This window comes from Pseudomonas sp. NFX1, from assembly GCF_051123555.1.
GTDB classification, from domain to species: Bacteria; Pseudomonadota; Gammaproteobacteria; order Pseudomonadales; family Pseudomonadaceae; genus Aquipseudomonas; species Aquipseudomonas capeferrum.
Map to the genome: position 1 here is coordinate 2,839,989 of NZ_CP169366.1, position 57,008 is coordinate 2,896,996.

Genomic DNA, 57,008 nt, shown 5'->3' on the forward strand with positions numbered 1-57,008 from the left:
CTCCATCGAATTTCTTGGCCGCAGCCGCACCTGGCGCGCTGCTGGTAAGGCGCAAGTATAAGGGCTTGCGGGCTGATCACCAGCATTACACATTTTTCCTAAAGATTTTGTGAACGTATGTTGCACCGTCATCGCCCGGTAACAATGGCGGCATAGCCTGCGGACTATTTCAGGGAAGTTGCCATGCACGATGCATCCGCCTTCACTGCTGTGCTGTTCGGCCTGCGTGGCTGCCTGGTCCAGGGGGCGAACGGCAACCCGCTGCCCGCGCCCGGCGCCCTGGCAACACTGGCCAGCCTGCGCCAGCGCCAGGTGCCCTGCATCTGGCTGGACGACCTGAGTGCCACGCAAGGCAAACGCCTGGCCAACGTGCTGCCCGACTGGTTGCCGGGGCATTCGGTTAACGGTGTGCGCTGGCCGGCACCGAACGCCTGCTGGCAGGCACTGATGGCGCTGGACAGCGCGCACCTGGATGGCTGCGTACTGGTCAGTGGCGAACCGGCGCTGTTGCAATCGGGCCTGAACGCCGGGTTGTGGACCGTGGGCCTGGCCGCCTGCAGCCCTTATTGCGACCTCAGTTCCCGCCATTGGCAAGCCATGAGCCAACAGGAGCGGGACCTGGCCCGCGGCAAGGCCACCCTCGAACTGTTCAGCCTGGGCGTGCATTCGGTGATCGATCACCTCGAAGCATTGGACACCTGCCTGCAGGACATTGCCCAGCGGCGCCGCAAGGGTGAAAAACCCTGATACAGCACCTTTGATGCGGATCATGCAAAGCGGCTGCGAGTGGATTACATTGAAAGCAGGCCAGAACCTTTGCCGCTTCGCTGAGGTCCATGCCTTGCCAAGCCATTGATGGAGAAAAGCCAATGCCTGCCCGCGAATTGCAAGAGCGTCTGAACAGCTTGCGCGAGCAACTGGACCGGAACGTACCGCTTTCGGAAGAAGAGCTGGCCGCCCTGCATGAGGAAGCCAGACAGATAGAAGCGCAACTGAAGCTTGAAGAAGCCACGCCGGACAACAACCTGGTGGATGGCGTGAACCTGGCGATTGAACGCTTCGAGGCTGATCACCCCGACTTGACCGCTACCCTGCGCAGCATTGCCAACTCGCTGCACAGCATGGGGATCTGATTCAGCAAGGCCCCTGTGGGAGCGGGCTCATCCGCGCCCACAGGGGCCTTTTACCTGCCTTACTGGCGAACCAACCGCAGGTTCGCAGGGCTGATCGCCCCCATGCTGCGATACGGGTTGATATCCAGCCCCCCTCGTCGCACATACCGCGCATACACCGTCAAATGCTCGGGCTGCAGCAGGTTCTTCAAGTCCAGGTAGATCCGCTCGACGCACTGTTCGTGGAAGTCGGCATGCTGACGGAAGCTGATCAGGTAAGTCAGCAGGCTGGCATGGTCCAGCGCCCTGCCCTTGTACTCGACCACGACGCTGCCCCAGTCCGGCTGACCGGTGACCGGGCAGTTGGATTTGAGCAAATGACTGTGCACAGTCTCTTCCACCACACGCTCCGGGTTGCAGCGCAGCAGCTCCGGTTGCGGCTGTTCATAGTTGCTGATGGCCACATCCAGCGCATCGATGCACTGCCCCGGCAACGCCACTACTCCCTGGGCCTCGACTTCAGCCAAGGTGCGAACCTTGACGCTGACCGGCTTGCCAGCGGCTGCCGACAAGTCCTTCTCCAGGCAAGCCTGCAGCTCGCCAATCGCGGCGAACACCGTCTGGTTCAGCGAGTTCAGGTACAACTTGAACGACTTGGACTCGATGATGTTCGGCGAGTCGGCAGGGATGGCGAACTCACCGATCGCTACCACCGGCTTGCCCGACGGCAACAGCCACGACAACTCGAAGCAGTTCCAGTAGTCCACGCCCTGCCATGGCAGGGTCTGGGCAGTGACGCCCAGCTCGGCCCACTTGGCAGTACGCGGGATCGGGAACAGCAGCTCAGGGGAGTAGGTAGCGATGTATTCGCTGGACTTGCCCAGCGGGGAGTGTTCGGCGGCGGGATGCATGGAAACTGACCTGAAGGTTCGAAATACTTCCTAGTCTACCGTTTTTACCGCCCGCCTTGCAGGGCAAGTCACTCGATGGTCAGCGGCCCGACCATGCCGGCCTGGTAGTGCCCCGGCACGTTGCAGGCGAACTCGATGGGCGCCGACTGGCGGAAGGTCCAGGTCAGCTCGGCACGCTGGCCCGGTTGCACCAGCACGGTGTTGCCCGCGTCATGGCCATGGTCTGCGTGGCCCATCTGGCCGTGGTCCATGCCCTCGTGGTGCATGCCTGCGGTAAACAGCTTGCCCTGCATGGCGATCATCTGCTTCTGGTGTTCGACGTGCATGGCCTTGTCGCCCAGGTTGAACTCGTGGGGCAACTTGCCTTCGTTGATCAAGACAAAGCGCACGGTTTCGCCAGCTTTGGCGTGCAGGCTCTTGGGCTCGAACGCGATGTCCTTGAGCACGACCTCGACTGTGCGGGTAGCCTTGGCCGCCGGGGCCGGCTCGCCGAAGGCGAAGCTTTTGCCACCGTCTGCAAGGGCGGGCAGGCTTACCAGGGCAAAGGCGGCGGCGATGAACAGGTGTTTCATGATGACTCCAAAGCTTACAGCGGGGATAAGGCCACTTTAGAAAAGGCCGGCTGGCAACTACCTGACAGGAAGATTACAACTTTGTCAGCTTGGGCGGCGCTTGGGCGACCCTTGATATAGTCACGTATCATTTCAGTCATCACACCGCCCGCACAGGGCTGCCTCCCGATAGTGTGGACACCGCATGAAACTGTTGATCGTCGAAGACCAGGCCCGCACCGGCCAGTACCTCAGCCAAGGCCTTAGCGAAGCAGGCTTTGCCACCGAACTGGCGGCCGATGGCGAAACCGGCCAGCACCTGGCGCTAAGCGGCGATCACGACTTGTTGATCCTCGATGTCATGCTGCCTGGCCGCGACGGCTGGCAGATTCTGCAAGCGGTGCGCCAGGCCGGCCTGGACACACCCGTGCTGTTCCTCACCGCCCGCGATGCCGTCGAGGACCGCGTGCACGGCCTGGAGCTGGGCGCGGATGATTACCTGGTCAAGCCGTTCGCCTTCTCTGAGCTGCTGGCGCGGGTACGCAGCCTGCTGCGCCGCGGCGCCAGCCCGAGCCTGGACACCACCTTGAGCCTGGCCGACCTGCGCCTGGACCTGATCCGCCGCCGTGCCGAGCGTGCCGGCCAGCGCATCGACCTCACCGCCAAAGAGTTCGCCCTGCTCGAACTGCTGCTGCGGCGCCAAGGCGAGGTGTTGCCCAAGTCACTGATTGCCTCGCAAGTCTGGGACATGAATTTCGACAGCGACACCAATGTCATCGAAGTGGCGATTCGCCGCCTGCGCCTGAAGATCGACGACCCGCACGCCAACAAGCTGATCCACACGGTGCGCGGCATGGGTTATGTACTGGAGGAACGTCAGGATTGATGCGCAGGCTTTCACTCGGCAGCCGACTGGCGCTGCTGTTCGCGGCCTGTACGGCTGCTGTTTCGCTGGGTGCCGGCATTCTGTTCAACCGTGCCAGCGAACAGCACTTCATCGAGCTGGACCAACAACTGCTCGAATCACGCCTGTCGCTGTTTCGCACGCAACTCGCCGGTGTCGCCACACCCGCCGAGCTTGAGGCCCGGCTCCCTGCCCTGCGCGATGAGCTCAGCCACCAGGCTGACCTGGCCCTGCGCATCAGCGGTAAAGACGGCGCACCGTGGTTCGACAGCCGCACGCAGCTGCCCGACAGCACGCCGCCGTCGGGGCTTGCGACCTTGCACACGGACGGCACCGACTACCGCAGCCTGGCCATGCCCCTGAAGCCGGCCGACCCGCAATCCGCGCAGCTGACGCTGTACCTCGACATCACCCACCATCAACATTTTCTGCAGGGCATGCAACGCTTGATCTGGCTGACCGTCGGCCTCTCGGCCCTGGCTACGGCGCTGCTCGGTGCCTGGGCCGTACGCCGCGGGCTGCGGCCCCTGCGGCAGATGGGCCAGGTCGCCGCCAGCGTATCGGCACGCTCGTTGACCACCCGCTTGCCGGTGGCGCAGATGCCGGAAGAACTGGCCGAACTGGCCACCACCGTGAATGCCATGCTGCAACGCCTGGACGATGCCTTCCAGCGCCTGTCGGCGTTCTCGGCCGATATCGCCCACGAACTGCGCACGCCGCTGTCCAACCTGCTGACCCACACCCAGGTCACCCTCACCCGTCCGCGCAGCCTCGAAGAGTACCGCGAGGCGCTGCATGGCAACCTGGAGGAACTGCAATGGATGGCACAGATGATCAACGACATGCTGTACCTGGCCAAAGCCGACCACGGCCTGCTGGTGCCCGGGCAGGCTGCCCTGGCCTTGCACGAGGATGTGGATGCGTTGCTGGAGTTCTATGCCCCGCTGGCCGAAGACTCTGATGTAAGGCTGTTGCGCGAAGGCCAATTGCTGCTGCAGGGGGACCGCAACATGCTGCGCCGGGCACTGTCCAACCTGCTCGACAACGCCTTGCGCTTTACCCCGCCGGGTGGGCAGGTACAGGTGACATTGGGGCCGGGGTCACGGATATGCGTGGCCAATACCGGGGCTGCGATCGAACCGGCTGCATTGCCACGCTTGTTCGATCGGTTCTACCGGGTGGACCCGGCGCGACGGGAAGGCAGTAGCGAGCATGCAGGATTAGGGTTGGCGATTACCCGCTCGATCGTGCAAGCGCATGGCGGCAGCATTTCTGCGACGAGTGAAAACGGCTGGACGCGCTTTGTGATCGAGCTGCCTGAAGGTCGGTGACCGAGGGCGCAATGCGCCCCCAAACGCTCAAACGCCCTCAAACCGCCAAGCCAATCGCCGGCTGCACCTGCGATGCCCGATAAGCCGGGTAAATAGTCGCCAAAAAGCTCATCACCAACCCGGCCGCACAGATCATCGCCACATCCCCCCATTGCAGCTCCGAAGGCAGGCTGCTGATGAAGTACACATCCGAAGTGAAGATGTGCTGGCCGCTGACTCGCTCCAGCCAGCCCACGATCTGGCTGACATTGAACGCGGCAATCACCCCCAGCACACCCCCGATCAACGTCCCCACCACACCGATCAAGCTACCCTGCACCATGAACGTGCCCATGATCTGCGCAGGCGTGGCGCCCAAGGTACGCAGGATGGCGATATCCGGCCCCTTGTCGTTCACCACCATCACCAGCGTGGCAATGATGTTGAATGCCGCGACCGCGATGATCATCATCAGCAACAGGCCGATCATGGTTTTTTCCATCTTCATGGCGCTGAACAGGCTGCCCTGTGTGTGCGACCAGTCATCGGCGCGGTAGGCATCACCCAGGCCCGCGACGATGGCCTTGGACACCTGGGGCGCCGCATACAGGTCATGCAGCTTCAGCCGCACGCCCTGCACCTGGCCCGGTGCCCAGCGCTGCATTTCACCCGCATCGGCGACGTGAATGTAGGCTTGCGAACCATCCAGCTCGGCGCCGACCTTGAAGATACCGACCACGGTCAGGCGCTGCATGCGCGGGGTGATGCCACCCGGTGCCTTGCTGATTTCCGGCACGATCAGGGTCAGCTTGTCACCGGTGTTCAGGCGGAAACGGCGCGCACTCAGCTCACCGATCACCACGCCGAACTCACCCGGCTGCAGGTCTTGCAAACGGCCCTGGACAATATGCTGGCCGACAATGGAGACCTTGCCTTCCTCTGCCGGGTCGATGCCACTGACCTGGATCGGCTGCATCGCGCCCTTGTACGAGAGCATGCCTTCCATCTCGGTGATCGGCGCGGCGGCCATCACCGCCGGATCTTTCAGCGCGGCATCGGCGACCGTGCGCCAGTCGTCCAGCGGCTGCACGCCCAGGATGCTGGCATGCGGCACCAGGCCAAGGATGCGCGAGCTCATTTCACGCTGGAAGCCGTTCATTACCGACAGCACCACGATCATCGCCAGCACGCCCAGGGACAGGCCGATCATCGAAGTCATCGAGATGAACGAGATGAAATGGTTGCGGCGCTTGGCACGGGTGTAGCGAGCACCAATGAACAAGGGCAAGGGTCTGAACATGTAAAACACCCAATGAAAGAGTTGCGGGGCGGCTCAGGCCACCCCGTGCAGGCGGCTCAGATCGCCACCAGGTGACCGTCGTCGAGTTTCAGCACGCGGTCCATCTGGCGCGCTAGGTTGAGGTCGTGGGTTACCACCAGGAACGCCGTGCGCGAGGCGCTGGACAGCTCTTGCATCAATTCCTGAATACCCTGGGCGGTGTGGTGGTCGAGGTTGCCGGTAGGCTCGTCGAGCATCACCAGGCCCGGGCGGTTGACCAGTGCACGGGCGATCGCCACACGCTGGCGCTCGCCGCCAGACAGCTCGGCCGGCTTGTGCGTGAGCCGGTGGCTCAGGCCGACCCGCTTGAGCAGCGCCTCGGCGCGCTCACGGGCTTCCGGGATTGGCGTGCGGCCGATCAGCAGCGGCATGCAGACGTTTTCCAGCGCGGTGAATTCCGGCAGCAGGTGGTGGAACTGATAAACGAAACCCAGTGCCCGGTTGCGCAACAGGCCACGCGCACGCTCACCCAGGGCCGACAGTTCCTCACCCGCCAGCCAGACGCTGCCCTGGGTGGGCGTGTCGAGGCCGCCAAGCAGGTTGAGCAAGGTGCTCTTGCCAGAGCCAGAGCTGCCGACGATGGCCACGCGCTCACCCGGGTGCAGCTCCAGCTGCAGGCCCGACAGCACCTGTACCGACTCTGGGCCTTCGTCGTAGGACTTGCCCAGGTTGCGGCAACTCAGAACGGCTTTATCACTCATGCGCGACTCACTCATAACGTAGCGCCTCTGCAGGCTGGGTGCGGGCCGCACGCCAGGCCGGGTACAGGGTGGCGAAGAAACTCAGGACCAGCGCCGCGGCGCAGACCATGTACACGTCATTGGCCATGATCTGCGACGGCAGGTAATCGATGAAATAGACGTCGGCGTTGAGGAACTTGTGCCCGATCAGCGTCTCGATGCCGGCAATCGCCGCGCTCACGTTGAGCGCTGCCAGGATGCCGACCACGGCGCCGATCAAGGTGCCGATCACCCCGATCACCGTACCCTGCACCATGAAGATGGCCATGATCTGCCCAGGTGTGGCGCCAAGGGTGCGCAAGATCGCGATGTCGCCGCGCTTGTCGTTGACCACCATTACCAGGGTGGAAATAATGTTGAACGCCGCCACCGCCACGATCAGCAGCAACAGCAGGCCGATCATGGCTTTCTCCATGCGGATCGCCTGGTACAGGTTGCCATGGGTGCGGGTCCAGTCCCGGCTGTAGAACTCCTGGTCACCCAGGTGTTGGGCGATGTCCCAGGCCACGCGCGGCGCCTGGAACAGGTCGTCGAACTTCAGGCGCAGGCCCTGCACCTGGTTCGGCTTCCAGCGGTGCAGGCGGGACAGGTCGTTGATGTTGGTCAGGCCCAGGTAACCGTCGATCTCGCCGGCGCCCACGTGGAAGGTACCGACCACGGTGAAGCGCTTCATGCGCGGGAACATGCCGGCCGGGGTCACGCTGACCTCGGGCGCGACGAAGGTCAGCTTGTCACCGATGGCGACACCCAGCTTGGCCGCAGCCTTGTCGCCGATCATGATGCCCCACTCGCCCGGCGCCAGCTGGTCGAGACGGCCTTGCTGGACGAAGTTGTCGATGATCGACACCTCGCGTTCGCGCGCCGGGTCGATGCCATTGAGCAGCACCTTCTGCACCTTGCCGTCGTGGGTCAGCAGGCCCTGCATCTGGGTGAAGGGCGCAACCGCCACCACCTGCGGATTCTGCTTTACTTGTTGGGCAAGCGCAGGCCAGTCGTCAAGCGGCTGGCCGCTCTCGAGCGTGGCATGGGGAATCATGCCCAGCACGCGGGTACGCATCTCGTGGTCGAAGCCGTTCATGACCGAGAGCACCACGATCATCACCACCACGCCCAGGGCGAGGCCGATCATCGAGGTCAGGGAAATGAACGAGACGAAGTGATTGCGACGTTTGGCACGGGTATAACGCGTGCCGATAAATGCGAAAAGAGGTCTGAACATGTCGGGGCTTGTTCGGATGAAAGGGAACGTCCTTGTGGCGAGGCGCTTACGGCGGCTTTACACTCGGACCACCGCCGCTACCATGGGTTCGCCATGACGACATTAGACGAAGAAGATCGCCGCGAATACTACCGCATCGAAGATCAGATCGCACTTCAAATCAGCCCCTTGAGTGCGGCCGAAGCCCTTGAGCCAGAAGTGTTGCAGGATGATTCACCGCTGTTCAACCTGCTCAGCGAGCTGCACCTGTCCGACTTCGAAGCCCAGCACCTGCTGCGCCAGTTGAGTGACAAGGACCGCACCCTTGCGGCGTTTCTGCGGGCGCAGAGCAAACGCCTCGACCTGCTCAGCGCCGTGGTCGCGCAGACCCTCATCGGCGAAATCGGCCAGCCGCAGGCAGTGGTCATCTCCGAAGGCGGCATCGAGTCCAGCCAGGCCCAGCCCATCGCCCCTGGCACCCGGGTCAAGGTGAGGATGGTGCTGATGCCCCGCGCCCACGGCCTGCTGCTGCGCGGCAAGGTCAGCCACTGCGACCCGCGCCCGGACGGCAGCTTCGAGGTCGGCACCGAATTCATCGACATGACCGACGCCCAGCGCCAACTGCTGGCCCGTTACATCCTGCAGCGCCAGCAACAGCAACGGCGCCAGCAGCTGGAACAGAACGACCCTGCTTCCTGAGCCTTTCCCTTTGAATTGAAGGAACGAACGTGACCCTGATCTACGGCCATCGCGGCGCCAAGGGCGAAGCCCCCGAAAACACCCTGAACAGCTTCCGCCAATGCCTGTCCCACGGCGTCAATCGCTGCGAGCTGGACCTGCACCTGTCGGCCGACAACGAACTGATGGTGATCCACGACCCGACCCTCAAACGCACCACCGGCCGTCGCGGCAAGGTGGTCGAGCAGCCGGCGGCCGACCTCGCCAGGATCGACGCGCGCAAGGGCGGCCCGGGCTGGGTGCAGCCCTGCCCCATCCCGAAACTGGAAGAACTGTTCGAAAAATGCGCCTTCGAGCATTGGCAGCTGGAGGTCAAGAGCGCCTCGCGCACCCGCGCTGCCAGCACGGTGCTGGCGATTCGTGAACTGGCCCAGCAATACGGCCTGCTGGACAAAGTCACCATCACCTCGAGCTCACGCGAAGTGCTGGGTGCTGCGCTGGAGCTGGTGCCGGACGTCGCGCGCGGGCTGGTGGCCGAATACGCCTGGCTCGACCCACTGAAGGTCGCGCAGAACTACGGCTGCGAGCTGCTGGCATTGAACTGGACACTGTGCACCCCCGAGCGCCTGCTCAAGGCACAGGGCCAGGGGTTGCACGTGTCGGTGTGGACAGTCAACGAACCGGCACTGATGCGCCGGCTCGCTGATTTTGGCGTGGACAGCCTGATTACAGACTTTCCCGGTTTGGCCAAGACCACCCTCGGGTAGGGCTGAAATCGGTCTCCCCGACCGGCTCAGGCCACCGGCCGGAGCCGCTTAAAAAAGCCGGTTCAGGCCGTCGTAGGCAGCTACCCGATAAGCTTCGGCCATGGTCGGGTAGTTGAAGGTGGTGTTGACGAAGTACTTCAGGTTATTCAGCTCACCCGGCTGGTTCATGATGGCCTGGCCGATGTGGACGATTTCCGAAGCTTGGTAGCCGAAACAGTGCACGCCGAGGATTTCCAGGGTTTCACGGTGGAACAGAATCTTCAGCATGCCCTGCGGCTCCCCGGCGATCTGCGCACGCGCCATGCCTTTGAAGAAGGCCTTGCCCACTTCGTACGGCACCTTGGCCTGGGTCAGCTCTTGCTCGTTCTTGCCGATCGAGCTGATCTCCGGAATGGTGTAGATGCCGGTCGGCACGTCATTGACGAAGCGCCAGCTGCCATTGTCGACGATGCTGCCGGCAGCCGAACGGCCCTGGTCGTGGGCGGCACTGGCCAGGCTCGGCCAGCCGATCACATCACCGGCGCCGTAGATGTTCGGCACGGTCGTGCGGTAGGCCTCGTCGACCTCGATCTGGCCACGGCTGTTGACCTTGATGCCGATGTTTTCCAGGCCCAGCTTGTCGGTGTTGCCGGTACGGCCGTTGCACCACAGCAAGGCGTCGGCCTTGATCTTCTTGCCCGACTTCAGGTGCAGGACCACACCGTTGTCCAGGCCTTCGACCCGCTCGTACTCCTCGTTGTGGCGTACGGTGATGTTGTTGTTGCTGAAGTGGTAGCTCAACGCCTGGGAAATTTCCGAATCCAGGAAGCTCAGCAACTGGCCACGGTTATCGACCAGCTCGACCAACACGCCCAGGCCGCTGAAGATCGAAGCGTACTCGCAGCCGATCACGCCGGCGCCGTAGACGATCAGTTTGCGCGGGGTGTGGCTGAGGCTGAGGATGGTGTCGCTGTCGTAGACGCGCGGGTGATGGAAGTCGATGTCGGCCGGGCGATAAGGGCGCGAGCCGGTGGCGATGATGATGTGCTTGGCGTTGAGTTTTTCCACCACACCGTTGGGGCAGACCACTTCGACGGTCTGCTCGTCAGCGAAGCTGCCGGTGCCGAAGAACAGGTCGACACGGTTGCGTGCGTAGTAGCCGGTGCGCGAGGCGACCTGCTTGGAAATGACCTTTTCGGCGCTCTTGAGCACGTCCGGGAAGGAGAACCAGCGCGGCTCGCCGATGGCACGGAACATCGGGTTGGTGTTGAACTGCATGATCTGCCGCACCGAGTGACGCAGTGCCTTGGACGGGATGGTGCCCAAGTGGGTGCAGTTGCCGCCAACCTGGCGACGGCTGTCGACCATCGCCACCTTGCGCCCTGCTTTGGCGGCGTTCATTGCCGCGCCTTCTCCGGCCGGGCCGGAACCCAGCACCACTACGTCGTAGTTGTAGACAGCCATGCGTACTCCTTCAGAACTGGCCCGCGAGTCACGGTGGCTCGCGGGGCGCGATCATGTCGCCGGGGCGCCATGAGAAAATTCGGTTGCAGTCTAATCAAGCGTGAACGCCGCGCACATTAACCCTTGGTCGCGTCGTAGGCCAATTTTGCCTGCACTACATGTGGTTCACCGATTCCCTGGCGATCATCCATCCTTGCGCTTTCACTCGCCTTTCATTGCCCGCTCGAACGCAGGGGTGGTTCGGGAGACGAAGCCACCCTCGGCCCGAGTCACCAGCACAGCGGCAAGGTCATGGCTGATGGCGAAATCCCAGCCGCGCTCCGGCCCGAGGATCAGTAGCAGGGTCGAGTAGCCATCGGCCTGCAGCGCCGAGGCATCGAGCACGGTGACGGCGGCCAGGTCGTGCGCGACCGGGCGCCCGAGGCGGGCATCGAAGGTGTGCGAATAGCGCCGGCCATTCTCCTCGAAATAATGGCGATAGTCACCCGAGGTCGATACCGAAAGGCCATCGACCGGGATGACCTGGCGGGCGATCTGGCGGTCTTCACGGGGCAGCTCCAGGGCGATGTGCCAGGCGCTGCCATCGGGTTTGCGGCCAACGGCCTTGAGCTCGCCAGTGGCTTCGGCGATGAAGCTGGTAATACCCATGGCGCGCAGGCGCTCGGCGATCAGGTCGACAGCGTGGCCGGCGGCGATACTGTTGAAATCCAGTTCGACGGGGGCGTCCTTGCACAGCGCCTGGCCTTCGATACGCAGGTGCTGGTAGCCCACGCGCAGGCGCACCTGGGCCAGGGCCTGCGGGTCGGGCACCTGCTCGTGACGGGCCTGGGGGCCGAAGCCCCAGAGGTCGAGCAAGGGCTCGACAGTGAGGTCGAAGGCGCCGGCACTTTGCACAGCCAGGTGCTGGCCGAAACGGACCAGGCCGAGCATGTCGCGCGGCAGCGCCAGGCACTGATTGGCCGCGAGCTGGTTGAACTGGCTGACGGTGGAATCGCTGCGATAGGTCGAATAGTGCAGGTCGATCTCCTGCAGGATTGCCTCGACAGCCGCCTGCACCTGGACCGGGGGCGGGCCTGCGGGCTCGCGCACGTACTGGATGCTGTAGCTGCTGCCCATGGTCGGGCCACCCAGGCGCTCCAGGGTCGGGCCTTGGTTGCAGGCGGTGAGGAGCATCAATGCCAGGAGAAGAACTGTACGCACATTCGCTTACTCGACTATCCGGGCCGGCCTCTTCGCGGGGCAAGCCCGCTCCCACAGAAAAACCCTCAACCTTGAGGATGTCACTCATCCTGTAGGAGCGGGCTTGCCCCGCGAAGAGGCAGCCCGGACAACACAATAGTCAGGACAAAAAAACGGGAACCCGAAGGTTCCCGTTTTTTCATTGCCTTACAAGCGAATCAGCGCGGAAACGCTGGCGGGTTCACACCGGCCATGTCTTCCATCACGCGAACCACCTGGCAGCTGTAACCGAATTCGTTGTCGTACCAGACGTACAGCACAACGCGGTTGTCGTTGCAGATGGTGGCTTCGGCATCAACCACACCGGCGTGGCGCGAACCGACGAAGTCGGTGGAAACCACTTCCTGCGAGCTGACGTAGTCGATCTGCTTGTGCAGGTCCGAGTGCATGGCCGTCTGGCGCAGGTACTCGTTGATCTCTTCGCGGGTGGTGGCCTTTTCCAGGTTCAGGTTCAGGATGGCCATCGAGACGTTCGGCGTCGGCACGCGAATGGCGTTGCCGGTCAGCTTGCCTTTGAGCACTGGCAGCGCCTTGGCGGCAGCAGTGGCGGCACCGGTCTCGGTAATGACCATGTTCAGCGGCGCGGCGCGGCCACGGCGGCTGCCCTTGTGGAAGTTGTCGATCAGGTTCTGGTCGTTGGTGAACGAGTGAACGGTTTCGACGTGACCATTGATGATGCCGTACTGGTCGTTGACAGCCTTCAGCACCGGCACGATGGCGTTGGTGGTGCAGGAGGCGGCCGAGATGATCTTGTCATCAGCAGCGATTTCGCCGTGGTTGATGCCGTGCACGATGTTCTTCAGCGCGCCCTTGCCAGGTGCGGTGAGGATCACGCGGGCAGCGCCCGGGCAGGCCAGGTGCTGGCCCAGGCCGTCGGCATCACGCCATACGCCGGTATTGTCGACGATCAGCGCGTTGTCGATACCGTACTGGGTGTAGTCGACTTCGCTCGGGCTCTTGGCGTAGATAACCTGGATCAGGTTGCCGTTGGCGGTGATGGTGTTGTTGGCTTCGTCGATGGTGATGGTGCCATCAAACGGGCCGTGCACCGAGTCACGGCGCAGCAGGCTGGCACGCTTGACCAGGTCGTTCTCGGCGCCTTTGCGCACGACGATGGCACGCAGACGCAGGCCGTCGCCACCACCGGTCTTCTCGATCAGGATGCGCGCCAGCAGGCGGCCGATACGGCCGAAACCGTACAGCACGACGTCGGTGCCTTTACGCGCCGAAGCGTTCTGCTGGCCAACCACGTCGGCCAGTTCTTCACGCACGAACTGCTCGGCGCTGCGGCCGTTGCCTTCTAGCTTGAACTTGTTGGCCAGCTTGCCCAGGTCGACCGAAGCGGCGCCCAGTTTCAGCTCGCTCATGGCCTTGAGCAGGGGGAACGTCTCGTGGACAGACAGTTCGGTCTCGTCGGCCTGACGATGACGCGCAAAGCGGTGTGCTTTGAGGATCGAGATAACCGAACGGTTGATCAGGCTGCGGCCATAAATCGAGCTCACCACGTTGTTGTTGCGGTAGAGCTGACCGATAAGCGGGATCATCGCTTCAGCCAACGCTTCACGATCAATCCACTCACCAAGACACTGGTCGGGCTTCTGAGTCACGGGAACCTTCCACATGTAGGGACAGAAAAAAGGGGCTACATTATGACGCCCCAACGCGGAACGGGCAATGAGCGCCTGTCGCGGCAGCCAGAGCCAGTGTTCATGGCCTTTGGAGCCTGACAGCGGGCCCCGGCACCGGTACAATCGGTCTCTTTGCCGCAACGCTTGGAGTGCAATCTCCCGTGTCAGTTCTGCGCCTACCGCAACTGTCGGCCACGGCCGGCAAACAAACCTGGGGCAACCTGCCCGGTGCCGCCCTCAGCCTTGCCATTGCCGAAGCCGCCAGCAGCGCTGGCCGCTTTACCCTGCTGCTGACGGCAGACAGCCAGGCCGCCGACCGTCTGGAACAGGAGCTGCGCTTCTTTGCCCCAGACCTGCCGGTGCTGCCCTTCCCCGATTGGGAAACCCTGCCCTACGACCTGTTCTCGCCACACCAGGACATCATCTCCCAGCGTATTGCCAGCCTGTACCGGCTGCCGGAGCTGAGCCACGGCATCCTGGTGGTGCCGATCACCACCGCCCTGCATCGCCTGGCGCCGACCCGCTTCCTGCTGGGCAGCAGCCTGGTGCTGGACATCGGCCAGACCATCGACGTCGAGCAGATGCGCACGCGCCTCGAAGCCAGCGGCTACCGCTGCGTCGACACGGTGTACGAGCATGGCGAGTTCGCCGTGCGCGGCGCCCTCATCGACCTGTACCCCATGGGCAGCAAACTGCCCTACCGCATCGACCTGTTCGATGACGAGATCGAAACGCTGCGCACCTTCGACCCCGAGACCCAGCGTTCGATCGACAAGGTCGACTCGGTGCGCCTGCTGCCGGCGCGCGAGTTCCCGATGCAGAAAGAGGAAGTGACCCGCTTCAAGGCCCGCTTCCGGGAGCGCTTCGACGTCGATTTCCGCCGCAGCGCGATCTTCCAGGACCTGGCCAGCGGCATCATCCCGGCCGGCATCGAGTACTACTTGCCGCTGTTCTTCGAAGAAACTTCGACCCTGTTCGACTACCTGCCCAGCGATACCCAGGTGTTTTCCCTGCCCGGTGTCGAGCAGGCGGCCGAGCACTTCTGGAACGACGTGCGCGGGCGCTACGAAGACCGCCGTGGCGACCTGAGCCGGCCATTGCTGCCGCCTGCCGAACTGTTCCTGCCGGTCGAAGACTGTTTCGCCCAGCTCAAGCAATGGCCGCGGGTGGTGGTCAGCGCCGAAGACGTCGACCCGGGCGTCGGCCGTGAGCGCTTCCCGGCACGCGCCCTGCCGGACCTTGCCATCGAGGCCAAGGCCAACCAGCCGCTGGCCGCGCTGGCCGGGTTCCTCGACCAGTTCCCCGGGCGGGTACTGTTCACTGCCGAATCGGCGGGCCGTCGCGAAGTGCTGCTGGAACTGCTCGATCGCCTCAAGCTGCGCCCCCACACCGTCGAAGGCTGGACCGACTTCATCACCGGCTCCGAGCGCCTGGCGATCACCGTTGCCCCGCTTGACGAGGGCCTGGTGCTGGACGACCCGGCCATCGCCCTGGTGGCCGAGAGCCCGTTGTTCGGCCAGCGCGTGATGCAGCGCCGGCGCCGCGACAAACGTGGCGAAGCCGCCAACGATGCCGTGATCAAGAACCTCACCGAGCTGCGCGAAGGCGCGCCGGTGGTGCACATCGACCATGGCGTGGGCCGCTACCTGGGCCTGGCGACCCTGGAGATCGACGGCCAAGCCGCCGAGTTCCTCACCCTGGAATACGCCGAGAACGCCAAGCTTTACGTGCCGGTGGCCAACCTGCACCTGATTGCCCGCTACACCGGCAGTGACGACGCCTTGGCGCCGCTGCACCGGCTCGGCTCCGAGGCCTGGCAGAAGGCCAAGCGCAAGGCCGCCGAACAGGTGCGCGATGTCGCTGCCGAACTGCTCGACATCTACGCCCGCCGCGCCGCCCGCAAAGGCTATGCCTTCGCCGACCCGGCCGCCGACTACGCCACCTTCAGTGCCGGCTTCCCCTTCGAGGAAACCCCCGACCAGCAAAACGCCATCGAAGCCGTGCGCGCCGACATGCTCGCGGCCAAGCCGATGGACCGCCTGGTATGTGGCGACGTGGGCTTCGGCAAGACCGAAGTGGCCATGCGCGCCGCCTTCATCGCCGTGCACAGCGGCCGCCAGGTGGCGGTACTGGTGCCTACTACCCTGCTCGCCCAACAGCACTACAACAGCTTCCGCGACCGCTTCGCCGACTGGCCGGTGACGGTCGAAGTGATGAGCCGCTTCAAGTCGGCCAAGGAAGTGGCCAGCGCTGCGGCAGACCTTGCCGAGGGCAAGATCGACATCCTCATCGGCACCCACAAGCTGCTGCAGGACGATGTCCGCTTCAAGGACCTGGGCTTGGTGGTGATCGACGAAGAACACCGCTTTGGCGTACGCCAGAAGGAACAGCTCAAGGCGCTGCGCAGCGAGGTGGACATCCTCACCCTGACCGCCACGCCGATTCCACGCACCCTGAACATGGCCGTGGCCGGCATGCGCGACTTGTCGATCATCGCCACGCCGCCGGCGCGACGCCTGTCGGTGCGTACCTTCGTCATGGAGCACAACAACAGCACGGTCAAAGAAGCACTGCTGCGTGAACTGCTGCGCGGCGGCCAGGTGTATTACCTGCACAACGATGTGAAAACCATCGAAAAATGCGCCGCAGACCTCGCCGAACTGGTGCCGGAAGCACGCATCGGCATCGGCCACGGGCAGATGCGCGAGCGCGAGCTGGAACAGGTAATGAGCGACTTCTACCACAAGCGCTTCAACGTGCTGATCGCCTCGACCATCATCGAGACCGGCATCGACGTGCCCAGTGCCAACACCATCGTCATCGAGCGCGCCGACAAGTTCGGCCTGGCCCAGTTGCACCAGTTGCGCGGCCGGGTCGGGCGCAGCCACCACCAGGCCTACGCCTACCTGCTGACCCCTGCACGGCAGAAGGTCAGCAGCGACGCCGAGAAGCGCCTCGAAGCCATCGCCAATACCCAGGACCTGGGGGCCGGTTTTGTTCTGGCCACCAACGACCTGGAAATCCGCGGCGCCGGCGAACTGCTTGGCGAAGGCCAGAGCGGGCAGATCCAGGCCGTGGGCTTCACCCTCTACATGGAAATGCTCGAACGCGCCGTCAAGGCGATCCGCAAGGGCAACCAGCCGAACCTGGAGCAACCGCTCGGTGGCGGCCCAGAGATCAATCTGCGCCTGCCAGCGCTGATCCCCGAAGACTACCTGCCCGATGTGCATGCACGGCTGATCCTCTACAAGCGCATCGCCTCGGCGGCCGACGAAGAGGGCCTCAAGGACCTGCAGGTCGAGATGATCGACCGCTTCGGCCTGCTGCCCGAGCCGACCAAGAACCTGATGCGCCTGACCTCGCTCAAACTGCAGGCGGAAAAGCTCGGCATCAAGAAAGTCGATGCCGGCCCCAACGGCGGCAAACTCGAGTTCGAGGCCGAAACACCGGTCGACCCGCTGACCTTGATCAAGCTGATCCAGGGCCAGCCCAAACGCTACAAATTCGAAGGCGCCACCCAGTTCCGCTTCCTGGTCCCGATGGAACGCCCCGACGAACGTTTCAATACCCTTGAGGCGCTGTTCGAGCGCCTGACCCCACAGCCTGCCTAAGGAAGATCCATGCGTGCCATCCGTTGCCTGACCCTGCTGCTGGCGCTGTTCGCGCCAACAGCCTTCGCCGAAGGGGTGTATCAGGTAGAAATGATCCTGGTGCGGCAAAACAGCGTGCCCGCCTTCACCAGCCCGTTCGCGCCGGAAAACTGGCGCGCCGACGGCAACCCTCTGGACAAGGCGGCCGAGCGCCCGCTGGGCCTGGAGGACGAGGTCACCCGCCTGCAGGCCACCGCCGACTACACCGTGCTCATGCACAAGGCCTGGCAGCAACAGGCCGGCAGCGAGCCCAGCCGCATCGCCCTGAGCGAGGGTGAAGAGCAGTTCGGCCACTTCCCCATCGAAGGCAACCTGAGCATTGCCGAAGGCCGCTTCATTGCCGTACAGGCCAACTTCTGGGTCAACCAGCTCGACAGCAACGGTAGCGTGCTGCGCAGCGAGCAATTCAAGCAGAGCAACAGCAACGTCAAGGCCGGCCAGCTGACCTTCCTCGACGGCGGGCACCTGGCGGTGCTGCTGAAGGTGACCCCGGCCGGAATGCGCAAGTTGCCAGCGATGGACCCGGAGATGATGGAGCAGTGATGTGAGCGAGAGCGATGCGCAGTTCTTCGTCCGCGAGCATGACGGGTGGACGTTCACGTTTGACCGCAAAACCCTGCAGCGCGGCCTGGACTATGCCGAGGATGGCAGGAGCAAGATCGTATCGATCCTCGACCTGACCATCCGCGCTCAATGCGCAGGTTCCGGCGGCCGCGAATACTACCAACGCATCGAACTGGACATGACCGAGGACGGCCTTGAATGCGAGGGAACGTGCTCGTGCCCGGTCGGTGACAATTGCAAGCACTGCGCGGCGGCGCTCTATGTGCTGGAACGTGGCCCGGACTTTATCGAAGGCGCGCCAGACCAGCCCCTTGCTGCCACGCAGTCAGCGCAGCAATCCCTTGAACTGCCCCCCGAACTCGCGCACTGGGTGGAGGCGCTGGAACTACCAGCAGCACCCACTGCGGAGCCTGCCAAGCGAAAAGGCCCCGCACTCTACTACGTGGTGAGCAACAACCATGGCCAATGCATGCTCAGCGTTTTCAAAGGCACCCGGCAGGCCGATGGCACCTTGAAGCTGGGCCGCCCCAGTTCGATGCCCGAGCTCATCTACTACACGCCCAAATACGTGACCGATGAGGACTTGCGCGCACTGCGGCTGATCGATGCCCTCGGCAAGGATTACAGCCTGCCGATTGCGCGACTGGAAGGCAAAAAGGGCGCCGAACTCTATGAGTATGCGCTGGCCACCGGCCGCTTGCTGTACGACGAACAACAGGCTCCACTGGCCCAAGGCCCGGACCTGCCTGCCGAATTTCGCTGGGTGCGGCTGGACAACGGTAGCTATCGCGGCGCCTGGCACCATGATGAACATGCCCACCGGCTGGCACTGCCGCTCGACCCACTTTATTACGTGGACACCCAGAACGGGCAGACCGGCAAGCTGCTGCATGACCTTGACCCGTTCATTGCCAGTCAGTTGGCGAGCGCACCCACAGTTCCCGAGCACCTGATCATCCCGCTGAGCCATCGATTGAATGCGTTGAACCGGCAGGTACCGACCCCCACAACCGTGCGCAGCGAACAGATCGATGACATCCAGCCGCGCCCTCACCTGACCTTGGGCAGCCTCGAATTCAGCGCCTACATGCCCAAGACCGGCCGCATGCAGCGCCAGATGCAGCACCGCGCCGCGCTGTCGTTCGACTACGATGGCCTGCGCACCAGCGGCAGCGACGACAAGCCACTGACCCGCCTGGTGGATGCCACCAGCCAGCGCATTCGCCGCCAGCCCAAAGCCGAGCAGGCACTGCGCAAAGCCTTGCGCGACCTGGGCTTCAAGGCCGCCACCCGGCAGAGCAAAGCCCTGCCCGACAGCGCCGGCGAGATGCACCAGTTGCCGGATGACGAAGCCTGGCTGCACTTTGCCCGCAACGACTTGGCGCGCCTGCGTGAAGACGGCTGGGTGATCGATATCCACCGTGATTTTGCCTTCAACCTGCAAGAGGTGGACGACTGGTACGCCAACATTGACGAAGCCCCCGGCCATGAATGGTTCGACCTGGAGCTGGGCATCGTGGTCGATGGCCAGCGCCACAGCCTGCTACCGATCGTGCTGCAGTTACTGCGCAGCAACCCGGAGCTGCTGCGCGCCACCGAACTGGCCCGGCGCAGCGATGACGAACACCTGCTGATCGACCTCAACCGCGGTCGCCTCGACAGCCCTGCGTTGCGCGTCGCCCTGCCCTACGGCCGCATCAAGGCCGTCATGGGCACCCTTGGCGAACTGTACCTGCATGAACACGCCGCAGGCCCCTCGCTGCGTCTGGACCGCGCCGATGCCGCGCGCCTGAACGAACTCGATCACCTGCCGTTGCACTGGGAAGGTGGTGCGCATGTGCGCGATTTGGGCAAGCGCTTGCGCGACGCGCGCGACCTGCAGGTCGAGCCGCCCACGCAGTTGAACGCCACCCTGCGCCCCTATCAGCAACAAGGCCTGAACTGGTTGCAGGCCCTGCGCGAAATGGGTACCGGCGGCATCCTCGGCGATGACATGGGCCTGGGCAAGACCCTGCAGGCCCTGGCGCACCTGCTGCTGGAAAAACAATCCGGGCGCCTGACCGCCCCGGCCCTGGCCGTGATGCCGACCAGCCTGGTACCGAACTGGCTCGACGAAGCCCAACGCTTCGCCCCCGACCTGCGCGTGCTGGCGCTACACGGCCCGGGGCGCAGCAAGCATTTTGCCGCGCTGCATGACTACGACCTGGTCCTGACCACCTACGCCCTGGTACCCCGCGACCTCGAACACCTGCGCGCGCAGCCTTGGCACTTGCTGGTGCTCGACGAGGCGCAGAACATCAAAAGCAGCACCAGCAAGGCGGCCCTCGCCGTCTGCGAATTGCAGGCCGAACAACGCCTATGCCTGACCGGCACGCCCATGGAAAACAACCTCGGCGAGTTGTGGTCGATCTTCCACTTCCTGATGCCTGGCTGGCTGGGCGACCTCAAGCACTTCAACCAGGCCTACCGGACCCCGATCGAACGCCATGGCGATACCGAGCGCCTGGCCCACCTGGCCAGCCGCATCCGCCCGTTCCTGCTGCGCCGAACCAAAGAGCAGGTAGCCACCGAGCTGCCTGCCAAGACCGAAATGGTCCACTGGGTCGAGCTCAGCGATGCCCAGCGCGACACCTACGAAGCCGTGCGCGTAGCCATGGACAAGAAGGTCCGCGACGAGATCGCCCGCAATGGCGCCTCACGTAGCCAGATCATCATCCTCGACGCCCTGCTCAAGTTACGCCAGGTGTGCTGCGACCTGCGCCTGGTGAAGGGCGTTGAAACCAAGGGTAACCAGGCCGACAAGGGCAAGCTCGGGGCGCTTCTGGAAATGCTCGTAGAGCTGCTCAGTGAAGGCCGCCGGGTATTGTTGTTCTCCCAGTTCACCTCGATGCTGGCACTGATCGAGCAGGAACTGCAGAAGCGCAAAGTCCGTTACAGCCTGCTGACCGGCGACACCCGTGACCGCCGCACACCGGTGCAGGCATTCCAGCAGGGGGACAGCGAGGTGTTTCTGATCAGCCTCAAGGCAGGTGGCACCGGGCTGAACCTGACGGCTGCAGACACGGTGATCCACTTCGACCCCTGGTGGAACCCGGCCAGCGAGAACCAGGCCACCGACCGCGCTTACCGCATTGGCCAGGACAAGCCGGTGTTCGTGTTCAAGCTGATCACCCGCGGCACCGTGGAAGAGAAAATCCAGTTGTTGCAGCAGGAGAAGGCGGCACTGGCCTCAAGCCTGCTCGATGGTGGGCAGGCAGGGCAGTGGCGGTTGGGGGATGAGGAGATCGAAGCACTGTTCGCGCCGCTGCCTGGCAAGCGCGGGCGCTGAGCTTACGGCGTCCGCTTGGGGTTTTCGGCGCCTTCAGAATCGAGCGCCGCGCGGGCGGCGCTCGATCTCCAATACACCTCAAGCCTCAAGACATGCGCCTCTTGGCGAAAATCAGTCGACCAACTGCGCCTCTTTCAAGGCCCCCAACGCCTCCAGCCAACGCGGCTGCTGGCGATAATCGGTACGTGCAAAGCCCTGCCCCTGCATCCGCGCAATGCGCGGCGAAGGCTTGACCTTGAGCCGCTGCGCCGCACTCAATGCCAGCTCCGCCGCCGCCCGGTCATTGCACACCAGGCCCATGTCGCAACCGGCGCTCAAGGCAGCCTCGATCCGGTTGGCGGCATCCCCGACCACGTGCGCACCGGCCATGGACAGGTCGTCACTGAAGATCACCCCGTCAAAGCCCAACTCGCCCCGCAGGATGTCCTGCAACCAACGCCGCGAGAAGCCCGCCGGCTGGTTGTCGACCTGCGGATAGATCACGTGCGCCGGCATTACCGCCGCCAGTTGCCCGCTGAGCCGGGTGAACGGCACCAGGTCCGCCTGGCGCAACTGCTCAAGGCTGCGCTCGTCAGTGGGGATGGCCACATGGGAATCGGCCTCGGCCCAACCATGCCCCGGGAAATGCTTGCCACAGGCCGCCATGCCCGCAGCGTTCATGCCACGGATAAAGGCCGCCGCCAATTGCGTGGCACGCTGTGGGTTACCTTCGAAGGCGCGGCTGCCGACCACGGCGCTGCGCTGGTGATCCAGGTCCAGCACCGGCGCAAAGCTCAGGTCCAGGCCTACAGCCAAGACCTCGGTGGCCATCAACCAGCCGCATTGTTCCGCCAGGTACTCGGCGTTGTCGTTGTCGGCCAGCGCACGCATGGCCGGCAGGCGCACGAAACCTTGGCGCAGCCGCTGTACCCGACCACCCTCCTGGTCGACCGCCAGGATCAACTCAGGGCGAATCGCGCGGATCGACGCACACAGTTCGCGCACCTGGCGCGGGCTGTCGATGTTGCGGGCAAAAATGATCAAGCCGGCCACTTCAGGCTGGCGCAGCAGGTGACGGTCTTCGGCGGTCAGCCATTTACCGGCGATGTCCACCATCAGGGAGCCTTGCAGGCTGACGGTCATGGGAAATCCTTCATTGAAGACTTAAAGAAGCCCACTGGGGGCAAGCCGCCTGTTCGATGCGCACCCGGCAATGGACCGGCACCCGGTCGAACAGGGCAAGCAAATCGGTGTTGTGCAGGCGAATGCAGCCATGGGACAGCGGCACGCCCAAAGGTTCGCTCAGCGGGGTGCCATGCAGGTAGATATAGCGCCGGAACGTGTCGACCGCACCCAGCCGGTTGACGCCCGGCTCGCAGCCACTGAGCCAGAGTATGCGGGTGAGGACCCAGTCACGCCCGGGGAACTGCGCCTGCAGCTCGGGCGACCAGACCTCGCCGGTCCAGCGCCGCCCGCGCAGCACCGCATTCAGTGGCAGGCCCACGCCAATCTTTGCCCGCACCTGATGCAGCCCGCGCGGGGTGCAGCCCGAACCATTGCGCTCGCCCGCGCCATTGCGCGCCGTAGAAACCGCCAGGCGCACGCACAGCCGCCCCTGGGTGAACCCATAGAGGCACTGGTCGGCAAGGGATATGTGCAAAAAATCGAGATCGGGCATGGGCGCTAGCTTAGCCGAAGCGCCCTGCCCCGCCCAGCCTTCAGGCCTTGGCGGTGGTGGCGCTGGTGCTGGTCTTGCTGCGTGGGCGCAGTTGGGCCGCTGCCATCGCTTCGTCGGTAACCCCGCTGTCGGCGCGCATGCCCGCAGCCAGGAATGGCACCATCAGGCGCATGACCTGTTCGATCGAGGTATTGATGCCGAAATCGGTCTCGGCGATGGCACGCAGGGCCTTGATGCCGGACATGCTGAACGCGGCGGCGCCGAGCATGAAATGCACGCGCCAGAACAGCTCCAGCGGCGGCACCCGTGGCGCAGCCTCGTTGACCAGCAGCATGTAGCGGCGGAACACCTTGCCGTACATGTCTTCCAGGTAGCGGCGCAAGTGGCCCTGGCTCTGACTGAAAGCCAGCCCCAACAGGCGCATGAAGATGGACAGGTCGTTATTGCTGCGCGGCTGCACGGCCAGGGCCTGCTCGACGAGCATTTCCAGCAGCTCTTCGAGGCTGGGCTTTTGCTCCGGGCGCGCCTGACGACGCTCCAGCTCACGCTCGAGGCTGGCACAGAACGGCCCAAGGAAGCGCGAAAACACCGCCTGGATCAGGGCCTTCTTGGAACCGAAGTGATAGTTGACCGCTGCCAGGTTCACCCCGGCCTTGCTGGTAATCAGCCGCAACGACGTTTCTGCAAACCCTCTTTCCGCGAACAACTGCTCGGCAGCATCGAGAATGCGTTCAACGGTTTCCGATTGGGCCATGATTATTCCGCCAGACAAACAGGTGTTTGAAACATACGTTTCAGCCCTGCTTCTGTCAAGGCTCGGTGACCGGGCGGTCGCCATTTAAAAGCGCCCCATTACACGCTGCAAGCGACAAGTTGGCCAGCGCGGCACTTTTTGTTGCTGCTTGGCGCTTGCAGCTCATCCAGTACTGTATATAATCCCAGTCACTGTATAAAAAGACAGAGCGCTCACCATGTTGAAACTGACGCCACGCCAAGCCGAAATTCTCGCGTTCATCAAACGTTGCCTTGAAGACAACGGTTTCCCTCCAACGCGCGCTGAAATCGCTCAGGAACTGGGCTTCAAATCGCCCAACGCCGCCGAAGAGCACCTCAAGGCCCTTGCCCGCAAAGGCGCCATCGAGATGACCCCTGGCGCATCCCGCGGCATCCGTATCCCGGGCCTGGAAACCAAAGCCGAAGAGAACGGCCTGCCGATCATTGGCCGGGTCGCAGCCGGTGCACCGATCCTCGCCGAGCAGCACATCGAGCAATCTTGCAACATCAACCCGAGCTTCTTCCACCCTCACGCCGACTATCTGCTCCGCGTACACGGCATGAGCATGAAGGATGTCGGCATCTTCGACGGCGACCTGCTGGCAGTGCACACCTGCCGCGAAGCCCGCAATGGCCAGATCGTCGTCGCCCGCATCGGTGACGAGGTGACCGTCAAGCGCTTCAAGCGCGAAGGCACCAAGGTCTGGCTGCTTGCCGAAAACCCCGAATTCGCCCCCATCGAAGTCGACCTGAAAGAACAGGAACTGGTGATCGAGGGCTTGAGCGTCGGCGTCATACGCCGCTGATCCAGGAGGCGCCATGCAGCAGTTCATTCACGCACCCGAGCAAGCCCAGTTGCCACTGTTCGAAGCATTTCTAGCCCAGCCCATCCTGCCCGGCCTGAAAGCCAGCGAGCAGGCGCGCAAGATCAGCCAGCCCGATCTGTTCAGCGAGCTGTCGCTGCGCGGCGCTGCCGGGCACTGCCAGAGCCTGTTGGCCCCGGTGCTGCGCGAACTGAGCGAAGAGGACGATGCCCGCTGGTTGACCCTGATCGCCCCACCCGCAAGCCTGACCCAGGCCTGGTTGCGCGATGCCGGCCTCAACCGCGAACGCATCCTGCTGCTGCACCCTCGGGGCAATCAGAGCCCACTGCAACTGACTTGTGAAGCGCTGCGCCTGGGCCGTAGCCACACCGTGGTCAGTTGGCTTGGCAGCGTCAATGCCAGCGCGCGTCAACTGCTGCTTCGCTCAGCCAGTGCCGGAAACGCACAAAGCCTGAACATCCGCCTCGGCTGATGTTCAGGCTTTGCCTGTCACTCAGAAACCGCTGAGACCCTGCACGCCGATCAATGCAGAACGCGAGGGCCTTCTTCGCGTTCGAGCTCGCCGTCCATCAGGCGACCTGCCATTTGCACGCCCACACTGAGCATGGCCTTGGCCACTTCTACATGCTGACCCTGCAGGAACGCCTTGGCGTCTTCCGAGAAATCCAGGGTTACCAGAGAGCCCTCATCCTCCGCACGACGCAGTTCGATCCGGCCATCAGGCAACTCGACAATTTCCAGAAAAGACGTAGACATAAAAGGCTGTTCTCCACGAAAGGCCAGCATTGTACCAGCCGCAGCGGCTATCAGCACTCACTCAACGCGTCACGGAAACGCCTCACCAAGCTTTTGAGGTTGCTGCGCCAGCTTTCCAATTCTTCACGCGACAGCGCGGGCTGCTCGGGCTCATCGAGATTGACGGCCTGGATCAACGGCTGGGTGACATCGGTTTTAGGCGTTTTTTTCGCGACCGGTGGTCGGAACAGATCGGCATAAGCACTGAGCATTTGCGCCAGCCAGGTTTCCCGTTGGCGGGACAATTCCAGCAGCTCGGCCACCTCTGGGATAGCAATCTCATTGAAAGCATCGCCAGCCAGCAGCTGCTCGACATTAGCCCCTGCCGGCAAGCGGTAGAAACCGCCGATCTCATGGCACAGCCCCAGCAGTGCACCGTACAGGTGGAACAGTGCCGATTCGCGTTCGGCCTGAACCATGCCCTGGGCGTTCATGGCCTGGCCCTGTTCGGCCTTGGCCATGGACTCGAGTGCGAGGCCTGCGAAGAACAGCTTCTGATTGGTGCGGGTGTAGAGTTCCTGGGCCATTTCAATGCCCTCCCCTGAGATGCAGAACGATTGCAGCCAGTTTCCGGCAAGCCCTGCCCGGCCGCAAGCTGAATGTCCCTGAAATGACTGGGGGCCGCAAAGCGGCCCCCAGTTCAACGCCAATCAGCGTTTGTCTTCAACCTTCCACGCATTGCCGTCGTAGAACGCCTTCCAGCCCGTCGGCTTGCCATCGACCTCGGTCTGCACATACTGCTCCTTGGTCTTGCGGCTGTAGCGAATCACCGCTGGACGCCCTTCTGGGTCTTTCTGCGGTGCATCGCAGAGGAAGTGGTACTTCGGATCGATCTCATGCTTGTGCGGGACGATCTCCAACACCAGCGGTGCACGTGTCTCGCGGTTTTTCGGGAACTGGCTGGCCGCCAGGAACAACCCCGAAGCACCGTCACGCAACACGTAGGTGTCATCGACCTTCTCGCACTTGAGCTCCGGCATGTCCACCTTGTCCATCTTCGGTGGCGCCGCCTCACCACTCTTGAGCAGCTTGCGGGTGTTCTTGCACGCAGGGTTGGTGCAACCGAAGAACTTGCCGAAGCGGCCGGTCTTGAGCTGCATCTCGCTGCCACACTTGTCGCACTCCAGGCTCGGCCCTTCGTAGCCCTTGATGCGGTAGCTACCCTCTTCGATCTCGTAGCCCACACAGTCCGGGTTGTTACCGCAGATATGCAGCTTGTGCTTCTCGTCCAGCAGGTAAGCATCCATTGCCGTGGCGCAGATCGGGCAGCGGTGCTTGCCCAAGAGAACACGGGATTCCGACTCGCCTTCGTCGTCCGCTGCAATTTCGTCACCCGGCACCAGGTTGACGGTGGCCTTGCAACGCTCCTTGGGCGGCAGGCTGTAGCCCGAGCAGCCAAGGAACACGCCCGTCGAGGCGGTGCGAATCATCATTGGGCGACCACATTCCTTGCAGGCAATGTTAGTCATGGTCGGCTGGTTGGCACGCATGCCGTTTTCGGCCGACTCGGCTGTCTGCAGTTTTTTGCTGAAGTCGCCGTAGAACTCGTCGAGCACGTTCTTCCAGTCACGCTCGCCCTGGGCCACGTCGTCGAGGTTTTCTTCCATGCCGGCGGTGAAGCCGTAGTCCATCAGGTTGGCGAAGCTCTCGGACAGGCGCTCGGTGACGATGTCGCCCATCTTCTCGGAGTAGAAGCGGCGGTTGTGCAGGGTCACATAGCCACGGTCCTGGATGGTCGAAATGATCGCGGCGTAGGTCGACGGGCGGCCGATGCCGCGCTTTTCCATTTCCTTGACCAGGCTGGCTTCGGTGAACCGCGCCGGCGGCTTGGTGAAGTGCTGGCTCGGGTCGATCTGGATCAGCTTGAGCGCTTCACCCTGGACCATCTCCGGCAGTACGTCGTCTTCGCCAGGCTTGCTCTGTTGCGGCAGCACGCGGGTGTAACCGTCGAACTTGAGGATACGGCCCTTGGCACGCAGCTCGAAGTCGCCAGCGGCTACAGTGACGCTGGTGGACAGGTACTGCGCCGGCGGCATCTGGCAGGCCAGGAACTGGCGCCAGATCAACTCGTACAGGCGCTCTGCGTCGCGCTCCATGCCACTGAGCTTGGTCGGGTGGGTGTTGACGTCGGAAGGACGAATCGCTTCGTGCGCCTCCTGGGCCCCTTCCTTGCTGCTATACACCAGCGGGTTTTCCGGCAGGTACTGCTTGCCGAACTCGCGCTCGATGTAGCCACGCGCCATGTCCAGGGCATCAGCCGACAGGTTGGTCGAGTCGGTACGCATGTAAGTGATGTAGCCGGCTTCGTACAGACGCTGGGCCATCATCATGGTTTTCTTCACCCCGAAGCCCAGGCGGTTGCTCGCCGCCTGCTGCAAGGTGGAGGTAATGAACGGCGCCGACGGCTTGCTGCTGGTCGGGCGGTCTTCACGCTTGACCACGCTGTAGCTGGAAGCCTTGAGCTTCTCCAGTGCAGCCATGGTCTGTGCTTCATTCAGCGGCTTGAAAGCCTCGCCCTTCTCGCGCGCCACTTCGAAACGCACCTTGGCGTTCTTGGCGGTACCGAGGTCGGCGTGGATCTCCCAGTACTCTTCGGGGATGAAGGCGCGGATCTCGCGTTCGCGCTCGACCACCAGCTTCACCGCAACCGACTGGACCCGGCCGGCCGACAAGCCACGGGCAATCTTGGCCCACAGCAGCGGCGAAACCATGTAGCCCACCACGCGATCGAGGAAGCGTCGCGCCTGCTGGGCGTTGACGCGGTCGATGTCCAGCTCGCCCGGTTGCGAGAAGGCCTCCTGGATGGCCTTCTTGGTAATTTCGTTGAACACCACGCGTTTGTAGCGGCTGTCGTCACCACCGATGGCTTCGCGCAGGTGCCATGCGATGGCCTCCCCTTCGCGGTCCAAGTCGGTTGCGAGATAGATGGTGTCGGCGTCCTTGGCCAGGCGGCGCAGCTCTTCGATCACCTTTTCCTTGCCAGGCAGGATCTCGTACTTGGCCTTCCAGCCGTGATCGGGGTCGACACCCATTCGCGCCACCAGCTGGCGGCGTGCCTTTTCTTTCGGCGAAAGGGCCGGCGCCTCACCCGCAGCCTTACCACGCTTGGCGGCCGGCTCTTTGCTAGCGCTGGCCGAACCGCTGGTGGGGAGGTCTCGGATATGGCCGATACTCGACTTCACCACGTACTGGTTGCCCAGGTACTTGTTGATGGTCTTGGCCTTGGCCGGGGATTCCACAATGACCAGCGATTTGCCCATGGATCGGAGTATTCCTGAATCTGAAAGATGAAAAACGCGTCAGGTGCCAGACGCGGCACCGCTATATATAGTGGCAAAAGAGTGAGGTCAAGCGCGGTCGTTCACACGTGCGACTTGCCAAGCAACCCTGGCAGCCCCTCTTCGGCCTTGACCAAAGCAAAGCGTGGCACTTGCTCGCCGTCAACCTCGACGGACTCCTGGAACATCGAAAGGGGGCGTACCCAGAACCCGTAATCACCATACAGGCATTGGTAGAACACCATCCACTCTTCGCTCTCGGAGTGCTGCGCAACACTGAAGACACGGTACTCAGGCCCCTTGTAGTGCCGGTATACGCCTGGCTGTATCTGCATGCTACTCACCCTCTTGAACAAATCTTGTAAAAAACAAAAACCGGGGCACATGGCCCCGGCTGCTGTCCCGCAACGCGATCAGACGCGTTCGAAGACAGTGGTGATGCCCTGGCCGAGGCCGACGCACATGGTGGCGACCCCCAGAGTACCGCCGTTCTGCTTCATGACGTTGAGCAGGGTGCCGGAAATCCGTGCCCCAGAGCAACCGAACGGGTGGCCCAAAGCAATGGCGCCGCCGTGCAGGTTAACCTTCTCATCCATCTTGTCGAGCACTTTCAAATCTTTGAGCACTGGCAGGGCCTGTGCAGCGAAGGCTTCGTTGAGCTCGATGAAGTCGATATCGGCCATGGTCAGGCCGGCGCGCTTGAGGGCTTTCTGGGTCGCCGGCACCGGGCCGTAGCCCATGATCGCCGGGTCGACACCGGCCACGGCCATCGAGCGAAGCACCGCCAATGGCTGGATGCCCAGGTCCATGGCACGCTGGCCAGACATTACGATCATGCACGAAGCGCCGTCGGTGATCTGCGACGAAGTACCGGCGGTAACGGTGCCACCTTTGGGGTTGAACGCCGGCTTGAGCGAGGCCAGCCCTTCGAGGGTGGTTTCCGGGCGAATGGTCTCGTCGAAATCGAAGACCTTCAGGAAGCCGTTCTCGTCATAACCCTGCATCGGGATGATCTCGTCCTTGAACTTGCCTTCTACCGTCGCCTTGTGGGCGAGCTGGTGCGAACGCAGGCCGAACAGATCTTGCTGTTCGCGGCTGATGCCATGCATTTTGCCGAGCATCTCTGCAGTCAGGCCCATCATCCCGGAAGCCTTGGCGGCATGCAAGGACAGGTGCGGGTTGGGGTCGACGCCATGCATCATGCTGACGTGGCCCATGTGCTCAACACCCCCGACCACGAACACATCGCCATTGCCAGTCATGATTGCCTGGGCGGCGGTGTGCAGCGCACTCATCGACGACCCGCACAGACGGCTGACGGTCTGCGCCGCCGACGTATGCGGGATCGGGGTCATCAGCGAGGCCATGCGGGCGACGTTCCAGCCCTGCTCCAGGGTCTGGTTGACGCAGCCCCAGATCACATCCTCGACCTCTTTAGGGTCGACCTTGCCGTTGCGCTCCAGCAGCTTGGTGATCAGGTGCGCCGACATGTCTTCGGCGCGCGTGTTGCGGTGCATGCCACCCTTGGAGCGGCCCATTGGTGTGCGACCGAAGTCGACAATCACCACGTCTCTTGGATTGAGGCTCATATCAAATCTCTCGCTCTACTCTTGCGTTGGCCGCTCAGTTGAAGAAACGCTGGCCGCTCTTGGCCATTTCGCGCAGCTTCGCGGTCGGGTGGTACAGCGGCCCCAGGTCGGCGTACTGATCGGCCAGGGCGACGAATTCGGCGACACCGATCGAGTCGATGTAGCGCAGCGCACCGCCGCGGAACGGAGGGAAGCCAATGCCGTAGACCAGACCCATGTCAGCTTCGGCGGCGGTCTCGACAATGCCGTCTTCCAGGCAGCGCACGGTCTCCAGGCACAGCGGGACCATCATCCAGTTGATGATGTCGTCGTCGCTGACTTCACGTTGCTCGAACACGATCGGCTTGAGCACGTCGAGCACGGCGGCATCGAACACCTTCTTCGGCTTGCCGCGCTTGTCGGTCTCGTAGGCGTAGAAGCCTTTGCCGTTCTTCTGGCCCAGGCGGTTGGCCTCGTACAGGGCGTCTACCGCCGAGCGGCGCTCGTCTTTCATGCGGTCCGGGAAGCCCTCGGCCATGACGTCGCGGCCGTGGTGGCCGGTGTCGATGCCGACCACGTCCATCAGGTACGCAGGGCCCATGGGCCAGCCGAAGCGCTCCATGACTTTGTCAATACGCACGAAGTCGACACCAGCGCTGACCAGCTTGGCGAAGCCGCCGAAGTACGGGAACAGCACGCGGTTGACCAAAAAGCCCGGGCAGTCGTTGACCACGATCGGGTTCTTGCCCATCTTCTTGGCGTAGGCCACGGTGGTGGCAACCGCCACATCACTGGACTTCTCGCCACGAATCACTTCGACCAGCGGCATCATATGCACCGGGTTGAAGAAGTGCATGCCGACGAAGTTCTCGGGGCGCTTGAGCGCCTTTGCCAGCAGGTTGATGGAGATGGTCGAGGTGTTGGACGCGAGGATGGCGTCCTCTTTCACCTGGCCTTCGACTTCTGCCAGCACGGCTTGCTTGACCTTCGGGTTCTCGACCACGGCCTCGACGACGATATCGACGTTGGCGAAATCACCATAGGACAGGGTCGGACGGATGGCATTGAGTGCTTCAGCCATCTTCGCCGGGGTCAGGCGGCCCTTCTCGACGCGATTGCCCAGCAGCTTGGAGGCTTCGTTCAAGCCCAGCTGGATGGCGTCTTCGCGGATGTCCTTCATCAGAATCGGCGTGCCCTTGACCGCCGATTGGTAGGCAATGCCGCCACCCATGATGCCGGCGCCGAGCACGGCAGCCTGCTTCACGTCATGGGCGATTTCGTCATGGGCCTTGGCCTTGCGCTTGAGCTCCTGGTCGTTCAGGAACAGGCCGATAAGGCTCTCGGCAACCGAGGTCTTGGCCAGCTTGGCAAAGCCTGCGGCCTCGATTTCCAGGGCTTTGTCACGGCCGAAGTTGGCGGCTTTCTGAATGCTCTTGATCGCTTCGACCGGCGCTGGGTAGTTCGGCCCAGCCTGGCCTGCGACGAAGCCCTTGGCCGTCTCGAATGCCATCATCTGCTCGATGGCATTGAGCTTGAGTTTTTCCAGTTTCGGCTGGCGCTTGGCCTTGTAGTCCAGTTCGCCGCTGATGGCGCGCTTGATCAGGTCAAGGGCACCAGCCTGCAGCAGCTCCGGGGCGACCACGGCATCGACGGCGCCTACTTTCAGGGCGTCTTCGGCGCGGTTTTCCTTGCCGGCGGCAATCCACTCGACAGCGTTGTCCGAGCCGATCAGGCGTGGCAGGCGCACAGTACCGCCAAAGCCTGGGTAGATACCCAGTTTGACTTCAGGCAGGCCAATCTTGGCGCTGCTGGACATGATCCGGTAATCGGCCGCCAGGCACATTTCCAGGCCGCCGCCCAGGGCGATGCCGTTGATGGCGGCTACGGTCGGCACTTCGAGGTCTTCGAAGGCGTTGAAGATACGGTTGGCTTCCAGGTTGCCGGCGACCAGTTCGGCCTCGGGCAGCTTGAAGTTGTCGACGAACTCGGTGATGTCGGCGCCGACGATGAACACGTCCTTGCCACTGCTGACGATTACGCCTTTGACCGAAGCGTCGGCCTTGATGGCATCGACGGCCTGGCGAAGCTCGTTCAGGGTCAGGCGGTTGAATTTGTTGACGGACTCACCCTTGAGGTCGAACTTGAGTTCGACGATGCCACTTTCAAGAGCCTTAACCGTGATGGCTTTACCTTCGTAAATCATCAACTGATCTCCACGATATGGAAGCTAACTGTACACGCCGGTCGCTGCTGCCCAGGCAGGCCATGTGGCCCTGCCCCAGGCACACCCGTCAGCGCGCTAGTCGGGACTATGAACGAGCCGTGTGACATACAAACGCTCAATTCATACGCCCGTTTGATTTGGGTGTGCACACATTCTCCGAAAAGATCAGCGTTGTCAAATGCTCACGCACAGAGTGAAAACACGACTTTCCGGTCATTTTGTAGCGTCTGGGTACAAAGCATGACGTCAGTGATCACGGGGCATTCATGTCAGCGATTGACCACGAGAAGGAGGGCATGACCCTGCGGGGGAAGATTTTTCCGGCATTTCACTGGCAGCCGACTACACTGCCAATGGCTTCAAGCATTCCCGGCCTGCCTGGCCTTTTCTGCGCAGCAGAACGCAAAGCGGCGACTTGGCACCCCACCCCTTCAGGGGCTCTGCCAAGCCGCCGCTTTGTCGTTAAGCAATGTGTCAGGCGAGTGTTTCGAGGACCTGGGCAATATCCTGCAATACAGATTTATCGCCCCGCTCGGTCCAGTACAAGGCGATCATGCGCGGGTCGGCTTCGACCTTGTAGACGCTGGCGGGCAAGCGCGCAAAGGCCTCGGCAAGGCGCGGGTCCTCACACGGCTCGCGCCACTGGTTCCACCACACGCCCGGCGTAACCTGCCAGTAACAGAAGCTGTCCTCACGCCCCCGGCGCCGTGCGCGATGGTACTGCGGGCAGGGGCTTGGCGGCTCCTTTTCCAGCCAGTGCGGCCACTGCTGGGGCGCCAGCTGCATGGCCAGCCCCATGCGCCGCGCTTCCAGGCGCAGGTTCATCTGCTCGCTCTGCTTGCGCGACGTGCGCAACCAGGAAAGCGGGCTGAGAATCAGCGCAAGGATTGACACCACCAGCAATACCGTCATATCAGTAGACCCCATAAAGCGTTGCAAATGAGCTGGTTAGCCATTTTTCACGGAAGACCCGCCCGAAAGCGACCATACTTCTTCTATCGCGATTGTCAGGAGTACCGCTCATGTCCTACGAACATCTTCTGGTTGCTGTCGACCTGACCGAGGAGTGCGACCCGGTGATCAAGCGTGCCATGGCGCTGGCAGCGCCGTACAACGCCAAGGTCTCGCTGGTGCACATCGTCGAACCCATGGCCATGGCTTTTGGCGGTGACGTCCCCATGGACCTGTCGCAACTGCAGCAACAGCAGTTCGACCAGGCCAAAGAGCGCATGGACCGCCTGTTCAACAAGTACCCGGACATCAAGCGCGGCGATTCGCACCTGACCTACGGCCAGCCACGCCAGGAAATCCACCAACTGGCCAAGGACCAGAAGTGCGACCTGATCGTCGTGGGCAGCCACGGCCGGCATGGCCTGGCGTTGCTGCTGGGCTCCACCGCCAACGATGTACTGCACGGCGCACCCTGCGATGTGCTAGCGGTGCGTCTGCTGAAGAAGGAATGAGTTGACCTGTGCCAGCTTCTTCGCGGGTTTACCCGCGAAGAAGCCAGTGCAGATCAAAAGCTGATCACCCTTCCAGCTCGGCCCAGCGCTCTACCAGCGCATCCAGCTCTGCCTGCAACTGCTCGATCTTGGCCAGCACTGCGGTGGTCTCTTCGATCGACCGCTGATAGAAACCTGGCGCATTGACCTCTTCCTGGGCCGCCGCCATGCGCTGTTCGACCTCGTCGATCTGCCCAGGCAGCATCTCCAGCTCACGCTGCAGCTTGTAGCTGAGCTTCTTCTTCGAGGCATCGGCAGCAGCCGCCACCGGCACCGGTGCCGCTTGCACTTCCTGCTTCTCGACCACCGCGCTGTTGAGTTCGGACTTGCCGCCCTTGCTCTCGGTTACCCCCAGCAGCTTGGGCGAACCGCCCTGACGGATCCAGTCCTCATAGCCGCCGACATACTCGCGCACCTTGCCCCCACCTTCGAACACCAGGGTGCTGGTGACGACGTTGTCGAGGAAGGCCCGGTCGTGGCTGACCATCAGCACCGTGCCCTTGTAGTTGGCCAGCACCTCTTCCAGCAATTCGAGGGTTTCCACGTCCAGGTCGTTGGTCGGTTCGTCGAGCACCAGCAGGTTGGCCGGCTTGCTGAACAGTTTGGCCAGCAGCAAACGAGCACGCTCGCCACCCGACAGCGCCTTGACCGGGGTACGGGCACGCTGGGGGCTGAACAGGAAGTCGCCCAGGTAGCTCAGCACGTGGCGGTTCTGGCCATCGATCTCGATGAAGTCACGGCCTTCGGCCAGGTTGTCGATCACGGTTTTTTCCAGATCGAGCTGATGGCGCATCTGGTCGAAATACGCCACTTCCAGCTTGGTGCCACGCTCGATCTTACCCGACGTCGGCTCCAGGTCGCCGAGCATCAGCTTGAGCAAGGTGGTCTTGCCGGTACCGTTGGCACCCAGCAGGCCGATGCGATCCTGGCGCTGCAGGACCATGGAGAAGTCCTTGACCAGCATCGGGCCTTCGGCATGGGCGAAGCTGACGTTCTCCAGCACCATGACCTGCTTGCCGGACTTGTCGGCCGCTTCGATCTGGATGTTCGCCTTGCCCTGACGCTCACGGCGCTCGCCGCGTTCAACGCGCAAGGCCTTGAGGGCACGCACACGCCCTTCGTTGCGGGTACGGCGGGCCTTGATGCCCTGGCGGATCCACACCTCTTCCTGGGCCAGGCGCTTGTCGAACAGCGCGTTGGCGGTTTCTTCCGCAGCCAGCGCGGCTTCCTTGTGCACCAGGAAGCTGGCGTAGTCGCCGTTCCAGTCGATCAGGCCACCGCGGTCCAGTTCGAGGATGCGGGTCGCGAGGTTTTGCAGGAAGGAGCGGTCGTGGGTGATGAACAGCACCGCACCATTGAACCCGCGCAGCGCCTCTTCAAGCCAGGCGATCGCACCGATGTCCAGGTGGTTGGTCGGTTCGTCGAGCAGCAGCAGGTCAGGCTCGGACACCAGCGCCTGGGCCAGCAGCACACGGCGGCGCCAGCCACCGGACAGCTCGGCCAGGGTCTTGTCGGCGGGCAGTTGCAGGCGGCTCAGGGTGCTATCCACCACTTGCTGCAGGCGCCAGCCGTCACGGGCTTCGAGCTCGTGCTGAACGTGCATGAGTTTTTCCAGGTCTTCGTCGCCCTGGATGTTCTGGCTCAGGTGGTGGAACTCGGCCAGCAGCGCACCCACGCCGTCAAGGCCCTCGGCCACCACATCGAACACGCTGCGCTCGTCGGCCAGCGGCAACTCTTGCGGCAGCTCGCCGATTTTCAGGCCCGGGGCGCGCCAGATCTCGCCGTCGTCGCCTTTCTGTTCGCCCTTGACCAGGCGCATCATGCTCGACTTGCCGGTGCCGTTGCGGCCGATGATGCACACCCGCTCACCACGAGCGATCTGCCAGGACACTTTGTCCAGCAGCGGCATGGCGCCGAATGCGAGGGACACATCGCTGAATTTGAGCAGGGTCATATTGGTCTCCAGAAATCGGGCGCGCATTCTACCTGACTTGGGGCCCGAGGGCATTAAGTTGACCACCCTGCGAGGGCTTTACGACATCTGGTCGAACTTAATGTCTTGATACAAGCACTGTGCTTTCATCTGCCGCCGGCAAACGGCTAAGCTAAGGCCATAGCTTCCAACAGTGCTGGCTTCGCCGTCACTTCCCCATGGTTCAACTGCCCGGACGTATCATGCGCAGCCGCCTGTTACAGATTGCATCCTGCCTGCTGCTTACCGCCGCCACCGCCAGCGCGGCGCAGGCCCTCGACCTCACTCAACAACGCCAGTACTACGACGAGGCCAAGCGCGCCCTGGCCAAGGGCGACAAAGGCCCTTACCTGCGCTATGCCCAACAGTTGCGCGACTACCCGCTGACGCCTTACCTCACGTACGACGAGCTGACCGCGCGCCTGAAAAGCGCCAGCAACGAAGAAATCGAAGGGTTCCTGGCCAAGCATGGCGACCTGCCCCAGTCCAACTGGATGAAACTGCGCTGGTTGCGCTGGCTGGCCGAGCGCGGCGAATGGAATACCTTCGTCAAGTACTACGACCCCAAACTCAATTTCACCGAACTGGACTGCCTCAACGGCCAGTACCAGTTGAGCCACGGCCTGCGCGCCGAAGGCTATGCCACGGCCGACAAGCTGTGGAACGTCGGCAAGTCGCAACCGGCGGCCTGTGACACGCTGTTCGGCATGTGGGCCGCCGAGGGCCAACTGACCGAGGCCAAGCGCTGGAACCGCGCCAAACTGGCGGCACAGGCACGCAACTATGGCCTGGCCAACAACCTGGTCAAGACCTTGACCACCCTCGGCCCGCAAGGGCGTCTGCTGATCGACGTGGCGCAAAAGCCCGAGCTGCTCAACCAGCCATCGCGCTTCAGCCCGGTCAACGAAGCCATGTCCGACGTGGTCAGCCTCGGCCTGCGCCGCCTGGCCCGGCAGGACCCGGAGCGGGCCATGGGGCTGCTCGATGACTACGCCCAGCGCATGCACTTCTCGCGCGATGAAAAGGTCGCCATCGCCCGCGAAATCGGCCTGACCCTCGCGCGCCGCTACGACCCTCGCGCGCTCGACCTGATGACCCGCTACGACACCGAGCTGCGTGACAACACCGTCAGCGAATGGCGCCTGCGCCTGCTGCTGCGCCTGGGCCGCTGGGAGGATGCCTACGAGCTGACCAAACGCCTGCCCCAGGACCTGGCCAGCAGTAGCCGCTGGAAGTACTGGCAAGCCCGCAGCCTTGAGCTGGCCCAGCCGAACAACCCGCAGGTCACCCTGCTGTACAAGACCGTGGCGCGCGAGCGGGATTTCTATGGGTTCCTTGCAGCCGACCGGGCGCAGACCCCCTACCAGTTGAACAACAAGCCACTGGCACTGAGCCCGCAACTGGTCAGCAAGGTGCGCAACACCCCGGGCATCCAGCGCGCGCTGGAATTCCATGCCCGCGGGCAGATCGTCGATGGGCGCCGCGAGTGGTACCACGTCAGCCGCCACTTCAACCGCGACGAGATGGTCGCCCAGGCACGCCTGGCCTACGACCTGCGCTGGTACTTCCCGGCCATCCGCACCATCAGCCAGGCGAAGTACTGGGATGACCTGGATATCCGCTTCCCGATGGCCCACCGCGACACCCTGGTGCGCGAGGCCAAGGTCCGTGGGCTGCATTCAAGCTGGGTGTTTGCCATCACCCGCCAGGAAAGCGCCTTCATGGAAGATGCACGCTCCAGCGTGGGCGCCAGCGGCCTCATGCAACTGATGCCGGCCACCGCCAAGGAAACCGCGCGCAAGTTCAGCATCCCGCTGGCCTCGCCTGCGCAGGTGTTCAACCCGGACAAGAATATCCAGTTGGGGGCCGCGTACCTGAGCCAGGTGCACAGCCAGTTCAATGGCAACCGGGTACTGGCTTCTGCGGCCTATAACGCAGGCCCCGGGCGGGTACGCCAGTGGCTCAAGGGCGCCAAGCATTTGAGCTTCGATGTCTGGGTCGAATCGATACCCTTCGATGAGACACGTCAGTATGTGCAGAACGTGCTGTCGTATTCGGTGATCTACGGGCAGAAGCTCAACTCGCCGCAGCCGCTGGTGGATTGGCACGAGCGGTACTTCGACGATATGTAGCTGCGTCGGGGTCGTGTAGGGGCCGCTTAGCGGCCCTTTCCGACCGGTCCGGCGCCCCGGCAAGGCCGCGCCTACAAGACCTTGACCTCCATACCTACTTCAAGTACGCCACTGCCATCCACGGCCAGGTTCTGGCCGAACAACACATCCCCCTCCTTCTCGCGGAAGGTCTTGAGCGTGGTCATCGGCTCGCGGTCTGCGCTGCGCTCGCCGGTCAACGGGTCGATCGTGGTGAAAATGCAACGCACACTGGGCTTGAGCACTCGAAACTCCAGCGCGCCGATGCGAATCCGCTTCCAGCCATCCTCGGCAAACGGCTCTGCACCCTGCACCACCAGATTCGGCCTGAACCGCAGCATCTCCATCGGCCGGCCAATGCGCCGGTTCAATTCGTCCAACGAACCCTGGCCGATCAACAGCAGCGGAAAACCATCCGGAAACGCCGCACGGTCACTGTTGAGGCCATAACCATTTGGCAGATAACGCGCCCGCTGTTCCGGGCAATAGACCAGCCGCACGTCCTTGCCAAGTAGCGCCGACAGCCACAGCGCTGCCGCCTCGCCGGCATCCGGTACCCGCAGGGTGTCACGCCAGAGGGTCACCCCCCGCAGGTCGTCGTCTGCAAGCGGTACGCGCACGCGAAGTGGCGCCTGCCCTGGGGCCTCCAGCAACAACTGCCCGGCAGCATCGTAGCTCGCCCTGAGCTGGCCGAGCTGTGGCCAGGCACGCTGGGTGAGAAAGCGGCCATTGTCTGCCTCCACCACCATCCAGCGGCGGTCACCCAACAACCCCAATTGGCCAACCGGTGACGCCTGCAGGCTTTGCGCCCGCCCCGACTTCACCGGGTACCGATACAACTCACTCAGAAACATCCCTGCCGCCTCGCGTCATTCAAAACGCCAAGCTTATACCCCGCAGGGCCCGCTATCACGCAGTAGCGGAATCCAGCAGCAACCGCTGCTTGACCACCTCGACCAGACGATCCGGCTGGAACTTGGACAAGAAGTTGTCACAGCCAACCTTCTTGACCATGGACTCGTTGAAACTGCCCGACAACGAGGTGTGCAGCACCACGTAGAGCTGACGCAGGCGGGCATCGCTGCGGATCTCGGTGGTCAACCGGTAGCCGTCCATCTCCGGCATTTCGGCATCGGTGAACACCATCAGCAGCTTCTCGCAAACATCCTCACCGGCATCGGCCCAGCTCTTGAGCAGGCGCAAGGCTTTCAGGCCATCGCTGGCCACGTGCAGCTTCATGCCCAGTTGCGACAGGGTGTCGCGCAACTGCGCCAGGGCTACGCTGGAGTCGTCCACCAGCAGCACTTCACGCCCTCTGGCGCGAGCCAGCACCGGGTCGGCGAGGCGTTCGCCGGAGACCTTGGCGTTGTAGGGCACGATTTCAGCCAGCACCTTCTCCACATCAATCACTTCGACCAGTTGCTCGTCGACTTTGGTGATGGCGGTGAGGTAGTGCTGGCGCCCGGCACTGGTAGGCGGCGGCATGATCGCTTCCCAGTTCATGTTGACGATGCGGTCCACGCCACCCACCAGGAAGGCCTGCACCGAGCGGTTGTATTCCGTCACGATGATGGTGCTGTTCGGCCCAGGCTGCAGCGGGCGCATACCAATCGCCTGGGACAGGTCGATCACCGGCAAGGTCTGCCCACGCAGGTTGACCACCCCGCAGACGAAGGCATGGCGCTGCGGCATCAACGTCAGCTTCGGCAGTTGCAGCACTTCCTGCACCTTGAACACGTTGATCGCGAACAGCTGCCGACCTGCCAGGCGAAACATCAGAATTTCCAGGCGGTTCTCACCCACCAATTGCGTGCGTTGGTCTACCGTGTCGAGAATGCCAGCCATTGGAAGCCCCCAGGCTTGAGTCGAAAAGTTGAGTTCTTCACCCTGTATCGGCGGATTCACGCACACCTTGACCCTTGCTGGAAAATGCCGCCGAGGCAATTGATATCACTTTACCATCATGCTTTACTGCGGGCACTTCACGGTGGTTGTCGGTCGGTTTGCACCTTGTTGCACCCTAGCCGCTCATCAGGGAAACCCTTAGTGGCAATCGGGTGCAACCTGATGTTCGCGATATCCATTAGCCATTAATGTGACACCATTCTCATTGCATGAATGGAGTCAGGCTTTTGCTCGCTATCGTATCGCCGTGTCCGCCCCTTGCTCCCGCTCCTAGCGGCGGAGCGTCCTGATGGACAGTGCCTTATCGTTTGAAGGTGCCCTGCAGGAGTTTCTGCTGGATGCGCAAGTCTTGCTGACCCAGTCCCAAGAGTGCCTGCAGCACCTGGAGCTGATCGACAACGATGCAGACGCCTGCAATTGCCTGAACACCGCCCTCGACACCCTGGCCCGCCGTGCCAGCCGCCTGCAACTGTTTGAGGTTGCCCACTACACCACCGTACTGCAGCAACTGCTGGCACCCGCCTGCCAGCAGCAACGCCTGCTGCGTGGGGCCTTGCCGGCGACGGATGCCTGCCTGACTCTGCTGGCCTGGCAACTGGAGCTGACAGACCCCAACACCGGGCAGCTGAACCTCGATAGCGGTGAACAGGTCACGCTGCTCACCGAACTGGCCAGTGTCTTGGAACAACCGCTACCGCAAACGTGTGCCTCGTGCGAAGAACAGGGTAGCCACTGCCTTCACCCACACGCAGACGCTGCCCCCGACACGCGCCCTCGCGCTGCGCATTAACTCACCCGAAGAGCAACTAAGGGCCTTGTTCAAGCCCACGATGGTCTAACTTGGAAGTTCCCCCAAGTGTCGGCCGCAATACCGCTGACATTAACCCGCTAGTTGCTCTGAAAGTGGTTGCCAGCCGAATAACGGATGGCATTTTGCTACTTGCGCTAATCGGACGGACGTCCCGGAATACCCCGTAAACCATGAGGTTTCAAAGCGTTGCCCAGCAGCGACCAACGCCACGCGAAGTGTTACCATGCTCGCCAGCGAATGCCTGCAGTCTGTAACAAGGCTGATTGAGGACGTGACCCGGCAAAACTTCGAAAGTACTGCGCCAAAGCCTCTGGCAAGACGTGTGCAAGGCCTCCATCAGCAACACTTCAGTGGCTTCTCTATTTATGTTCCCACGCTTGAAGACTCCTCTGCGCTGCTGCTCCCGTACTGCCCTGCTGCGCTGGACGACGATAGTATTGTGCGTAGCCTCGGTGGTCGCCAACCTGCTGCTGTACATGGCCAGCCAACCGATGCCAGCCAGCCTGTTGCTGCTGCACGCTGCGGCGATGCTCGGCGTGGGCCTGCAGGTAAGCCTAGGGGCAGGGTCGATCCGCCTGCACCCGGCAGAACTGGCCAAGCGCATGCTCAAGGTTCAAGAGGGCGAGCGCCAGCAGCTGAGCCGCGAACTGCATGACGACATCGGCCAACTGCTCACCGCCGCCAAGCTTCAGTTGCAATGGCTGCAACGGCGGGTGCCCGATGAACTGCACAGCCACTGCGACACCCTGCGCACCACGCTCGACGACGCCCTTGGCAACGTGCGCGATGTTTCCGCCCTGCTCAACCCGCGGCAACTGGCCAGCCTTGGGCTCGAAGCCAGCCTTCGCGCCCACCTGCTGCGCACGCTGGAAAACACCGACGTGCACTGGAGCCTGGCATGCAACCAGCGCCTCAGGGGCATTGACGAAGCCGTCGCGATGGCAGTGTTTCGCATCACCCAGGAGGCCGTGACCAACATGCTGCGCCATGCCCAGGCGCGTAACCTGTCGGTCCGGCTGCAACGCAGCCCCGCCGGGCTTGCCTTGACGATCGAGGACGATGGTCGCGGCTTCGTCCCCGCCAGGTACCCGGCCGCGTCGGGCCACCGTGGCCTGGCTGGCATGCAGGAACGCGTGACAGCCTTGCAAGGCCGCCTGGAGATCACCAGCCAGCCGGGGCTCGGCACGCAGATCGAAGCCCTGTTCCCGTGGCCGCCGCGCACCCGGGAACGCGCCAGGACCTTGACCGCCCATGACCTGTAAACTGTTGCTGGTGGACGACCACTCACTGATCCGCGCCGGGGTGCGCGCACTGGTATCCGACATCCCTGGCTACTGCGTGGTCGGTGAGGCCGACGACGGCAATCTGTTACTTGAGCAGGTGCGCACGCTGGCACCCGATATCGTTTTGCTGGACATCTCCATGCGCTCGACCAGCGGCCTGGATGCCCTGACGCAACTGAGCGCCAGCGGCAGCAGCTGCAAGGTGCTGATCCTGTCGATGCACACCGACCCGGACCTGATCATGCGGGCCCTGGAAAGCGGCGCCCATGGCTACCTGCTCAAGGACACCAGCGCCACCGAACTGGAGCAGGCCCTGTGCGCCCTGCGCAACGGCGAGCGCTACCTCAGCCCGGCAATCGCGCACACGGTCATCAACCAGGCACTGCTGCACACCCAGCATCGCAAGCAACCGAGCGGCGAGCGCCACACCCTGACCGCCCGCCAGCTGGAAATCCTGCGCCTGATCGTGCGGGGCAAATCGACCCGGGAGATCGCCAGCGGCCTGGGGCTTTCGATAAAAACCGTGGAAACCCACCGCTCGCAGATCATGAAACGCCTGCAGATTCACGATGTGGCAGGCCTGGTGCTGTACGCGGTGCGCGAAAAAATCATCAGCCTGGACGACTGAGCAACGGCGACCCGGCCGGCAAGTGCAGGCGCAGCGCCGCTGGCCTTGCCTCGAAGCGCAGGCTATCGGCCTGCAGCGGCTCGCCATCGAGGTTGATGTCCAGGCCCTGCGAGCTCTTGATTTCAACCCACGGCAACCTGGCCCGCACAAACAACCCATCGCCGGCCACCAGGTCACGCAATGCCCCTAGCACCTCTTGCGGCGCCGGCAGGATGGCGATGTCGAGCAGGCCATCGTCAGCCAGCGCATCCGGGCACAGTACCTGGCCACCGCCGGCCTGCCGGCCATTGCCGATAGCCAGGGCCAGCACGTCACCTTGCCAGTGAAAACCCGGGCCCTGCAGCTCTACCGACGCCGCCTGCAACTCGCTGAATCGCGACAACCCCGTGAACAGATAGGCAGCAGCGCCCAGGACCTTTTTCAGGTCCTCGGAGGTGTTGGCCGTGACCTGGCTGCCGAAGCCACCGGTGGCCATATTGAGAAACAACTGATCACCGACCTGCCCCAGGTCGATTGGTTGCGCCGGGTTGTTCAGCAGCGCCAGCGCCTCTGCCGGCTCCAAGGGCACCCCCGCAGCCTTGGCGAAATCATTGGCGGTGCCCAGCGGCATCAGCGCCAGGCTGGCGTCGGTCGCCGCCAGGCCCATGGCCTCTGCCACATCGCGCAAGGTGCCGTCACCGCCCCCGGCGACGATATGGCTGTAGCCGGCTGCCAGTGCTTCGGCCACCAGGCGCTGGGCATCCCCGGCCTCCCAGGTTACCCGCACATCCAGCACCCAGCCGGTCTCGCGCATCGCCAGCACGGCACTGCGCAGCGCTTCGTTCATCGCCTGCTTGCCGTGCAGGATCAACATTGCCTTGCGCCCTTGCATCGCGCTTCTCCGAGAAAAATGACCAACCCTGATCTCGACCACCGACGCACACTGATCGTTGCATACCGAACACAATAAACAATGGATTTCAGCCATTTTCCACACACCCGCCAATGCCCGGCTATGCTCAGAAAATGCACAGTTGACAAGTATTTGACCCAAGCGCTGAAAATCACCCCGCGAGTCAGCATATTGACTCGGTCACCCTTGGGCCCCTATTTCCGATAGCCATGGACGCGCCCCGGCAGCAGTGATCAGCTGACTGCCGATGGGCGCGTCTTTTCATCCGCGATCTGTAGCGAGGATTCCGGGACATGCGCATTCTCTGGACACTGCCCTACCTGCCTTGGCCGACCACCAGCGGCAGCAAGACCCGGCAATACCACCTGATGCGCGCACTCGCCCAGCGTGGCCACCGGATCACCCTGCTGGTGCAGTCCAAGATCCCCTTGAGCGACGCTGCCCGCGAAGCCCTCGAGCCCCTGCTCGAACGGTTGATCGTACTGCCCAGGCGTGCCCTGCACAGCCCGCTCAACCTGCTGGCATCACCGATCATCGACTACCCCATGCGGGCGATCATCAATGGCCTGGCGCCCTGCCTCAGGCACCGCTTCGAGCAATTGCTGGACGAGCCCTGGGACGTCATCCAGATCGAGCACAGCTACAGCTTCCAACCGTTCGAGAAGGCCCTGCAGGCCCGCGGCCTGCCCTACATGCTCAGCGAACACACCTTGGAATCGGTCATGGGCGGCGCTCGCCATGACCGCCTGCCGCTGTGGCTGCGCCCGCTCAACGCCTTTGATCGCTGGCGCTACCGGCGCTGGGAGCAACGGGTACTGCGCCAACCCACTGAAGTGGTGGCCGTCAGCAGCCATGACGCCGAGCTGATCGCCCAGATCAGCGGCCGCCCGGTGAACGTGGTGGTCAGTGGCGTGGATTGCGACTTCTATCAGCAGGTGCAACCCTCGCTGCACAGCCAGCGCCTGCTGTTTGTCGGCAACTTCGAATATGGCTCCAACCTGGAGGCCATCGAATGGGCGCTGGAAGAGATCATGCCGCAGGTGTGGATGAGCAACCCGGCAGTGCGCCTGGCCATTGCCGGCCATGCGCTGCCCGCCAGTTGGAGGCTGCACTGGAACGACCCACGCATCGAATGGATCGGTTATCGCCCCGACCTGCGCGAGCTGCAGCGCCGCTCGGCGCTGTTCTTCGCCCCCCTGCTTTATGCCGGGGGTTCCAAGGCCAAGGTGCTCGAAGCGATGGCTGCCGGGCTGCCGGTGATCACCACCAGCAAGGGTGTTTCAGGGCTGGCCGTGAACAACGCTGAGCATTACCTGGGCAGCGACGATGGCGACCAACTGGCGCTGCTGATCACCCAGTTGCTCAACCAGCCGTGGCGCATGGCGCAGTTGAGCGAAGCCGGCCGGCAATTCGCCCGCCAGCGTCACGACTGGAGTGTCGCGGCGCAGCAACTGGAAAACGTCCACATGCGCCTGCACCAGGCACAGCCCACCGACGCTACGCAACTGGCGGGAGGCTGGCTCGGTCGTTCAGCCAAGTAGCTCGCTGAACGGGATAAACGGCACGCTGTCACCCAGCTTGGGCGTGCTGCCTTCGCGCACCTCCACCAAGCCTTCGGCCCAGGCTGCACTGCGCAGCACCCCAGAGCTCTGGTTCTTGTAGATGCGCACCTGGCCATGCTCGATGCGGGCACGCAGGTATTCGCGCCGCATGCCTGGCTTGGGCCAGTCGAAGCCTGCCGGCATGTCGAAGCGCAGCGGCGTGACATCGGCCACACCCTGGCGCCGCAACAGGTACGGCCGCGTCAGCAGGCCAAAGGTGACCAGCGTGGAGGCCGGGTTACCCGGCAGGCCGATCACCGGCACACCGCGGAAATGGCCGAAGGTCAGTGGCTTGCCCGGTTTGATGGCCAGCTTCCACAAGGCCAGTTCGCCCGCTTCCCGCAAGGCGGCCCCGAGGTAATCGGCCTCGCCCACAGAGACACCGCCGGTGGACAGGATCAGGTCAACATCGCCCAGTGCCCCCAGGCATTCACGGGTACGCGCCAGGTCATCGGGCAGAATCCCCGCATCCCGCACCTCGCACCCCAAACGCTGCAACCAGCTGACCAACAGGCGACGGTTGCTGTTGTAGATCTGCCCTGGCCCCAAGGGCAGGCCAGGCTCGATCAGCTCGTCACCGGTAGACAGCACGGCCACGCGCACCTTGCGCACCACGTCCAGGCGGGCCTGGCCGAGGGTTGCAGCCAAGCCTAGCTCGATCGGCCCCAGGCGTGTACCGGCGCTCATCACCTGCTCGCCCTGACGCGTTTCCTGGCCTTGTGGGCGGATGTTCTGGTCGGTTTTCAGTGGTTCGAGGAAGCGTACCCGACCGTCGTCAGTCACGTCGGCGTTTTCCTGCATCTCGACACAGTCAGCGCCGGCCGGCACCGGTGCGCCGGTGAAGATGCGCGCACACGTACCTGGCTGCAGGGGCTGCGGGGCATGGCCGGCAAAGATCCGCTGGCTGACCGGCAAGGGCTCGCCCTGCCAGTCCGCCAGGCGCAGGGCGTAGCCATCCATGGCGCTGTTCGGCCAAGGCGGCAGGTCGAGAGACGCCACCAGGTCGCTGGCCAGCACACGCCCCTCGGCTTCTGCCAACGGCACATTTTCGGTTTCCCGGATCGGTGCAGCCTCTGCCAGCGCAAGCAACCGCGCCAAGGCGTCTTCCACCGGCATCAGCGGCCGGGCCTGATTGACCTCAGCCACGGCTTTCACAGGCCGCTGCCTGCTTCAGGTGTGGCACGAAATTGCACGGGCGATGGCGGGCATCAAGCTGCTCGGCGAGGATGCCGTCCCAGCCGGTGCGCACTGCATTGGTAGAGCCCGGCAGGCAGCAGACCAGCGTGCCATTGGCCAGGCCTGCCAGCGCACGCGACTGTACGGTAGAAGTGCCGATATCGGCCACGGAGATCTGCCGGAACAGCTCACCGAAACCGTCCACCTGCTTGTCCAGCAGGCAGGCCACGGCCTCGGGGGTGCTGTCGCGGCCGGTGAAACCGGTGCCGCCAGTAACCAATACCACCTGCACGCCTTCCTCGGCGATCCAGGTCGCGACCTGGGCGCGAATCTTGTACAGGTCATCCTTGAGCAGCACCCGCGCCGCCAGTTGGTGACCGGCCGCAGTCAGGCGGTCGACGAACAGTTGGCCGGAGGTGTCGGTGTTGAAGGTGCGCGTGTCGCTGACCGTCAGCACGGCGATGTTCAGCGGCACGAAGGGGGTATCTGCCTTGGCTTTCATGAGTGTCCGTCACAAGAAGATGGGATGGCGCATTTATAACACAGCACACCCCCGACACAGCGGCGCCCCCCCGTGCCCTTGCCCTTGGTCAATACCCAGGTTTTGCCGCTATGCTGCACTGTAAAGGAACTTGCGCGGACGCCCTGCGTCATAACTGTCATCTAGCACCATCGCACTGGAGAAACACGATGATTCAACGGACCCTTCCCGCCTTTCTGCTTGCCCTGGGCCTGGGCGCCCTCGCGGGCTGCGCATCGCCAACCGTCATTACCCTGAACGATGGTCGCGAGATCCAGGCAGTGGACACCCCTTCGTTCGACGAGGACTCGGGCTTCTACGAATTCGAGCAACTTGATGGCAAGCGTACGCGCCTGAACAAAGACCAGATCCGTACCGTCAAAGAGCTGTGATATGGCCTCCCTTTTTGGCAAACGCCCTTTTAACAACAAGGGCTTGCGTGCAAAAAAGGGATGCAGTAGGATTTCGTTCATCGGAGTGTAGCGCAGCCAGGTAGCGCGTCTCGTTCGGGACGAGAAGGCCGCAGGTTCGAATCCTGTCTCTCCGACCAAATCCTATTCAAGAAGCCCGCCTTGCGCGGGCTTTTTGTTGTGCGCGGAAAATGCCCCCTGCATGCACAGGGGGCGACAGGCGCGGCTTACTGCTCGGCCTGCACGGGCACGTACAGCAGTTGCAAACGCTCGCTGCTCCATGCCCGGGTCTGGTTGGTCAGCTCAAGGTTGTTGTTCAGCTTCTGCCCGTAGCTGGGCACGATCTGCTTGAGCCTGGCCTGCCATTCAGGGCTCTTGAGGCGGTCCTTGAAGGTCTTCTCCAGCACCGTCAGCATGATCGGCGCGGCAGTCGAGGCGCCTGGCGAGGCACCCAGCAGCGCGGCGATAGTGCCGTCCTGGGCAGCAACCACTTCAGTGCCGAACTGCAGCACGCCCCCGAGCACCGGGTCCTTCTTGATCACCTGCACGCGCTGGCCGGCTTGCAGCAGCTTCCAGTCCTGGTTCTTGGCATTGGGGAAGTACTCGCGCAGGGCATTCATGCGGTCGTCGAAGCTCAGCATCAATTGCCCCATCAGGTAGGTGCTGAGGTCGATGTTGTCGATGCCGGCGTTCACCATCGGCAGGATGTTGTGGCTGTTCAGCGACGCGAACATGTCCAGCAGCGAGCCGTGCTTGAGGTACTTGGTGGAGAAGGTCGCGAACGGGCCGAACAGCAGCACCTGCTTGCCGTCGATCATGCGCGTGTCCAGGTGCGGGACCGACATCGGCGGTGCACCGACCGACGCCTTGCCGTACAGCTTGGCCTGGTGGCGCGCGACCACGTCCGGGTTGTCGGTCATCAGGAACTGGCCACCCACCGGGAACCCGGCATAGCCTTCAGCTTCGGGGATGCCCGACTTCTGCAACAGCTTGAGCGCGCCACCACCGGCACCGATGAAGACGAACTTGGCGTTGACCGCCACTTCGTTGCCGCCATTGGCCAGGTCGGCCACCACCACCCGCCAGGTGCCGTCATCGTTGCGCACGATGTCACGCACTTCATGGCTGAGGTTCACGCTGACGTTAGGGTTGCGGGTCATCGAGGCGAACAGCTGACGGGTGATCTCGCCAAAGTTCACGTCGGTGCCGATCGCCATGCGCGTGGCTGCGACCTTCTGTTGAGGGTCACGGCCTTCCATCACCAACGGGGCCCATTGGCGGATCTGCTCGTGGTCTTCGCTGATCTGCATGCCACGGAACAGCGAGCTGTGCTGCAGGGCAGCGACGCGCTTGTGGAGGAAGGCAATGTTGTCGTCACCCCACACAAAGCTCATGTGCGGCACGTTGTTGATGAACGTTTTCGGGCTGCTCAGCACGCCTTGCTCGACCTGGTAGGCCCAGAACTGCTTGGAGACTTCGAATTGCTCGTTGACCCCCACGGCCTTGCTGATGTCGATGCTGCCATCCGTGCCGACATTGGTGTAGTTCAGTTCGCAAAACGCGGAGTGGCCGGTACCGGCGTTGTTCCAGGCGTTGGAGCTTTCTTCGCCGACCTGGTCCATGCGCTCGTAGACGTCAACCTTCCAGTTCGGCTCCAGCTCGGTGAGGTAGGTGCCCAAGCTGGCACTCATGATGCCGCCGCCGATCAGCAGGACGTCAACGGTCTTGTCCGGCTCTGCGGGTTTGGAGCAGCCGATGACGCTCAGGCAAAGGAGCGTCAGCAGGATTTTTTTCATTAGAAGCGCAATCCGATTGAAGTGAAGGATTGGCGCGCTAGAGCAGGGATTGTGCCAACTGGCATTAGACCAATGACTAAGGGGTGAGACACCCGGTCGCATGGCGACAATCCGCCACAGTTGCGCCAGGTTCAACGCAACAGTGGCGGATTTCCCCGCGCCGGAAGGTCAGGCCGTCAGCCGCGAAGTCACCTCCCCCAACTGCCCGGACAACCCATGCAAACGCTGCCCGGCCTGCTCGGTCTGCTGCACAGCTTCCTGGTTGGTGGTGGCGATGCGGGTAATTTCGATCAGGTTGCGCGAGATGTCCTCGGCCACGCTGGTCTGCTCTTCGGCTGCCGTGGCGATCTGCCGGTTCATGTCGCGGATTGCCTCCACCGCCGAGGTGATGCGCTGCAGCATCTGCCCCGCCTGCTGCACCTGCTCGGCACCTTCCTCGCTGCGCTGCTGACCACTTTCGATGGCCTTGACCGCCTCTACCGCACCCGACTGCACCGCTTCGATGATCTGGTGAATTTCGGCGATCGATGCAGCGGTGCGCTGGGCCAAACTGCGCACCTCGTCGGCGACCACCGCAAAGCCGCGCCCGGCCTCGCCCGCACGGGCCGCCTCGATGGCTGCATTGAGCGCCAGCAGGTTGGTCTGCTCGGCAATGCCGCGGATGACTTCGAGCACCTTGCCAATCCGCGTGCTGTCATGCTCCAGGTCACGGATCACCGCAGCGGTACCGGCGATTTCGCGGTTGACCACGCCAATGATGTCGATGGTCTGCTGCATCACCTGCTCGCCAGCCTGGGCACTGTGATCGGCATCATCGGCCGCGCGGGCGGCGTCGGCGGCGTGGCGAGCCACCTCCTGAGCGGTGGCGGACATCTCATGCATGGCCGTCGCCACCTGATCGGTGCGCTGGAACTGGTCATGCGTGCCCTGGGCCATGTCAGCCGCGATGCTGCGCAACTGGCCACTGGCGCCTTCCAGTTCCTGGGCATTGTCCTTGAGCCGACCGACTGTCTCGGCAAGAAAATCACGCAGGGTATTGGCCGCACGTGCCAAGCGCCCCAGTTCATCTTCACGGCGGCTGTCCACACGCGCAGCGAAGCGCCCCTGGCTCAACTGCGCAACATACTCGATCAACTGGCGAATCGGCTCGATCAGGCTGCGATTGACCAGCCACAGGCTGAACAGGCCGACCAGCACCGCCGAGCCCAGCATCACCAGCAAGCCCAGCCACACCGTACGCTCGGCGCTGGCGTTGATGCTCGATGCACGCTCACGCGCATCGGCGCGCAGTTGTTCGACCAGCTCGCTCATCTGTTCGCTGGCGGCACGGTCCACGCCCTTGACCGCAAGGTCGCCTGCAACCGGGTCACCACCCGCGGCGATAAACGCCTGGCGGCCCTGCGCGTAAGCCTGGCCCAGTTGTAGATGGCTGGCACGCAACTGTTGCAGCGACGCCTTGAGCCTGGCATCGCTGCTGTCGATCAGTTGCCCAAGCACCTGCTGCACCTGCTGCTCGCGGGCCTGGAACTGCTGCCAGTACTTGTCCAGTTCGGCGGGCTGGCGACCGCGCAGCAGCACATTCTTCCATTCCTGCACCTGGATCTTGAACTGCAGGTTGGCCTCATCGATCAATTGCGAAGCCCGCAAGGGCCCATCCACCAGCTCGGCGTAGCCGCGCACGCTGGAAGACAGAAACTGGAAACACACCAGCGCGATCAGCAACATCGCTACCAGGCTGCCGCCGAGCAGGGCGAGAATTTGCACTCTGAGGGATTTACGCAACATCGCGATCTCAAGACCAAAGGAAAGGAACGGCGCACGTCTGCGGCGCCGGGCAAGACATTCCATGTCTCCGTAGGCTCACTCGCAAAAAAAAGGCTGCCATCGTTCGATAGCAGCCAGCTTGAGCACTTGCACAACAATTGAGACAAATAGTGTCAGGCAATTCCTACAGAATTGTTACAGAACCACGACAGGCTAGCCCGTGGTGAACTGCAACGAGGCCAACCGGGCATACAGCGGGCTTTCTTCGATCAACTGGCGATGCGTGCCTACTGCCACCAGGCGTCCCTTGTCGATCACCGCGATGCGATCGGCGTGCTGCACCGTGGCCAGACGATGGGCGATCACCAAGGTGGTGCGACCGGCCATCACACTGGGCAGCGCCTGCTGAATCAGGTGTTCGCTTTGCGCATCAAGGGCGCTGGTAGCCTCATCCAGCAACAGGATCGGCGCATCGACCAGCAGCGCCCGGGCAATCGCCAAGCGCTGCCGTTGCCCGCCCGACAAGCCGATGCCACCCTCCCCCAGCGGCGTCTGGTAGCCCAGCGGCAGTTGCTGGATGAATTCGTCGGCATGCGCACCGCGCGCCGCTGCCTCGACCTCGGCCAGCGTCGCCCCTGGGCGGCCATAGCGAATGTTGGCCTCGACCGTACCGCGAAACAGCGACGGGTTCTGCGCCACCAACGCGAACTGCTGGCGCAGCTCGGCCGGGTCGAGTTCAGTGATGGCCTGGCCATCGAGCAAGATGCGCCCCTGCTGAGGGTCGTAGAAGCGCAGCAGCAGGTCGAACAGGGTGGATTTGCCGGCGCCCGAAGGCCCGACCAGGGCCACGGTCTGCCCCGGCTCGATCGCCAGGCTCAGGCCGTCAATGGCCGCAACCGCAGGCCTCGACGGGTAGGCGAAATGCACGTCTTGCAACGCGATACGCCCGACAGCACGCCGCTCAGGCAGCGAGGCGGCTATGCGCGGCGGCAGGATTGCACTGCGTGCCGCCAACAGCTCGGCAATGCGCTCGGCCGCGCCGGCGGCGCGCTGCAGCTCACCGATCACCTCGCTGAGCGTGCCGAACGCACTGCCGACGATCAGGCTGTAAAAAACGAAGGCTGCCAGCTCGCCTGCCGAAATACGCCCGGCAATCACGTCCATGCCCCCAACCCAGAGCATGACCCCCACCGCGCCGAGCACCAGCACGATGACCAGGGTGATCAGCCACGCACGCTGGGCAATACGCTGGCGGGCCACGCTGAAGGCCGCCTCGACGGTGCCGGCGAACAGTTCGCGATCGAGCGGCTCATGGTTATAGGCCTGCACGGTCTTGATCTGCCCCAGGGTTTCGGCGACGTAGCTGCCGACATCCGCCACCCGGTCCAGGCTCTGCCGCGACAGGCTGCGCACGCGCCGGCCGAACAGCAGGATCGGCGCCAGCACCAGCGGCAAGGCCACCACCACGATGCTGGTGAGCTTGGGGTTGGTGATGAACAGCAGCACCACGCCCCCTACCACCATCAAGGCATTGCGCAGGAACATCGACAGCGAAGAGCCGATCACCGATTGCAGCAAAGTTGTGTCAGCCGTAAGCCGCGACTGGATCTCGGAGCTGCGGTTGTCTTCGAAGAACCCAGGGTGCAGCCCGACCAGGTGATCGAACACCGCACGGCGGATATCAGCCACGCAGCGCTCGCCGATCCACGACACCAGGTAGAAGCGGCTGAAGGTACCCACCGCCAGTGCCAGCACCAACAGCAGGAACAGGCCAATGGTCTGGTTGAGCTGGTGTGCGGAGCGGGTCATGAAACCCTGGTCAACCAGCAGGCGGATGCCCTGCCCCATGGACAGGGTGATTGCCGCCGTGACCACCAGTGCCAGCAATGCCAGGAGCATTTGCCGGCGATACGGGCGAACGAACTGCCAACCCAGGCGCAGGGCGCGACGTTGGCCAGGAGAGACGGATTCGGGCATGGCGGCGACCAGAGCGGCAAGGAAGTAGCAGACTACCACTCATCGGAGCGCGCGGAACGCTTGGGGGTGACTATAGCCTTTCGATCTAAAAGGGCTCTGGAGCTTTACCGCCGTTTCTGTTGGACTGTCAGGGCCGTGACAGTCGAGGATCTGTCACAGGCCAGTCACGGCGCAGGATTACCCTGAGCTTGAACCTGATGAGGAGACAGGACATGAGCTTGCAGCACAGCAGCGATACCCCGAAACCCCAGAACAACCCGCAACCCCAGGTGTGCGGCTCGATCATCGACGCCCAAGGGCGCGAGGTTCCAATCACCGAGCAGATGATCCAGAAAGCCTGCCAGGAACTGGAACAAAGCCGGGGCACCAAAGCCCGTAAAGGCTGATCGGCTAATTCATTGCAACCCGGCGCCTGCGCCGGGTTTTTATTGACTGGGCCGGCGAAAAGGCCGACGCAGGCACATCACTCAGACCAACATCCCACCCAGCGCACTGACCAACTGCGCCAGTTGCGGCGAATCGCCACGAATCCGCACCGCCAGCCCTTCGATTTCACGCCGAGGCGGATACTGCTTGCGCAACTGATCGAATGCCGCCCGCTGCTCGGCCGGGTCGTCGCTCAAGCTACGGCGGAAGTCTGCATCGTCACGGCGCGGGTCGTACACGGCGCGGCACAAGGTGGCCAAGGCCCAGGCCGGGTCTGTAGTGGCATCGAGTTCAACCTGCGCCAGCGGCGGCTTGGGCAGCAAATCGGCCAGGCGCACCTGCTCCGCTTCGCCCAGGTGACGGCACAACGCCTGGTAGATCTGCGCAGTGCCCCGCTGCCGGCCATCGAGGCTGTAGCCGGCGATGTGCGGCGAAGCCAGCGTGCACAGGTCGGCCAGTTGCAGGTCGACCTGCGGTTCGCCTTCCCACACATCGAGCACGGCATGCACGTCTTCACGGTCCAACAGCAGCTCACGCAAGGCATCGTTGTCCACCACCGGGCCACGGCTGGCATTGATCAGCCACGCCCCCGGGCGCAATCGTGCCAGTTGCGCCTGGCCCAGCAAGTGCCAGGTGGCGTGCTCGCCGCCGCGCTGCAAGGGGGTGTGCAGGCTGATCACGTCGCACTGTTCCAGTACCGTCTCGAGGCTGACGTAATCGCCCCCCTCGGCGGCCTGACGCAGCGGGTCGCACACCAGCACTTTCCAGCCCAGGCCATGCAGCACACGCACCAGGCGGCCACCGACCTCCCCCGCGCCCACCACGCCGTACGTGCGCTTGGGCAGCGCGACACCGTCCAGCTCGGCCAGGGTCAGCAGGCTACCCAGCACATAATCCACCACGCCGCGGGCATTGCAGCCCGGCGCACTGCTCCAGTGGATGCCAGCCTCGGCAAAGTAGTCCAGGTCGAGGTGGTCGGTGCCGATGGTGCACGTGCCGACAAAACGCACGCGGCTGCCTTCAAGCAGTTGGCGGTCGACCTTGGTCACCGAGCGCACCAGCAGTACATCGGCGTCCTTGACGCTGGCGGCATCGAGGCTTCGGCCCGGATAGCGGCGGATCTCGCCGAAACCTTCGAAGAAGGCATCGAGCAGCGGAATGTTCTCGTCGGCAACTATCAGCATGGCGCTCTCCTGTCAGGGGAACGCAGTGTAGGCGCTACGCGCGGCGTGTTCCAGAGCGGCTCAGTCGGCTTTCTTGCGGATCCAGTACAGGAAGGTGCCCGCGTCCTCTTGCTGCTGCAGCAGTTCGTGGCCGAGGAAGTTGCAGAACTTGGGGATGTCGCGGCGGGTCGACGGGTCGGTGGCAATGACCTTGAGCAAGCCACCGGCAGCCAGGCCACGCACGTGCTGGTGCAACATCATCACAGGCTCGGGGCAGTTCAGGCCGGTGGCATCGAGGACGGCGTCGGGGGTGAAATCAGTCATGGGCGGCTCCAAAATGTTCATCATTGTCGCGCATCGTACGGCGCGCACCAAGGGCCGCGCGCCGCCCACGCACTCAACGCGGCTTCAGGTCCAGCCTGCGCAGATGGCAGGTCACTTCCTCACGGTCGTGATACAGCTGCTTGCAGGCGATCGAAACCCTGATCTTGCGCGACTTGAACGTGGCCTGCATGCGGTCGAGCAGGCGCCGCACCTCGGCGTAGCGTTGCTTCATCGGCAGCTTGAGGTTGACCACCGCTTCGCGGCACAGCCCTTCCCCCAGCCAGGTTTCGATCAATGCGGTGGTCCGCGCCGGCTTCTCGACGATGTCGCAGACCATCCAGTCCACCGGCTGCTTCGGCTGCCAGGTGAAACCATCCGCCATCAGGTGCTGGACCAGCCCGGTGTCCATCAGGCTCTCGGCCATCGGGCCGTTGTCGATGGCGGTGACCAGCATCCCGCGGCGCACCAGCTGGTAGGTCCAGCCGCCTGGCGAGGCGCCCAGGTCGACACCGGTCATATCATCACCCAAGCGCTGGTCCCACTGCTCGCGGGGGATGAACTGATGCCAGGCTTCTTCCAGCTTGAGGGTCGAGCGGCTGGGCGCTTCACGGGGAAACTTCAGGCGCGGGATGCCCATTGGCCAGAGTGCGCTGTTGTTGGCCGCAGCCTGGCCGACAAATACCCGCCGGCCAGTGATGAAGCTCAGCAGAAGGCGTGGACGGCTGGTGTCTTCAACCAGGCGACCGGCTTTTTCCAGGGCCTTGCGCAACGGCACCTCGAACTTGCGGCAGAACGTCGACAGCTCCTTGCCTTCGTTGCTGTCGAGCACTTCCAGCCACAGGCTGCCGAACACAGGCAGGCCGGCCAGGTGCTCGAGCAATACGCTGATGCGATCGCTCTCCGGCAACTCGACGAAACCGCCACGGGCCCACTGCCGCGGGAAGATCAGCTCAGCGAAGCGCAGTTCCCCCATCAGGCGCTCGGCGCCATTGTCCTCGGTGCAGACAAACTCGGCACTGGCGCTCTGCGCTTTGCCTTTGGCATAGCCGGCAACCCCCAGGCGGGCGGCATGTTCGCTGATCTCGGCGCAGACCTCGCCCTCGAAACCGGGCCGGCAATGCATGAACAGGGTACTCATCTCTCACTCCACTACGGCGGGCGCACCACAGGCGCCGGCAGGGCGGCGATGATAAAGGAAGTTCGGAACCTGCGACACGTCCCGCCGGTCCAGAAAAGGGTCAGGCAGGCCAAACCGGTCTAACCTGACCATTCAGCCAGGTCCGTACCGTGCGGATCGAAACAGAGCGGTGACACCGGCAAACACCCAGATTTGCCGGGCACCGGCGCAGAAGGAGTTGGCAATGCCCTCGCTCGATAGCCTGAACACCCTCAAAACCCTCAAGGTCGCCGACCAGACGTACCACTATTACAGCCTTACCGAGGCCGCCCGCCAGTTGGGCGACCTGCAACGCCTGCCCATGTCGCTCAAGGTGCTGCTGGAAAACCTGCTGCGCTGGGAGGACGGCAAGACCGTCACCGGTGACGACCTGCGCGCCATTGCCCAATGGCTGGAGGCGCGCCGCTCCGACCGGGAAATCCAGTACCGCCCTGCCCGGGTGCTGATGCAGGACTTCACCGGCGTACCCGCCGTGGTCGACCTGGCAGCCATGCGCGCCGCCATGGCCAAGGCCGGTGGCGACCCGCAGCGGATCAACCCGCTGTCGCCGGTCGACCTGGTAATCGACCACTCGGTGATGGTCGACCGCTATGGCACGCCCCAATCGTTCAGCGAGAACGTCGACATCGAGATGCAGCGCAATGGCGAGCGCTATGCATTCCTGCGTTGGGGCCAGAGCGCCTTCGACAACTTCCGGGTAGTACCGCCGGGCACCGGCATCTGCCACCAGGTCAACCTGGAATACCTTGGCCGCACCGTCTGGACCCGTGAAGAAGACGGCCGTACCTATGCCTTCCCCGACACCCTGGTCGGTACCGATTCGCACACCACCATGATCAACGGCCTGGGAGTGCTGGGCTGGGGTGTTGGCGGCATCGAGGCCGAAGCCGCGATGCTCGGCCAACCCGTGTCGATGCTGATCCCGGAAGTGATCGGCTTCAAGTTGACCGGCAAGCTGCGCGAGGGCATAACCGCCACCGACCTGGTGTTGACCGTGACGCAGATGCTGCGCAAAAAGGGTGTGGTGGGCAAGTTCGTCGAGTTCTACG

Annotated in this window: 50 protein-coding genes, 1 tRNA gene and 1 pseudogene (1 of these 52 only partly in view); 21 read left to right on the forward strand and 31 right to left on the reverse strand. The window is 63.2% G+C overall.

Annotated features, from left to right (window positions below):
• The first annotated feature begins 183 nt into the window (after positions 1–183).
• Together DJ563_RS12790 and DJ563_RS12795 are read left to right on the forward strand one after the other, a co-directional pair.
• Complete coding sequence (locus DJ563_RS12790; protein ID WP_274098417.1) at positions 184–747, forward strand: phosphonoacetaldehyde phosphonohydrolase-related protein; 564 nt, start codon at positions 184–186, stop codon at positions 745–747.
• Positions 748–869: 122 nt separating this feature from the next.
• Entirely contained in the window at positions 870–1,133 is a 264-nt protein-coding gene (locus DJ563_RS12795) for a DUF4404 family protein (RefSeq protein WP_003248815.1), read from the forward strand.
• Between the two features lie 59 nt (positions 1,134–1,192).
• Here DJ563_RS12795 and queF read toward each other — a convergent pair whose 3' ends face one another.
• Both queF and DJ563_RS12805 read right to left on the reverse strand, forming a co-directional pair.
• A complete protein-coding gene (queF, locus tag DJ563_RS12800) occupies positions 1,193–2,023 on the reverse strand; it encodes an NADPH-dependent 7-cyano-7-deazaguanine reductase QueF (RefSeq protein WP_434519634.1) in 831 nt (276 codons plus the stop codon).
• Positions 2,024–2,091: 68 nt separating this feature from the next.
• Positions 2,092–2,595 (reverse strand): cupredoxin domain-containing protein, encoded by a 504-nt coding sequence (locus DJ563_RS12805; RefSeq protein ID WP_274098419.1) that lies wholly within the window; start codon positions 2,593–2,595, stop codon positions 2,092–2,094.
• Between the two features lie 184 nt (positions 2,596–2,779).
• On the opposite strand from DJ563_RS12805, the gene cinR reads away from it, so the two are divergent.
• A complete protein-coding gene (gene cinR / locus DJ563_RS12810; RefSeq protein ID WP_274098420.1) occupies positions 2,780–3,460 on the forward strand; it encodes a two-component system response regulator CinR in 681 nt (226 codons plus the stop codon).
• Positions 3,460–4,809, forward strand: coding sequence for a heavy metal sensor histidine kinase (locus tag DJ563_RS12815; protein WP_434519635.1), 1,350 nt, complete (start codon positions 3,460–3,462; stop codon positions 4,807–4,809). Before cinR ends, DJ563_RS12815 begins: the two co-directional genes overlap by 1 nt.
• Before the next feature lie 37 nt (positions 4,810–4,846).
• Here the strand turns inward: DJ563_RS12815 and DJ563_RS12820 are convergent, their stop codons facing one another.
• From DJ563_RS12820 to DJ563_RS12830, 3 genes are read right to left on the reverse strand one after another with little or no spacing between them, the layout of a single operon-like run.
• The gene (locus DJ563_RS12820; RefSeq protein WP_274098422.1) at positions 4,847–6,088 is read right to left on the reverse strand and encodes a lipoprotein-releasing ABC transporter permease subunit; all 1,242 of its coding nucleotides are present in this window, start codon (positions 6,086–6,088) and stop codon (positions 4,847–4,849) included.
• Between the two features lie 56 nt (positions 6,089–6,144).
• Complete coding sequence (lolD, locus tag DJ563_RS12825) at positions 6,145–6,828, reverse strand: lipoprotein-releasing ABC transporter ATP-binding protein LolD (protein WP_177326495.1); 684 nt, start codon at positions 6,826–6,828, stop codon at positions 6,145–6,147.
• 7 nt (positions 6,829–6,835) lie between these two features.
• Positions 6,836–8,086, reverse strand: a complete 1,251-nt coding sequence (locus DJ563_RS12830; RefSeq protein WP_033700392.1) for a lipoprotein-releasing ABC transporter permease subunit — start codon at positions 8,084–8,086, stop codon at positions 6,836–6,838.
• A gap of 93 nt (positions 8,087–8,179) precedes the next feature.
• Between DJ563_RS12830 and DJ563_RS12835 the strand changes: the two genes are divergently transcribed.
• Positions 8,180–8,764, forward strand: a complete 585-nt coding sequence (locus tag DJ563_RS12835; RefSeq protein WP_434519636.1) for a PilZ domain-containing protein — start codon at positions 8,180–8,182, stop codon at positions 8,762–8,764.
• Between the two features lie 29 nt (positions 8,765–8,793).
• The gene (locus tag DJ563_RS12840; protein WP_434519637.1) at positions 8,794–9,510 is read left to right on the forward strand and encodes a glycerophosphodiester phosphodiesterase; all 717 of its coding nucleotides are present in this window, start codon (positions 8,794–8,796) and stop codon (positions 9,508–9,510) included.
• A gap of 48 nt (positions 9,511–9,558) precedes the next feature.
• On the opposite strand, the gene sthA is transcribed toward DJ563_RS12840, so the two are convergent.
• From sthA to DJ563_RS12855, 3 genes are all read right to left on the reverse strand, one after another.
• Positions 9,559–10,953: a Si-specific NAD(P)(+) transhydrogenase gene (gene sthA, locus DJ563_RS12845; RefSeq protein WP_033700396.1), complete on the reverse strand. Its 1,395-nt coding sequence runs from the start codon at positions 10,951–10,953 to the stop codon at positions 9,559–9,561.
• A gap of 201 nt (positions 10,954–11,154) precedes the next feature.
• Positions 11,155–12,153, reverse strand: a complete 999-nt coding sequence (locus DJ563_RS12850) for an FAD:protein FMN transferase (protein ID WP_434519638.1) — start codon at positions 12,151–12,153, stop codon at positions 11,155–11,157.
• A 197-nt stretch (positions 12,154–12,350) separates the two neighbouring features.
• Positions 12,351–13,814 carry a glyceraldehyde-3-phosphate dehydrogenase gene (locus DJ563_RS12855; protein WP_033700399.1) on the reverse strand — a complete coding sequence of 488 codons (1,464 nt, stop codon included), beginning with the start codon at positions 13,812–13,814 and terminating at the stop codon, positions 12,351–12,353.
• A gap of 167 nt (positions 13,815–13,981) precedes the next feature.
• Between DJ563_RS12855 and mfd the strand changes: the two genes are divergently transcribed.
• Genes mfd through DJ563_RS12870 form a run of 3 tightly spaced genes read left to right on the forward strand, consistent with a single transcriptional unit; the run spans position 13,982 to position 21,362 of the window.
• Positions 13,982–17,431 (forward strand): transcription-repair coupling factor, encoded by a 3,450-nt coding sequence (gene mfd / locus DJ563_RS12860; protein WP_434519639.1) that lies wholly within the window; start codon positions 13,982–13,984, stop codon positions 17,429–17,431.
• A gap of 9 nt (positions 17,432–17,440) precedes the next feature.
• Entirely contained in the window at positions 17,441–18,013 is a 573-nt protein-coding gene (locus tag DJ563_RS12865; RefSeq protein WP_156310706.1) for a CsiV family protein, read from the forward strand.
• Between the two features lies 1 nt (position 18,014).
• Positions 18,015–21,362, forward strand: a complete 3,348-nt coding sequence (locus tag DJ563_RS12870; protein ID WP_434519640.1) for an SNF2-related protein — start codon at positions 18,015–18,017, stop codon at positions 21,360–21,362.
• Between the two features lie 111 nt (positions 21,363–21,473).
• Here the strand turns inward: DJ563_RS12870 and nagZ are convergent, their stop codons facing one another.
• From nagZ to DJ563_RS12885, 3 genes are read right to left on the reverse strand one after another with little or no spacing between them, the layout of a single operon-like run.
• Positions 21,474–22,472, reverse strand: a complete 999-nt coding sequence (gene nagZ / locus DJ563_RS12875; protein ID WP_274097387.1) for a beta-N-acetylhexosaminidase — start codon at positions 22,470–22,472, stop codon at positions 21,474–21,476.
• A 22-nt stretch (positions 22,473–22,494) separates the two neighbouring features.
• Positions 22,495–23,019: a L,D-transpeptidase gene (locus DJ563_RS12880; protein ID WP_274097384.1), complete on the reverse strand. Its 525-nt coding sequence runs from the start codon at positions 23,017–23,019 to the stop codon at positions 22,495–22,497.
• Positions 23,020–23,059: 40 nt separating this feature from the next.
• Positions 23,060–23,773 (reverse strand): TetR/AcrR family transcriptional regulator, encoded by a 714-nt coding sequence (locus DJ563_RS12885; RefSeq protein ID WP_033700410.1) that lies wholly within the window; start codon positions 23,771–23,773, stop codon positions 23,060–23,062.
• A gap of 217 nt (positions 23,774–23,990) precedes the next feature.
• Here DJ563_RS12885 and lexA point away from each other — a divergent pair, with 217 nt between their 5' ends.
• The gene (gene lexA / locus DJ563_RS12890) at positions 23,991–24,599 is read left to right on the forward strand and encodes a transcriptional repressor LexA (RefSeq protein ID WP_033700412.1); all 609 of its coding nucleotides are present in this window, start codon (positions 23,991–23,993) and stop codon (positions 24,597–24,599) included.
• 13 nt (positions 24,600–24,612) lie between these two features.
• The gene (gene sulA / locus DJ563_RS12895; RefSeq protein ID WP_033700413.1) at positions 24,613–25,089 is read left to right on the forward strand and encodes an SOS-induced cell division inhibitor SulA; all 477 of its coding nucleotides are present in this window, start codon (positions 24,613–24,615) and stop codon (positions 25,087–25,089) included.
• Between the two features lie 50 nt (positions 25,090–25,139).
• Here sulA and DJ563_RS12900 read toward each other — a convergent pair whose 3' ends face one another.
• The 7 genes from DJ563_RS12900 to DJ563_RS12930 form a co-directional block, all read right to left on the reverse strand.
• Positions 25,140–25,373: a hypothetical protein gene (locus tag DJ563_RS12900; RefSeq protein ID WP_274097383.1), complete on the reverse strand. Its 234-nt coding sequence runs from the start codon at positions 25,371–25,373 to the stop codon at positions 25,140–25,142.
• Between the two features lie 50 nt (positions 25,374–25,423).
• Positions 25,424–25,939, reverse strand: a complete 516-nt coding sequence (locus DJ563_RS12905) for a DUF6586 family protein (protein ID WP_434519641.1) — start codon at positions 25,937–25,939, stop codon at positions 25,424–25,426.
• Between the two features lie 123 nt (positions 25,940–26,062).
• Positions 26,063–28,672 carry a type I DNA topoisomerase gene (gene topA / locus DJ563_RS12910; protein ID WP_274097381.1) on the reverse strand — a complete coding sequence of 870 codons (2,610 nt, stop codon included), beginning with the start codon at positions 28,670–28,672 and terminating at the stop codon, positions 26,063–26,065.
• A gap of 101 nt (positions 28,673–28,773) precedes the next feature.
• On the reverse strand, positions 28,774–29,025 hold the full coding sequence (locus DJ563_RS12915; protein ID WP_033700421.1) for a DUF1653 domain-containing protein: 252 nt from the start codon (positions 29,023–29,025) through the stop codon (positions 28,774–28,776).
• Between the two features lie 78 nt (positions 29,026–29,103).
• Positions 29,104–30,279: an acetyl-CoA C-acyltransferase FadA gene (fadA, locus tag DJ563_RS12920; protein ID WP_033700424.1), complete on the reverse strand. Its 1,176-nt coding sequence runs from the start codon at positions 30,277–30,279 to the stop codon at positions 29,104–29,106.
• Between the two features lie 34 nt (positions 30,280–30,313).
• Positions 30,314–32,461 (reverse strand): fatty acid oxidation complex subunit alpha FadB, encoded by a 2,148-nt coding sequence (gene fadB, locus DJ563_RS12925; protein WP_320327371.1) that lies wholly within the window; start codon positions 32,459–32,461, stop codon positions 30,314–30,316.
• Positions 32,462–32,956: 495 nt separating this feature from the next.
• The gene (locus DJ563_RS12930) at positions 32,957–33,394 is read right to left on the reverse strand and encodes a hypothetical protein (RefSeq protein WP_274097380.1); all 438 of its coding nucleotides are present in this window, start codon (positions 33,392–33,394) and stop codon (positions 32,957–32,959) included.
• 110 nt (positions 33,395–33,504) lie between these two features.
• Between DJ563_RS12930 and DJ563_RS12935 the strand changes: the two genes are divergently transcribed.
• The gene (locus DJ563_RS12935; RefSeq protein WP_186654027.1) at positions 33,505–33,945 is read left to right on the forward strand and encodes a universal stress protein; all 441 of its coding nucleotides are present in this window, start codon (positions 33,505–33,507) and stop codon (positions 33,943–33,945) included.
• A gap of 64 nt (positions 33,946–34,009) precedes the next feature.
• Here DJ563_RS12935 and DJ563_RS12940 read toward each other — a convergent pair whose 3' ends face one another.
• Positions 34,010–35,938 carry an ATP-binding cassette domain-containing protein gene (locus DJ563_RS12940; protein WP_434519642.1) on the reverse strand — a complete coding sequence of 643 codons (1,929 nt, stop codon included), beginning with the start codon at positions 35,936–35,938 and terminating at the stop codon, positions 34,010–34,012.
• Between the two features lie 221 nt (positions 35,939–36,159).
• Here DJ563_RS12940 and DJ563_RS12945 point away from each other — a divergent pair, with 221 nt between their 5' ends.
• On the forward strand, positions 36,160–38,088 hold the full coding sequence (locus tag DJ563_RS12945) for a transglycosylase SLT domain-containing protein (RefSeq protein ID WP_434519643.1): 1,929 nt from the start codon (positions 36,160–36,162) through the stop codon (positions 38,086–38,088).
• Positions 38,089–38,159: 71 nt separating this feature from the next.
• Here DJ563_RS12945 and DJ563_RS12950 read toward each other — a convergent pair whose 3' ends face one another.
• Positions 38,160–38,960, reverse strand: coding sequence for an MOSC domain-containing protein (locus DJ563_RS12950; protein WP_434519644.1), 801 nt, complete (start codon positions 38,958–38,960; stop codon positions 38,160–38,162).
• Positions 38,961–39,015: 55 nt separating this feature from the next.
• Positions 39,016–39,951 carry a chemotaxis protein CheV gene (locus DJ563_RS12955; RefSeq protein WP_274097376.1) on the reverse strand — a complete coding sequence of 312 codons (936 nt, stop codon included), beginning with the start codon at positions 39,949–39,951 and terminating at the stop codon, positions 39,016–39,018.
• Between the two features lie 349 nt (positions 39,952–40,300).
• On the opposite strand from DJ563_RS12955, the gene DJ563_RS12960 reads away from it, so the two are divergent.
• The 3 genes from DJ563_RS12960 to DJ563_RS12970 all read left to right on the forward strand — a co-directional run bounded on the left by DJ563_RS12960 (position 40,301) and on the right by DJ563_RS12970 (position 42,733).
• A complete protein-coding gene (locus DJ563_RS12960) occupies positions 40,301–40,801 on the forward strand; it encodes a histidine kinase (RefSeq protein WP_274097375.1) in 501 nt (166 codons plus the stop codon).
• A 386-nt stretch (positions 40,802–41,187) separates the two neighbouring features.
• Entirely contained in the window at positions 41,188–42,084 is an 897-nt protein-coding gene (locus DJ563_RS12965) for a sensor histidine kinase (protein WP_434519645.1), read from the forward strand.
• Positions 42,074–42,733, forward strand: coding sequence for a response regulator (locus DJ563_RS12970; RefSeq protein WP_434519646.1), 660 nt, complete (start codon positions 42,074–42,076; stop codon positions 42,731–42,733). Before DJ563_RS12965 ends, DJ563_RS12970 begins: the two co-directional genes overlap by 11 nt.
• On the opposite strand, the gene yegS is transcribed toward DJ563_RS12970, so the two are convergent.
• Positions 42,717–43,604 carry a lipid kinase YegS gene (gene yegS, locus DJ563_RS12975; RefSeq protein WP_274097372.1) on the reverse strand — a complete coding sequence of 296 codons (888 nt, stop codon included), beginning with the start codon at positions 43,602–43,604 and terminating at the stop codon, positions 42,717–42,719. The genes DJ563_RS12970 and yegS overlap by 17 nt on opposite strands.
• Positions 43,605–43,918: 314 nt before the next feature.
• On the opposite strand from yegS, the gene DJ563_RS12980 reads away from it, so the two are divergent.
• Positions 43,919–45,166, forward strand: coding sequence for a glycosyltransferase family 4 protein (locus tag DJ563_RS12980; RefSeq protein ID WP_274097371.1), 1,248 nt, complete (start codon positions 43,919–43,921; stop codon positions 45,164–45,166).
• Here the strand turns inward: DJ563_RS12980 and DJ563_RS12985 are convergent.
• Positions 45,155–46,381, reverse strand: a complete 1,227-nt coding sequence (locus DJ563_RS12985) for a molybdopterin molybdotransferase MoeA (RefSeq protein ID WP_186653996.1) — start codon at positions 46,379–46,381, stop codon at positions 45,155–45,157. The genes DJ563_RS12980 and DJ563_RS12985 overlap by 12 nt on opposite strands.
• Complete coding sequence (gene moaB, locus DJ563_RS12990; protein WP_434519647.1) at positions 46,365–46,904, reverse strand: molybdenum cofactor biosynthesis protein B; 540 nt, start codon at positions 46,902–46,904, stop codon at positions 46,365–46,367. The genes DJ563_RS12985 and moaB overlap by 17 nt, the downstream gene beginning before the upstream one ends.
• A 188-nt stretch (positions 46,905–47,092) precedes the next feature.
• Between moaB and DJ563_RS12995 the strand changes: the two genes are divergently transcribed.
• Both DJ563_RS12995 and DJ563_RS13000 read left to right on the forward strand, forming a co-directional pair.
• On the forward strand, positions 47,093–47,314 hold the full coding sequence (locus tag DJ563_RS12995) for a YgdI/YgdR family lipoprotein (RefSeq protein WP_027596642.1): 222 nt from the start codon (positions 47,093–47,095) through the stop codon (positions 47,312–47,314).
• Between the two features lie 81 nt (positions 47,315–47,395).
• Positions 47,396–47,472 (forward strand) — tRNA-Pro (locus DJ563_RS13000).
• Between the two features lie 87 nt (positions 47,473–47,559).
• Here the strand turns inward: DJ563_RS13000 and mqo are convergent.
• The 4 genes and pseudogenes from mqo to DJ563_RS13020 form a co-directional block, all read right to left on the reverse strand.
• The gene (gene mqo / locus DJ563_RS13005; RefSeq protein ID WP_434519648.1) at positions 47,560–49,128 is read right to left on the reverse strand and encodes a malate dehydrogenase (quinone); all 1,569 of its coding nucleotides are present in this window, start codon (positions 49,126–49,128) and stop codon (positions 47,560–47,562) included.
• A 168-nt stretch (positions 49,129–49,296) separates the two neighbouring features.
• Positions 49,297–50,064 carry a methyl-accepting chemotaxis protein gene (locus DJ563_RS13010; protein ID WP_434519723.1) on the reverse strand — a complete coding sequence of 256 codons (768 nt, stop codon included), beginning with the start codon at positions 50,062–50,064 and terminating at the stop codon, positions 49,297–49,299.
• 165 nt (positions 50,065–50,229) lie between these two features.
• Positions 50,230–50,976 (reverse strand): annotated as a pseudogene (locus DJ563_RS13015) (methyl-accepting chemotaxis protein); the annotation flags it as partial.
• 129 nt (positions 50,977–51,105) lie between these two features.
• Positions 51,106–52,869 (reverse strand): ABC transporter transmembrane domain-containing protein, encoded by a 1,764-nt coding sequence (locus DJ563_RS13020; protein ID WP_274097369.1) that lies wholly within the window; start codon positions 52,867–52,869, stop codon positions 51,106–51,108.
• A gap of 212 nt (positions 52,870–53,081) precedes the next feature.
• On the opposite strand from DJ563_RS13020, the gene DJ563_RS13025 reads away from it, so the two are divergent.
• Positions 53,082–53,255 carry a PA1571 family protein gene (locus DJ563_RS13025; protein WP_167334463.1) on the forward strand — a complete coding sequence of 58 codons (174 nt, stop codon included), beginning with the start codon at positions 53,082–53,084 and terminating at the stop codon, positions 53,253–53,255.
• Between the two features lie 81 nt (positions 53,256–53,336).
• On the opposite strand, the gene pdxB is transcribed toward DJ563_RS13025, so the two are convergent.
• From pdxB to rlmM, 3 genes are all read right to left on the reverse strand, one after another.
• On the reverse strand, positions 53,337–54,479 hold the full coding sequence (gene pdxB / locus DJ563_RS13030) for a 4-phosphoerythronate dehydrogenase PdxB (protein WP_434519649.1): 1,143 nt from the start codon (positions 54,477–54,479) through the stop codon (positions 53,337–53,339).
• A 60-nt stretch (positions 54,480–54,539) separates the two neighbouring features.
• Entirely contained in the window at positions 54,540–54,782 is a 243-nt protein-coding gene (tusA, locus tag DJ563_RS13035) for a sulfurtransferase TusA (protein WP_033700449.1), read from the reverse strand.
• Between the two features lie 73 nt (positions 54,783–54,855).
• Positions 54,856–55,920 (reverse strand): 23S rRNA (cytidine(2498)-2'-O)-methyltransferase RlmM, encoded by a 1,065-nt coding sequence (gene rlmM, locus DJ563_RS13040; protein WP_274097367.1) that lies wholly within the window; start codon positions 55,918–55,920, stop codon positions 54,856–54,858.
• 223 nt (positions 55,921–56,143) lie between these two features.
• On the opposite strand from rlmM, the gene acnA reads away from it, so the two are divergent.
• Positions 56,144–57,008, forward strand: partial view of an aconitate hydratase AcnA gene (acnA, locus tag DJ563_RS13045; protein WP_434519650.1) — the 5' portion only. 1,877 nt of this gene lie beyond the right edge of the window; 865 of the gene's 2,742 nt are visible here — the first part of the coding sequence; its start codon is at positions 56,144–56,146; the stop codon falls past the right edge of the window.

Bases quoted from the DNA above. Each gene is read 5' to 3' on its own strand.
- rlmM (WP_274097367.1), bottom strand. From the start codon at position 55,920: ATGAGTACCCTGTTCATGCATTGCCGGCCCGGTTTCGAGGGCGAGGTC.
- sulA (WP_033700413.1), top strand. From the start codon at position 24,613: ATGCAGCAGTTCATTCACGCACCCGAGCAAGCCCAGTTGCCACTGTTC.
- DJ563_RS12865 (WP_156310706.1), top strand. From the start codon at position 17,441: ATGCGTGCCATCCGTTGCCTGACCCTGCTGCTGGCGCTGTTCGCGCCA.
- DJ563_RS12830 (WP_033700392.1), bottom strand. From the start codon at position 8,086: ATGTTCAGACCTCTTTTCGCATTTATCGGCACGCGTTATACCCGTGCC.
- DJ563_RS12790 (WP_274098417.1), top strand. From the start codon at position 184: ATGCACGATGCATCCGCCTTCACTGCTGTGCTGTTCGGCCTGCGTGGC.
- topA (WP_274097381.1), bottom strand. From the start codon at position 28,672: ATGGGCAAATCGCTGGTCATTGTGGAATCCCCGGCCAAGGCCAAGACC.
- DJ563_RS12795 (WP_003248815.1), top strand. From the start codon at position 870: ATGCCTGCCCGCGAATTGCAAGAGCGTCTGAACAGCTTGCGCGAGCAA.
- mqo (WP_434519648.1), bottom strand. From the start codon at position 49,128: ATGAAAAAAATCCTGCTGACGCTCCTTTGCCTGAGCGTCATCGGCTGC.
- DJ563_RS12970 (WP_434519646.1), top strand. From the start codon at position 42,074: ATGACCTGTAAACTGTTGCTGGTGGACGACCACTCACTGATCCGCGCC.
- DJ563_RS12935 (WP_186654027.1), top strand. From the start codon at position 33,505: ATGTCCTACGAACATCTTCTGGTTGCTGTCGACCTGACCGAGGAGTGC.
- lexA (WP_033700412.1), top strand. From the start codon at position 23,991: ATGTTGAAACTGACGCCACGCCAAGCCGAAATTCTCGCGTTCATCAAA.
- DJ563_RS13010 (WP_434519723.1), bottom strand. From the start codon at position 50,064: ATGGCCCAGGGCACGCATGACCAGTTCCAGCGCACCGATCAGGTGGCG.
- DJ563_RS12940 (WP_434519642.1), bottom strand. From the start codon at position 35,938: ATGACCCTGCTCAAATTCAGCGATGTGTCCCTCGCATTCGGCGCCATG.
- DJ563_RS12835 (WP_434519636.1), top strand. From the start codon at position 8,180: ATGACGACATTAGACGAAGAAGATCGCCGCGAATACTACCGCATCGAA.
- moaB (WP_434519647.1), bottom strand. From the start codon at position 46,904: ATGAAAGCCAAGGCAGATACCCCCTTCGTGCCGCTGAACATCGCCGTG.
- DJ563_RS12950 (WP_434519644.1), bottom strand. From the start codon at position 38,960: ATGTTTCTGAGTGAGTTGTATCGGTACCCGGTGAAGTCGGGGCGGGCG.
- DJ563_RS12900 (WP_274097383.1), bottom strand. From the start codon at position 25,373: ATGTCTACGTCTTTTCTGGAAATTGTCGAGTTGCCTGATGGCCGGATC.
- yegS (WP_274097372.1), bottom strand. From the start codon at position 43,604: ATGCAAGGGCGCAAGGCAATGTTGATCCTGCACGGCAAGCAGGCGATG.
- sthA (WP_033700396.1), bottom strand. From the start codon at position 10,953: ATGGCTGTCTACAACTACGACGTAGTGGTGCTGGGTTCCGGCCCGGCC.
- DJ563_RS12980 (WP_274097371.1), top strand. From the start codon at position 43,919: ATGCGCATTCTCTGGACACTGCCCTACCTGCCTTGGCCGACCACCAGC.
- fadB (WP_320327371.1), bottom strand. From the start codon at position 32,461: ATGATTTACGAAGGTAAAGCCATCACGGTTAAGGCTCTTGAAAGTGGC.
- DJ563_RS12930 (WP_274097380.1), bottom strand. From the start codon at position 33,394: ATGACGGTATTGCTGGTGGTGTCAATCCTTGCGCTGATTCTCAGCCCG.
- cinR (WP_274098420.1), top strand. From the start codon at position 2,780: ATGAAACTGTTGATCGTCGAAGACCAGGCCCGCACCGGCCAGTACCTC.
- tusA (WP_033700449.1), bottom strand. From the start codon at position 54,782: ATGACTGATTTCACCCCCGACGCCGTCCTCGATGCCACCGGCCTGAAC.
- queF (WP_434519634.1), bottom strand. From the start codon at position 2,023: ATGCATCCCGCCGCCGAACACTCCCCGCTGGGCAAGTCCAGCGAATAC.
- DJ563_RS12880 (WP_274097384.1), bottom strand. From the start codon at position 23,019: ATGCCCGATCTCGATTTTTTGCACATATCCCTTGCCGACCAGTGCCTC.
- DJ563_RS12960 (WP_274097375.1), top strand. From the start codon at position 40,301: ATGGACAGTGCCTTATCGTTTGAAGGTGCCCTGCAGGAGTTTCTGCTG.
- DJ563_RS12915 (WP_033700421.1), bottom strand. From the start codon at position 29,025: ATGCAGATACAGCCAGGCGTATACCGGCACTACAAGGGGCCTGAGTAC.
- fadA (WP_033700424.1), bottom strand. From the start codon at position 30,279: ATGAGCCTCAATCCAAGAGACGTGGTGATTGTCGACTTCGGTCGCACA.
- lolD (WP_177326495.1), bottom strand. From the start codon at position 6,828: ATGAGTGATAAAGCCGTTCTGAGTTGCCGCAACCTGGGCAAGTCCTAC.
- DJ563_RS13025 (WP_167334463.1), top strand. From the start codon at position 53,082: ATGAGCTTGCAGCACAGCAGCGATACCCCGAAACCCCAGAACAACCCG.
- DJ563_RS12820 (WP_274098422.1), bottom strand. From the start codon at position 6,088: ATGTTCAGACCCTTGCCCTTGTTCATTGGTGCTCGCTACACCCGTGCC.
- pdxB (WP_434519649.1), bottom strand. From the start codon at position 54,479: ATGCTGATAGTTGCCGACGAGAACATTCCGCTGCTCGATGCCTTCTTC.
- DJ563_RS12965 (WP_434519645.1), top strand. From the start codon at position 41,188: ATGTTCCCACGCTTGAAGACTCCTCTGCGCTGCTGCTCCCGTACTGCC.
- DJ563_RS12805 (WP_274098419.1), bottom strand. From the start codon at position 2,595: ATGAAACACCTGTTCATCGCCGCCGCCTTTGCCCTGGTAAGCCTGCCC.
- DJ563_RS12955 (WP_274097376.1), bottom strand. From the start codon at position 39,951: ATGGCTGGCATTCTCGACACGGTAGACCAACGCACGCAATTGGTGGGT.
- DJ563_RS12855 (WP_033700399.1), bottom strand. From the start codon at position 13,814: ATGTGGAAGGTTCCCGTGACTCAGAAGCCCGACCAGTGTCTTGGTGAG.
- DJ563_RS12905 (WP_434519641.1), bottom strand. From the start codon at position 25,939: ATGGCCCAGGAACTCTACACCCGCACCAATCAGAAGCTGTTCTTCGCA.
- DJ563_RS12815 (WP_434519635.1), top strand. From the start codon at position 3,460: ATGCGCAGGCTTTCACTCGGCAGCCGACTGGCGCTGCTGTTCGCGGCC.
- DJ563_RS13020 (WP_274097369.1), bottom strand. From the start codon at position 52,869: ATGCCCGAATCCGTCTCTCCTGGCCAACGTCGCGCCCTGCGCCTGGGT.
- DJ563_RS12945 (WP_434519643.1), top strand. From the start codon at position 36,160: ATGCGCAGCCGCCTGTTACAGATTGCATCCTGCCTGCTGCTTACCGCC.
- DJ563_RS12885 (WP_033700410.1), bottom strand. From the start codon at position 23,773: ATGGCCCAATCGGAAACCGTTGAACGCATTCTCGATGCTGCCGAGCAG.
- DJ563_RS12995 (WP_027596642.1), top strand. From the start codon at position 47,093: ATGATTCAACGGACCCTTCCCGCCTTTCTGCTTGCCCTGGGCCTGGGC.